The organism is Pseudomonas sp. P106(2024), from assembly GCF_057480815.1.
On record NZ_JBLIYU010000020.1, the window covers coordinates 1 to 57671 of the forward strand.

The window sequence follows — 57671 nt, forward strand, 5'->3', positions numbered from 1 at the left end:
AAGCGTCGACACAGCAGTGCTATGCAGCTGTCTCCAGTAGAGTATGAGAAACGCTATTTCCTGAGCTTGGAGAGTGTCTAGGAAACCAGGGGCGATTCAGTTTGGACAACTTCTGACATCACCACAACAATGCTTCAACCTGATCAAATCGGTCCGCAATTTTCAAATAGGTTTCTGCCCAACCGCTACTCATACTCGTTTCTTGCAGCGCCCCAGTGGGTGCAAAGATTACGGTGAGCTTCAGTCGTTCGGGTAAGGTGCCGGCCTTCAGCAAGTCAAGCAAGCTTTGAAGCTCTTGTATTGCTTCGCTTTCGTCTGCCCAATACGACCAGCAAAAGTCGTTACCTGAAATCGACACCAGCTCGATAGACGCCTCCAGAATCAACACCAGCAACTCCATCGGAGAAGGGTCGCCAGGGTTGGGGCCGAGCAAATACCTAACTCTCTCAAGTTTCATAACGCAGCACTCTGGCAAGGAAGTTGACAGCTCGGGATTGTAATCGTTTCTTGGTACTTGGGTTGAAGCGGCTGATTCTGGCCGGTTAGCGACGGTCTGGCTTAGACCGCCGCTATGCATGATCAAACCTCGATCTGTTCTGCCATCTCCAGAGCGGCCGCAGGTTACGATGATGTTCATGGCAAATCCTCCATGTGTGGGAGGACAAGGATGGTTAACCAGAGCAGCGGTCGCTAACCGGCCGGAAGCGGACTGAGGAGCGGTAAATAAATCTTTCCCCTTTTCGTTGGGTTTGCGAGCGAACCTAAAAGAAAGAATGACTGTGAGTCAGGCACTCTTCGACTGCTGGTTTTGGGGCTGCTTCGTAACCCAACGCGGGACAAGCCCGCTCGCCACAGGTTACTTGTTGCCTATTCTACCTAAATACCTTGAAAGGGCTGTATCTACTTCGCAGCCAAAAAGCTAGGACAAATCAGCGACAGTGCTGACGCTACTGTCTCGTTCTGCGATGCTCAACACCGCCGGTAGCTGCTGCTCGACAGGTACTTCGGCGGTCTTATCAAGAAGTTCATCCAAGTCGAAAACGGCCATTTCGACATAGCGTTTTATGCACATCCGCTCATAGGAAACGCTGCGAATACCGTCCAGTACCAGCCAGTTCAAGAACAGTGCGCCCATACCCAGCACCACGATCACCGAGCCCTTTCCCCATGTGAACAGAGGTGTGGCTTTAATAATTTCCGTGCACAAAGCGATCATCAGCGCGATCAGAGAGGCGAAACTCAGGTTCTGGGATAAAGCAGGCCTGGCGGGTTTTCCGGTCAGGCCAGCATAAGCTGACAACTCGCGTAGTTTCTCAACCGTGTAGCCCTCCTTGCGCAATTCCTCCAGAAAGAAGGCATAACAAAGGGCGTTTTCCCTTTCTAGGCTCGGCTGGTGGTCAATCGCGTGATCTGCAAACTGCTGCGGGTAAACCATGCGTAATGCTTTAAGGCGCGTGACATAGAGCAGAAGAGCCCAAGGAGCCAGTGCCATGTAGGTGTAAGGAATCAGCGTAGGGTTCCTGATGCCGAACATTGCGAACACAAAAAGCAATGCGGTTGACCCTACCGCTGACCACATTGGCCATAGCTTGCGAGCATTGTGGAGTTTAAATATGTGTTTATTGGGTTGTTTGCGACTGATTTTATAAAGGGCCTCGAGTTGAGCCCATTCCTTGAGTTTCATTATCCATCCTTATTTTCAAAGTCGTGCTAACCGAGCAATACAACGTTGCCCGCAATTGCCACTGCTGACAACCCACAGCCAAAAAAAACGATCGAAAGGCGACAGATTTATTTTTCTATCACTATCCGATTTTGGCCGATATCCGCCCTTCGCGAACGGCCGCAATGGGTCGAGAGTGGTCGTACACGAGAGGCACTAAACAGCTCTTGGTAAAACCCACTGATGCGCCGTAGGTAGTTGCAACGGTGCTCATAGCGTCACTCTGTCAGGATGGGAGGGCGAATCACATACCTTCGAACAGAGCGGAGATGCTCACGCCCAGAGCGTCAGCCAGCACCTTGATGGCGTTGATGGAGGGATTCGCTCCTCCCGTCTCGATGCGGGACATGTAGGTCCGGGCAAAGCCACACCGATCAGCGAATGCCTCCTGGCTCATGCCCATGGCCATGCGCAGCTCCCTGATGCGGATACCGAACTGGTGCGGCCTTGACTGACTCGACATGCTGAAGCCTGCCCAAGTCGAGCAGGGCAGGATGCAGATGAAGCACGCGAAGACTGCTGGTGTCCGAGTTCACGCTACTACCTGTGTGGGAGGCGCCGATCCGAAGTGTCACAAATGCTGTCACAAATCGTTGCCATGGCCCTGATGCGGTGAGTAGGATGAGGCACCCTTACTCCTTGTCGATCCCAGCTAAGCGAATTTCATCTCGCGGGTTTCGCCCATCAGCAACGGCGCATTGGCCTCGGTCACCTCGCGAATGTAATCCCATAGCAGGGTGATCCGCTTGAGCTTGCGCAGATCCTCCCGGCAGTACATCCAGAACTGCCGCGTCACCTCGATCTCCTCCGGCAGCAGCGTCACCAGTCGCGGATCCTGCGCCGCCAGGAAGCACGGCAGGATCGCCAGCCCGCGTCCCTGCAAGGCCGCCGTGTACTGGGCGATCACGCTGGTGCTGCGCAGGTGCGCGTTGGCGTTGGGGATCAGGTTGGCCAGGTACAGCAGCTCCGAGCTGAACGCCAGGTCGTCCACGTAGCTGATGAACGGATGGCGGCCCAGGTCGGCGATCTCGCGAATCGGCTCGTGGTTGTCCAGATAGTCCTGGGTCGCATACAGGCGCAGGCGGTAGTCGCACAGCTTGCAGCACACATAAGGCCCATGTTCCGGACGTTCCAGGGCGATGACGATATCGGCCTCGCGTTTGGACAGGCTGATGAAGTGCGGCAGCGGCAGGATATCCACCGAGATCGCCGGCCAGGCATCGACGAAGTGGCTCAGTTGCGCAGTGACGAAGAAGCTGCCGAAGCCTTCGGTGCAGCCCATGCGCACATGCCCCGACAATGCCACGCCCGACCCCGAGACCTGCTCGCAGGCCATGTGCAGGGTGCTCTCGATCGACTCGGCATAGCCCAGCAGGCGCTGGCCCTCGGCGGTGAGCACGAAACCGTTGGTCCGTGATTTTTCGAACAGCAAAGTGCCCAGCGCCCCTTCCAGTGAACCGATGCGCCGCGACACCGTGGTGTAGTCCACGGCCAGGCGCTTGGCCGCACTGCTGGCCTTGCGGGTGCGCGCCACCTCAAGAAAGAACTTGAGGTCGTCCCAGTTCAGCGCGCTCAGGGAGGTGAGGTCTTTTTGCATGATGATCCGGTTTTTTTGTGCATTCTTGTTGGATGTTTGCACATCTATACTCGAACTCAGCCCCTGAGCGCCACCCCGTTCGCTGCGGCGTAGGCGTCCTCGTTCCGACAATAATTCCAAGGAGAGCGCAGATGAACGCACCCCAGACGCCCGACCAGACCAAGGTCGAGCAGGTCAAGCTGCTGATCGACGGCCAATGGGTCGAGTCCAAGACCACCGAATGGCGCGACATCGTCAATCCGGCGACCCAGCAAGTGCTGGCGCGGGTGCCGTTCGCCACCGTCGAGGAAGTCAACGCCGCCGTGGCCGCCGCCGAGCGCGCCTTCAAGACCTGGCGCGACACCCCGATCGGCGCGCGCATGCGCATCATGCTCAAGCTGCAGGCGCTGATCCGCGAACACAGCAAGCGCATCGCCGTGACCCTCAGCGCCGAACAGGGCAAGACCCTCGCCGACGCCGAGGGCGATATCTTCCGTGGCCTGGAGGTGGTCGAGCACGCCGCCTCCATCGGCACCCTGCAGATGGGCGAGTTCGCCGAGAACGTCGCCGGCGGTGTCGACACCTACACCCTGCGCCAGCCGATCGGCGTGTGCGCCGGCATCACCCCGTTCAACTTCCCGGCGATGATCCCGCTGTGGATGTTCCCGATGGCCATCGTCTGCGGCAACACCTTCGTGCTCAAGCCGTCCGAGCAGGACCCGCTGTCGACCATGATGCTGGTCGAGCTGGCGCTGGAAGCCGGCATCCCGGCCGGCGTGCTCAACGTGGTGCACGGCGGCAAGCAGGTGGTCGACACGATCTGCACCCACCAGGACATCAAGGCGATCTCGTTCGTTGGCTCGACCGAAGTCGGCACCCACGTCTACAACCTGGGCAGCCAGCACGGCAAGCGCGTGCAGTCGATGATGGGCGCCAAGAACCATGCCGTGGTGCTGCCCGACGCCAACCGCACCCAGACCATCAACGCCCTGGTCGGCGCCGCCTTCGGCGCGGCCGGCCAGCGCTGCATGGCCACCTCCGTGGCGGTGCTGGTGGGCAAGGCCCGCGAATGGCTGCCGGATATCAAGGAAGCGGCGAGCAAGCTCAAGGTCAACGCCGGCAACGAGCCGGGCACCGATGTCGGCCCGGTGGTTTCCAAGCGCGCCAAGGAGCGTGTGCTGGGCCTGATCGAAAGCGGCATCAAGGAAGGCGCCAAGCTCGAACTGGACGGCCGCGATGTGAAGGTGCCGGGCTACGAGCAGGGCAACTTCGTCGGCCCGACCCTGTTCTCCGGGGTGAAGACCGACATGCAGGTCTACACCCAGGAAATCTTCGGCCCGGTGCTGGTCACCCTGGAGGTCGACACCCTCGACGAGGCCATCGCCCTGGTCAACGCCAACCCGTTCGGCAACGGCACCGGCCTGTTCACCCAGAGCGGCGCGGCGGCACGCAAGTTCCAGAGCGAGATCGATATCGGCCAGGTCGGCATCAACATCCCGATCCCGGTGCCGGTGCCGTTCTTCAGCTTCACCGGTTCCCGTGGCTCCAAGCTCGGCGACCTCGGCCCGTACGGCAAGCAGGTGGTGCAGTTCTACACTCAGACCAAGACCGTCACCGCCCGCTGGTTCGACGACGACAGCGTCAATGATGGTGTGAACACCACCATCAGCCTGCGCTAAGGAGAACGCCATGCGTATCGCTTTCATCGGCCTGGGCAACATGGGCGCGCCCATGGCCCGCAACCTGATCAAGGCCGGGCACCAACTGAACTTGTTCGACCTGAACAAGACCGTGCTGGCCGAACTCGCGGAGCTGGGTGGCCAGGTCAGCACGTCACCCAAGGACGCAGCCGCCAACAGCGAGCTGGTGATCACCATGCTGCCGGCCGCCGCCCATGTGCGCGGCGTGTACCTGGATGAAGAAACCGGCGTGCTGGCTGGCATCCGCCCCGGCACTCCGACCGTGGACTGCAGCACCATCGACCCGCAGACCGCCCGTGAGGTCTCCAAGGTTGCAGCGGCCAAGGGTATCGACATGGGCGATGCGCCGGTTTCCGGTGGTACCGGCGGCGCGGCGGCCGGCACCCTGACCTTCATGGTCGGCGCCAGCGCAGAGCTGTTCGCCACGCTCAAGCCGGTGCTGGAGCAGATGGGCCGCAATATCGTGCACTGCGGCGAGGTCGGTACCGGCCAGATCGCCAAAATCTGCAACAACCTGCTGCTGGGCATCTCGATGATCGGTGTGTCCGAGGCCATGGCCCTGGGCAATGCGCTGGGCATCGACACCAAGGTGTTGGCCGGCATCATCAACAGCTCCACCGGGCGTTGCTGGAGTTCGGATACCTACAACCCATGGCCGGGCATCATCGAGACCGCCCCGGCTTCGCGCGGCTACACCGGCGGCTTCGGTGCCGAGCTGATGCTCAAGGACCTGGGGCTGGCCACCGAGGCCGCGCGCCAGGCGCACCAGCCGGTGATCCTCGGCGCCGTGGCCCAGCAGCTGTACCAGGCCATGAGCCTGCGCGGCGAAGGCGGCAAGGATTTCTCGGCGATCGTCGAGGGGTACCGCAAGAAGGATTGACGAGCGAGTGGACTTGATCGCGGGCCGGGTGGCCCTTCCCCTTGTAACTGCGCACCTTGGGGAAGGGACATCGGGTTCGCGATTTTTTTTGCAAACTGTGTGAGCGTGGGAGCGGGTCAGGCGAAGACGAAGTACTTGCGCACCGTCTCGACCACTTCCCAGGTCCCCTTCATCCCCGGTTCGATCACGAACACATCACCTGCTTTGAGGTGTTTCGGCTCCTCGCCTTCCGGGGTGACGATGCAATAGCCATCGAGGAAATGGCAGTACTCCCACTTTTCATAGTTGACCTCGAACTTGCCCGGCGTGCAGATCCAGGTGCCCATGATCTTGCTGCCGTCGGCTGACAGGTAGGCATTGAGGTTGACGGTGTGCGGGTCGCCGCCGATGCGCTTCCACTTGGTTGCGTCGACCACCGGGGTCGGGCAGGTTTCGCGCAGGACGGTGATGAAATCGGACATGGCGTGGCTCCAGGCAACAAGTGAGATGACGCGTCACCATAGAGTCATCACCAGACGGGCAGTTGCCTGGGCTCGACGCCCAGCTGTCTGCCCGCGCAATGTCAGGGCTCGGGCCTTGCAGGTTGTGGACTGTCAGTGGCTCACGCCCACCAGTAACGCACGAAGTGGAAGAACACCGGCGCGGCGAAACACACCGAGTCCATGCGATCGAGCATGCCGCCGTGGCCTTCGATCATATGGCCCCAGTCCTTCACGCCGCGGTCGCGCTTGATCGCCGACATCACCAGCCCGCCGAAGAAGCCCATGGCATTGACAGTCAAGGCCATCAGCGCCGCCTGCCAGAAGGTGAACGGGGTGATCCAGCACAGCAGGGCGCCGACCAGGGTGGCCAGCGCCACACCGCCGGCCAGGCCTTCGACGGTCTTCGACGGCGACAGGTTCGGCGCCACCTTGCGCTTGCCGAACAGCTTGCCGCACACGTACTGCAGCACGTCGCTGATCTGCACCACCAGGATCAGCCAGGCGATCAGCAGCAGGTTGCGACCCTCGTAGCCGGGAATGTCCAGGGTCATCAACGCCGGCACCGACGACACGCAGTACACCGCGATCATCAGGCCCCACTGTACCTTGGAGGCGCGCTCGAGGAAGCGCGTGGTGTCGCCGCCGAAGCTGGCCAGGATCGGCAGCAACAGGAACAGGTACACCGGGATGAAGATACTGAACAGCCCGTACCAGTCCATGGCGATCAGCAGGTACTGCACCGGCAGCGCCACATAGAAAGCCGCCACCAGCGCCGGGTAGTCGCTGCGTCGGGTCGGGGTGAGGGTCATGAACTCGCGCAGGGCATAGAACGACACGCCGTAGAACAGCACGATCACGCCGTACTTGCCGAACAGGAAGGCGATGCCGATCACCAGCACCATCACCCACCAGGCGTTGATGCGCGCGTTGAGGTTGTCGATCACTGCGTGCGGCGCGGGGCCGGCGCGCCATTTGAGCAGGCGGCCAACCAGGCTGGCGAGCAGCAGCAGGGCGCCGATGCCGGCGAACAGCGACAGGGTGTTGTGATCCATCTCAGGCTTCCTTCGGGGCCAGGTTCAGCAGGGCTTGTCGGGCCCGCTCGAGAAAGGCGTGCTTGCCCTCGTCCGGCTGCAGGTGCAGCGGCTCGCCGAAGCTCAGGGTGCACAGCAGTGGCAGCGGCAGGGCGCGACCCTTGGGCATGACCCGGTTGAGGTTGGCGATCCACACCGGCACCAGCTCGACCTGCGGGTTGGCCGAGGCCAGGTGGAACAGGCCGCTCTTGAATGCCAGCAACGGGTCGTCGGTCAGGTTGCGTGTGCCCTCCGGGAAGAAAATCAGCGAATCGCCCTGGGCGAAAGCATCGAGTACCGGTTGCAGTGGGTTGCCCTCGCTTGCGCCGTGCTGGCGGTCGATCAGCACGCCGTTGAACACCTGGCGGATCAGGAAGTCGCGGATGCCCGGCTTGCACCAGTAGTCGGCGCCCGCCACGGGGCGGGTGCGGCGGCGCAGCGGCTCGGGCAGCGCGGCCCACAGCAGCACGAAGTCGCCATGGCTGCTGTGGTTGGCGAAGTACAGGCGCTGTACCGGCTGCGGCGTGCAGCCCAGCCACAAGGCGCGGGCGCCGGTGATCAGGCGGGCGGCGGAGGTGATGACGAAGGCAGTCAGGCTGGCGAGCATGGCATTGGTCTTATCCGGTGAAGGGGAGGATTAGCATTAATGCGACCTGCAGGGTCAGGCACAGGGCCTGGCGGCGCAGCAGGGCCAGGGCGGCCCGGCTGCGGGTCGGCCAGTCGCGCGGGTCGCTGGCTGCAGGCTTGAGGCGCAGGTCGAACAGGGCGTGGTCCAAGGCCTGGGTGTCGCCGGGCAGGTCGCTGCTGGCGCCGATGCGGGCGAACAGGTCGGCGTCCAGGGCGACGCGCAGGGCCCAATACTTGTGGGCCAGGCCGAGCAGCAGCGAGAGGCCGCAGAGCAGGTGCGGCAACGGCGCCAATGGTAGGCCGAGCAAAGGAGACAGGGTGCAGGCCAGGGCCAGCAGGGTCAGGCCATCCGACAGGCGCTCCAGCTGGCGGCCACGGGCGAGCAGGCTGGCGACGAGGAGCAGCCTCATGGCTGGGCCTCCAAGTTATGCAATACCAGGCGATGGGCCGGGTGCAGGACCACACCGGGGCGCGCCTGGCGAATCAGCGCTTCGGCCTGGGAGGCACTGGCACAATGGCCGTTGAGCAGCAGCCAGGCGGCGACGGCGCTGGCGCTGCGCGAGTAGCCCAAGGCGCAGCAGACCAGCACCGGGCCTTGTTGATGATGGTGTTCGATGGCCTTGGCGGCCTGTTGCAGGATTTCCCGGTCTGGGACAATCAGGTCCAGGGTCGGCAGGCTCTGGTAGTCCTGCGGCGTTTCCAGCGTCGTCATCGCGGGGCAGGGCAGTTCCCCGCTCAGGTCGACAATCGCCGCGAACGCAGATGCTTCAGTGCGCCCCGGCACTCTGCCGAGATACACGCCATCGGCCACCTCATCCGCCTGCGGATGGCGCCAGGTCCAAAGCCGCGAATTGACCCAGGCGCACAGCAGATAGGGCGCCAGCAGCCAGGTGGCGGCCACGGACAGCCGCCCATCGGCGCCTTTCTGGAAACCTGCGGCGCCGAACAGGGCATAGTTCAGCGCCACCAGCAGCAATGACAGCGCCGGCCACAGTAACCACAACCCGCCACCACCCAGTTTCATCGCCAACAGCGTCAGCACGGCCGTCCCCAGGCCATAGCGCAGCGCCAGGCGCCAACGTTTCGGGTCCTGCGCCAGACGTGCCTGTCGCCAGGGCAACGGGCCGCTATGCGGCCACAGCCACAGGCACACAAACCCCGCCAGCGCGCCGGTCGGCACATCGATGAAATGATGCTGCCAGGTGGTCAGCACCGACAGGCCGATCAGCCCCATCCAGCCATGCACCACCCAGCGCCAGGCAGGATGCTGCGTATGTCGGGCAAACATCGTCCAGATGATCACCAGCAACGCGATGTGCAACGACGGTGCCTGGTTGTAGGGCTTGTCGAAACCCATCAGCACATCGAACAGCCAGCCGAACAGCCCCGACAGCTCGGGGCGCTCGAAGGTGAAACGCAGCGGCCAGAACAGGAAACTGGCCACGCAGATCAGTTGCGCCGTCAGCAGCGCCAGGGCATGGCGGTCCATCTCCGAACGCGAGCGCGGCAGCAGGAACGACAAACCGTACAGCAGGTCGATCGACCAGTACGGGATGATCGTCCAGGGCCACAGCGGCATCTGCCGTTCCCAGGCGAACACCAGGCTGCCAATGTCCTCGCGGCCAGCGGTGTAGGTATTGGCCATGCCATAGCTGAGAAAGAAGAACGGTCCGAGCAGCAACAGCCACAGGATGCCACGGCGGATCAGCCCGGTTTCACGGGCCATCAGCGCACCCGCTGTGCCAGGCTGACGCTGAAAATGCCCCACTCGTCGATGCGCTGGGTAATCTTGCGAAACCCTGCCGCCTCCACCAACTGGTCCATCTCCGCCTGGCTGCGCCGCCGCATCACCCAGGCCTGGCCGCCACGGTGGCTGGTCAGGGCACGGGCGATCATCTCCAGCTGCGGGTGCCAGGGCTGACCGGTGTAGACCAGGTAGCCACCGTCCTCGACCGCATCGGCGAGTCCCGCCAGCGAGTTGCCGACCAGCTGGTTACTGGGGAACAGTTCGTAGAGGCCTGAGACCACCGCCAGTGTCGGCTGCGGGGTGAGAGCGGCCAGGCTCGGGCGGTCGAAGGCATCGCCCTGGACGAAGCGGGCGATCTCGCCCAGGCCCTTCTCGGTTATCAAGGCATTGCCCTGTTCCACGTTCAGTTCGCTGTAGTCGCGCAGCAGGATCGAGTCGGGCAGTTGTTGCAGGCCTTGCAGCGCCTCGAGGATGTAGCGGCCATGTCCGGCGGCGATATCTACGATATGCACCGGGCGCTGCTGTTCGCGCAGGCGGGCGATGGCCAGGCGCAGCAGTTCCTCGACATTCAGCTTGCGCTGGCGGATGCCACGCCAGCCGATGGCATCCAGGTAGTTGCGGTCGATCAGCTCGCCCAGCCTGCCCTTGCCGGTCGGGGTGTTGCGGTAGACATAGTCGAGGGTCGAGCCCGAGTCGAAACCGGTGTCGAAGCCCAGCTTCACCCCCTCGGAAAGGCCTTTGCCCAAGCGCAGGCCGGCGCGGGTGGCACGCCAGTAGAGGTCGCGTGGTGAATGGCGCGGCAACGGCGCGGCCAGGCTCTCGGCCTCGGCGCAGCTGGCGCCGCTCTTGTCGGCATCGAGCAGCGAGGGCTGCGCTTGCGGTGCGTCGAAACAGTGCGCGACGAAGCGCTCGATCCGCGCCAGGGCATGGGCGCGGTCGCGTTCGCCGAGGGTGTCGTGGAAGAAGCCGGGGAGGATGTGTTTTTCCTTGCGCGTACTGCCCAGGCGGTCGAAGAACTGCTCTTGCGGCTTGCGCTTGACCACCAGGTCGGCGCCGGAGATCAGCAGTTGCGTCGGCACCTGGATCGCCTGGGCATCGGCGACCACGCGGTCGGCGGCGTCGTACAGGCCCAGCAGCATGGTGACGGAGATGGGCCGGCTGATCAGCGGGTCGGCGACATAGGACATGACCCGTTCCGGGTCGTGGGTCAGCAGGCGCGGCTTGACGTAGCTGTTGACGAAGAAGTTGCCGCGCAGGGCCTTCATCAGCTTCAGCCCGGGGCGGGCGAAGGGTACGTAGAGCTTGACCTTGAAGGCCGGCGAGGCAAGCACCAGGCAACGTACCTTTGGCGCATAATCGTGGGCCCAGGTGGCGACCAGTACCGCGCCAACGCTCTGTGCCAGCACCACCATGTCGGCCTCGGCGATGCCGTGCTGTGCCTGGATGTGCTCGATGAAGGTCTGCACGTCGCGCACGCTGGTGGCAAAGCCCGGGCTGTCGCCGCGAGCCCCTGGCGACTGGCCATGGCCACGGGCGTCCCAGGCGAAGAAGTCGTAGCCGGGCATGTCCAGCTCATCGGCCAGGTGGGCCATGCGCCCGCCGTGTTCGTGGCCGCGATGGAACATCACCACGGCCCGGCGCGGTTGGTGTTCGTTGCGCGTGGCGGGCCAGTGGCGATAGTGCAGCTCGACGCCGTCATGAGTGCAGAAGTGCAGTGATTGCGCTTGGCGCATGGCGAATATCCTTGTCCGGCAGCGAGGGGCTCAGCGGGTTTCGGCCAGGCCGTGGCGAACCCGGTTGTAGAGGGTATAGAGCGAGAGCAGCAGGATGACCAGCAGCAGGCCGTTGATCCAGGCCGCGCCCAGCAGACCGAACGCCACGCCGGTACCCAGCACGCCGAAGGCGAAGGCCCGGTCGCTCTTGCCCATCGGCCCGTCGTAGCGGCGCGACGCGCCGGCCAGCGGGCCCATCACGCCGGCGTATTCGCTGATCACCGCGAACACCACCACCAGCACCACCAGTGTCGGCGAAACGCCTGGCAGCAGAGCGAAGGGCAGGTAGAGAGCAGTGTCGGCGATCACATCGCACAGTTCGTTGAGGTAGGCACCGAGTTTGGACTGCTGGCCAAACTCCCGGGCAAGCATGCCGTCGACTGCGTTCAGTGCCATGCGCAGCAGCATCCACACCGGGATCAGGAGGAACAGCCAGGTGACCTGGGGCAGCCAGGCCAGCAACAGGCCCAGCAGGACGGAAACGACGGCAGCGGTGACCGTCACCTGGTTGGCAGTGACGCCGCGGTCGAACAGGCGCTGGACGGCAGGGCGTAGGAACGCCTGGAAGCGGGGTTTGAGCTGATAGATCGATGGCACGTTGAATTCCCTGTCGTGGCGCGGCATGGACGCGATTGTGGGGAATCAGGCGGGGGGGCGGCAAGGGGCGCGTAGTGGAGTTGTGAGGAGGGCGAGGTAATTGCGGTGGCTTTGCCGGCATTGATCGCGGGGCAAGCCCGCTCCCACACTGTTTCCCGCGAAGGCAGGGTTGTGCAATAGGCAGGACAATCTCTCATGGTACTAGCCTTGACTCATTGATTTAGCTGGTCCCACAGGGGACGGTTCCCTGCGCAACAGCGCAGCCCGAAAGGCTGGGCGATCTCCTACAGATTTGGCGCAACCGTTGTAGGAGCGGGCTTGCCCTGCGAGGGGCCGCCCAGCGCGTTTCGGTACTCGGCTGTAGTTCATTTCCGAAACTTGTTTCACTGCCGCCTGGCACATTGCGAGGGGGCGGCTGAACGTTCTAGTTTCGCAGTCCACCGACCGGAAACGCTGCCCGGCAGATGCCCAACCAGGGCAGCTCGACAAAGCGAGAGAGCCGATGAACCTGCTTGTTGTCCTGCACAAGTCCCGTGAGACCTATTACGGCGTCACCATTCCCGATGTACCTGGCTGTTTTTCCGCAGGCGCCACGGTCCCCCAGGCCCTGGAGAACATTCAGGAGGCGCTGGCGCTGCATTATGAAGGGCTGGTGGCCGATGGCGCGCCCCTGCCGCAGGTGCAGGAAATGGATGTGCATGTGGACAACCCTGAGTATGCAGGCGGCCTCTGGGCGTTGGTGGACTTCGACGCAACGCCATACCTGGGGACGGCGGTACGTTTCAGCGCGACGTTGCCCAGGAACCTGTTGCAACGAATCGACGACAGGGTGAAGCAGGACAATCGCTACGCCTCACGCTCCGCATTCCTGGCTTCGGCGGCGCTGCGCGAACTGGCTGAGGTGTACTGAGCCTGCGCGCCCCGATCATATTCAGACACATCCTCATGGTCCAGACTGGCGTTGAAACCTGCCTCATCATGGGTGTCCAGCGGATGTACCAGGAGCATTACCAACACCAGCGGATCAGCGCAGCGCTGTTCAAACGCTGCTTCTTCATCGGCCTGGCGGTACTGGGCACGCACCTGTTGATCAGCGGTTAGCGGAAGAGGCGCTGAGCATATCGATCATCTGGATATCAAAGTCGCGCTCCAGGTAATCCATGCGCTTTTCGAAGAATGCGGCCATGTGCGGCAGTGCCGAGTGCACGTCCAGAGCCGCCTTGCTGGCCCAGACCTCGAAGAACACGAACAGGCTCGGGTCTGCCTTGTCGCGCAGCATATGGTATTCGATGCAGCCCGGCTCCTGGCGGCTGGGTTCGACGTAGGGACGGAACAGTTGCTCGAAGGCTTCGGCCTGTTCCGGGCGGGTCTTGGCTTTGAGGATGAAGGCGTACTGCTCGCTCATGGGAGATCTCGGTAAGTGAAGTGAGTGATCAGATCTTAAATCAACAATATGTTTGTCATTCGTGATTTTAAGACAAATGTATTTTGCCCTGGGACAGCTGTTTCCATGCCCGGTGAGTGCCTAACCTGCCGGCAACTTCACTTACAGGGCTGACCCTCCCATGAAAAAGATCCTCCTGCTCAACGGTGGCAAACGCTTCGCCCACTCCGAAGGCCGCCTCAACCAGACCCTGCACGACGCCGCGCTGGCCCACCTGGACCGTGCCGGCTTCGATGTGCGGGAAACCTTCATCGACGGCGGCTACGACGTCCAGGCCGAGGTGGAAAAATTCCTCTGGGCCGACGTGGTGATCTACCAGATGCCCGGTTGGTGGATGGGCGCGCCGTGGACGGTGAAAAAATACATCGACGAGGTGTTCACCGCCGGCCATGGCAGCCTGTACGCCAACGATGGTCGCACCCGCTCCGATGCCTCGCAGAAGTACGGCAGCGGTGGCCTGGTCCAGGGCAAGCAGTACATGCTGTCGTTGACCTGGAACGCGCCGCAGCAGGCGTTCGATGACCCGAGCGACTTCTTCGAAGGCAAGGGCGTGGATGCGGTGTACTTCCCGTTCCATAAGGCCAACCAGTTCCTCGGCATGAGCGGGCTGCCGACTTTCCTCGCCGTCGATGTGATGAAGCGGCCGGATGTGCCTGCGGCGCTGGCGGCGTACGAGCAGCACCTGGATGAAGTGTTCGGCAAGGGCCATTGAGTCCGCCCCATCGTGGGGCCGGCTTGCACAGGCTTCGCCCAGCGGTTATCAATCACGGCATACCCCTGCCAAGGTCATTCGTGTGAAAACTCGCTCCGAAGAACTCCAGGTCTTCGTCGCCGTCATCGACAGCGGCTCGATCTCCGCCGCCGCCGAGCAGATCGGCCAGACGCCGTCGGCCGTCAGCCGCACCCTGTCGCGGTTGGAGGGCAAGCTCGGCACGACGTTGGTCAACCGCACCACCCGGCGCATGGACCTGACCGAGGAAGGGCGCTTCTTCCTAGAGCGCGCGCGGCTGATCCTCGAGCAGATGGACGACATGGAAGAGCGCCTGTCGATGAACCGCCAGACCCCGTCCGGGCGCCTGCGCATCAATGCCGCCGCGCCGTTCATGCTGCACGCGATCCTGCCGTGGATCGGCGAGTTCCGCCGGCAATACCCTGGTATCGAGCTGGAGTTGAATACCGACGACCTGATTATCGACCTGCTGGAGCAGAGCACCGACGTGGCCATCCGCATCGGCGAGCTGTCCGATTCCAGCCTGCATGCCCGCTCGCTGGGCTGCAGCCCGGTGCAGGTCCTCGCCAGCCCCGATTACCTGGCGCAGCACGGCATGCCGCACAAGGTCGAGGATCTCGACCAACATTGCCTGCTCGGCTTCAGCACCCTGGAATCGCTCAACCGCTGGCCGTTGCGCCACGCCCAGGGCGACCATTGGGCAATCCGCCCGCAACTGCTTGCCTCCAGTGGCGAAACCCTGCGCCAGCTGGCCATCGCCGGTGAAGGCATTGTCAGCCTGTCGCATTTCATGACCCACGAGGACATCCGCGCCGGCCGCCTGCAGGTGCTGCTCGCAGAGCACAATAACGGCTATCGCCAGCCGATCCATGCGGTCTACTACCGCAACACCCAGTTGGCGTTGCGGATCCAGTGTTTCCTCGATTTCATCCAGAAGAAGCTGGCCGCCTACGCCTGCTGAGTTGCCTGAACGCGACAGTGTCTGCCCATTGGCGGCGCAATCCTGCCATGGTGTTTGCTTAGTCGGGTGGCTTCGGCCTTAATGACTGATCAACAAAAACAACACCAAGGAAGTGCGCATGCGTATCGTCATGTTCCAGCCACTGGCCCTCGGGGCCGCGATCCTGAGCTGCTCCTCCGCCTTTGCCGTGACGCTGGAAGGCGGCGCGGTGGCCGCCCCTGATCAATATGGCGCACAGGTGGCCGCCGATATCCTCAAGAAAGGCGGCAACGCGGTGGATGCTGCCGTCGCCACCGCCTTCACCCTGGCCGTGACCTACCCCGAGGCCGGCAATATCGGCGGCGGTGGTTTCATGACCTTGTTCGTCGACGGCAAGCCCTACTTCCTCGACTACCGCGAGGTGGCGCCCAAGGCCGCGACCAAGACCATGTACCTGGACGACAAGGGCGAGGTGATCGAGAACCTCAGCCTGGTCGGCGTACGCGCCGCCGGTGTGCCGGGCACGGTGATGGGGCTGTGGGAGGCGCACCAGAAGTTCGGCAAGCTCAAGTGGAGCGAGCTGCTGACGCCGGCCATCGGCTACGCGCAGAACGGCTTCAAGATCGCCCAGAAGCAGTACCAGTACCGCGACGACGCCCAGGGCCTGTTCAAGACCGCCACCAACTTCAACGACTACTTCGGCCACATGAAGGTCGGCGAGCTGTTCAAGCAGCCGGAGCTGGCGCAGACCCTGGAGCGCATCGCCGACCAGGGCGTGAGCGAGTTCTACCAGGGCAAGACCGCCGACCTGCTGGTGGCGCAGATGCAGGCCGACAAGGGCCTGATCACCAAGGACGACCTCAAGGACTACAAGGCCGTGTGGCGTGACCCGATCGCCATCAACTGGCGCGGCAATGTGGTCTACACCGCGCCGCCGCCAAGCTCCGGTGGTGTCGCCCTGGCCCAGCTGCTGGGCATCAAGGAAGACCGCGCGGCCGACTTCAAGGGCGTCGAGCACAACTCGGCCAAGTACATCCACCTGCTGGCCGAGATCGAGAAACGCGTGTTCGCCGACCGCGCCGACTATCTCGGTGATCCGGCCTTCACCAAGGTCCCGGTCGACCAGCTGGTGGCCAAGGACTACCTGGCCAAGCGCGCCGCCCAGGTCAACCCGAACGCGATCTCCGAGACCGACAAGGTCAAGCCGGGGCTGGAACCGCACCAGACCACGCACTTCTCCATCGTCGACAAGCAGGGCAACGCGGTGAGCAACACCTACACCCTCAACCTCGACTATGGCAGTGGCGTGGTGGTCAAGGGCGCGGGCTTCCTGCTCAACGACGAGATGGACGATTTCAGCGCCAAGCCGGGGGCGGCCAATGCCTTTGGCGTGGTCGGCGGCGACGCCAACGCCATCGCGCCGGGCAAGCGCATGCTCTCGTCGATGAGTCCTAGCCTGGTGACCCGCGATGGCAAGGTGGCCCTGGTACTGGGCACGCCGGGCGGTTCGCGGATCTTCACCTCGATCTTCCAGGTGATGAACAACCTGTATGACTACGGCATGCCGCTGGAGAAGGCGGTGGCGGCGCAGCGCGTGCATCACCAGTTGCTGCCCAAGGATACGATCTACTTCGACAGCTACGCGCCGCTCAAGGGGGCAGTGGCCGACGACTTGAAGAAGATGGGCTACGTGCTGGAGGACCAGGGCTGGGAGATGGGCGATATCCAGGCGATCCGGGTCACCGGGGAGAAGCTGGAGACCGCTTCCGATCCGCGTGGGCGTGGGGTGGGGATGATCGTCAAATAAGGCTGGGGTGAAATGATCGCGGGGCAAGCCCGCTCCCACCGGTCGTGGGAGCGGGCTTGCCCCGCGATGCGTTACAGGGTCAGACGCGGAACTGGCTGACCAGTGTCTGCAGGTGACCACCCAGGCGCGCCAGCTCGACGCTGGAGGCGGCGGTCTCGTCGCTGGCCGCGGCGGTCTGCTCCGACACGTCGCGCACGTTGAGGATGCTGCGGCTGATCTCTTCGGCCACGGCGCTCTGCTGCTCGGCGGCGGCGGCGATCTGCTGGTTCATCGACTGGATGTTCGACACCGTGCGGGTGATGCTCTCCAGCGAACCACCGGCCTTGCGCGCCAGCTCGACGCTGCTGTCGGTCAGGCTGCGGCTGCCGTTCATCACTTCGGCGACCTGTTGGGTGCCGTGCTGCAGGCTGGCGATCAGGCCTTCGATCTCTTCGGTGGACTGCTGGGTGCGCTGGGCCAGGCCACGGACCTCGTCGGCCACCACGGCAAAGCCACGACCGGCCTCGCCGGCACGGGCCGCCTCGATGGCGGCGTTGAGCGCCAGCAGGTTGGTCTGCTCGGCCACCGACTTGATCACGTCCATGACGCTGCCAATCTTCTGGCTTTCCTGCTGCAAAAGGGTCATCGCCTCGGTGGAGCGGTGCACTTCGTGGGCCAGGCGTTCGATCTGGCTGATGGCCTCACCGACCACCTTGTCGCCGACCCGGGCTTCGTCATCGGCGTTGGTCGCCGCGTGCGAGGCCTGCTCGGCGTTGCGCGCGACTTCCTGGACAGTGGCGGCCATCTCGTGCATGGCGGTGGCCACCTGGTCGGTCTCGACCTTCTGGCTGTTGGCGCCGGCGCTGGTCTGCTCGGTCACCGCCGACAGTTCCTCGGCGGCGCTGGCGATCTGGGTAACGCCGTCGCGGATGCCGGTGATCAGGTCGCGCAGGGTGGTGCCCATGCGAGCGATGCCCTGCTGCAGGGCGCCCAGCTCGTCACGACGGGTGACACGCAGTTCCTGGGTGAGGTCGCCGCTGGCGATGCGGTTGACCACGTCCATGGTCTCGCGCAGCGGGCGGGTGATCTGACGGGTGATGAGGAATGCGGCGAGTACGCCGACCAGCAGCGCCAGGAGGGTGGCAGTAGTCTGCAGGGTGCGGGCCTGGACGCTTTCGGCGTCACGGCGCTCGATCTGGATCTTGTACAGTTCGTCGCTGCGTTTGACGATGTCGGCGCCCTGCACGGTCATTTCGGCACGGGCCACACCGATGGCTGCGGTAGCGTCGCGGAACTGGCGCACGGCGTCGCGGTAGGCCAGCACGGCGTTTTCGAATTGCTGGATGCGTGAGGCTTCGCCCGGCAGCTGGCGCTTGAGGCTGTCGATTTCATTCAGCGCGTTTTCCAGCTGGCGCAGGGCGGCCTGCTCGGCTTCGCTGGTCAGGTCGGCGATGTAGCTGCGTACGTCAAGGCGCACCTGCACCAGCTGTTGCTTGGCCTTGCTGATCAGCAGGTATTGGGCCAGGCGGCTGGCATCGCTCTCGGCGCTGGACAGCACGGCGGCGCTGATCGCCTCGATGGCGTCATTGGCGCGGGACGCGGTCTGGTTCATCGATTCGCGGGCGGCGAGGGTGGTCTTGTAGCCCTGGCGCATCTTCTCCAGCGAGACCCGGTATTCGCTGATGCTCTGGCCCTGCTCGCGCAGCAGTTTGAGGTTCTCGGGGCTCTTGAAGGTGTTGACCAGGTGCTGCTGCTGGCTGCCGAAGGCATCGAGCTTGGCTTGGACGTTGGCCGCCGAGGCATCGTCGCCGTTGGTCAGCATCCACTGCAGGCGGGCCACGCGCAGGTTGGTCAGGTCACTGTTGAGCTGGGTGATGTCGCTCATCCAGTTGCTGCGGTCGATAAGGCTGCCCAGGCTGTTCCAGCCGGTCAGGGCCAGCAGGCCGGTCAGGACCAGGACCAGGCCGAAGCCCAGGCCGAGTTTGAGGTTGACGCTGATATTAGCGAACCAACTGTTCATGCACGCTCTCCCAGAAAATGATTTCGCTCACTTGATCTCAAAAGCTGGGCGTTGTTGTTGTCAGTTAGCCCGCAGATTTGTGTAGGACTTATCGGCAAAGCGTCGAGAAGCTGAAACGCTTTTTCAGCAAATTTATAACTTGTTGAATACGTTTGTTTTTTGATGTGGTCAATTGCGGGTGCAGACCCAGTGCACACCGACGGGCGTGCACTGTTCTGATGGGGCTATCAAAGGCTACGTGCGCTGAAGGTATCGCACTGATTTACGTCGCCACTGGAAAAACCGGCCTTGAACCATCGCACGCGCTGTTGCGAGGTACCATGGGTGAAGGAGTCGGGCACCACCCGTCCCTGCCCCTGCTGCTGCAGGCGATCGTCACCGATGGCATTGGCGGCGTTCAGTGCCTCTTCCACATCCCCCGGCTCCAGCCAGTTCAGGCGTTTCTGTGCCTGGTAGGCCCAGACCCCGGCCAGGCAGTCGGCTTGCAGTTCCTGGCGCACCAGCAGGCCGTTGTCGCCTTCCATGCGCTGGCCGTTGCGGCGTGCGGCGTCGACCTTGGCCGAGACCCCGAGCAGGGTCTGCACGTGATGGCCGATTTCGTGGGCGATCACGTAGGCCTGGGCGAAATCCCCGGCTGCCTTGAAGCGGGTTTCCATTTCGCGGAAGAAGGTCATGTCCAGGTACACGCGCTGGTCGGCCGGGCAGTAGAACGGCCCGACCGCCGATGAGGCGAAACCGCAGGCGGAATTGACCTGGCCACTGAACAGCACCAGCTTGGGATCGCGGTACTGCTTGCCGGCCTGGGCGAACAGCGCCTTCCAGGTGTCCTCGGTGTCGCCGAGGATCGAGGCGACGAACTCGGCCTGCTCGTCGTTGGCCGGCGGCGCCTTGCTGCCAACGTTGGCCGGGGCGGTCTGCTGCTGCTCCATCTGTCCGGCCAGCTGGCCGAGGATCTGCAACGGGTCCTGCCCGGTGAGCCAGCCGATGCCGACGATCAACAGGATGGCGCCGAGCCCCAGGCCCTTGCCGCCGCCGAAGCGCATGCCGCCGCCCCCTTCGCCGCGGGCATCGACCACGTTGTCGCTGCGTCGGCCTTTTCGCCATTCCATGTAGTGCTCTCCGGTTCGTGAAACAAGAAGTCAAAGATTAGTCCAGCGCTGCCCTCGGCGTCGCCTTGGTCGCTTGTGCATAACCAAATGGTTATGGCTAAGACTGCTGAATTCAATATTCATCCCGATTGGCCTGCTGGAAACTGCAACTCCGCCTGCCACGCCCAGGCGTTCGACAATTCCAAGAGAGGAAACCGGCATGCCCGCTCAGGACACCAGCCGCTTCGTGATCCGTGATCGCAACTGGCACCCCAAGGCCTTCACCCCCGACTACAAGACCTCGGTGGCGCGCTCGCCGCGCCAGGCGCTGGTCAGCATCCCACAGTCGATCAGCGAAAGTACCGGCCCGGACTTTTCCCATCTGCGTTTCGGCGAACACGACCATGACTTGCTGCTCAACTTCAACCACGGCGGCTTGCCGATCGGCGAGCGCATCATCGTCGCCGGCCGCGTTGTCGACCAGTACGGCAAGCCGGTGGCCAACACCTTGGTGGAGATGTGGCAGGCCAACGCCGGCGGTCGCTACCGGCACAAGAACGACCGCTACCTGGCGCCGCTGGACCCGAACTTCGGCGGTGTCGGCCGTTGCCTGACCAACCGCGACGGCTACTACAGCTTTCGTACCATCAAGCCCGGTCCATACCCATGGCGCAACGGCCCCAACGACTGGCGCCCGGCACATATCCACTTCTCCATCAGCGGACCGTCGATCGCGACCAAGCTGATCACCCAGTTGTACTTCGAGGGCGATCCGCTGATTCCGCTGTGCCCGATCGTCAAGTCGATCGCCAACTCCGACGCGGTCCAGCGGCTGATCGCCAGGCTCGACATGAGCCACGCCAACCCCATGGATTGCCTGGCCTACCGCTTCGACATTGTCCTGCGCGGCCAGCGCCAGACCCACTTCGAAAACCGCTGAGGAGGCCCGTGATGCCTATCGAACTGCTGCCGGAAACCCCTTCGCAGACCGCCGGCCCCTATGTGCACATCGGCCTGGCCCTGGAAGCCGCAGGCAACCCGACCCGCGACCAGGAAATCTGGAACCGCCTGGCCACCCCCGAGGCGCCGGGCGAACAAATCCTGTTGCTCGGCCAGGTATACGACGGCAACGGCCACCTGGTGCGCGACTCTTTCCTGGAGGTCTGGCAGGCTGATGCCGATGGCCGCTACCAGGATGAGTTCAACCACGAGAACGCCTTCAACAGCTTCGGCCGCACCGCGACCACCTTCGATGCCGGCGAATGGACCCTGCATACGGTCAAGCCGGGTGTGGTGAACAATGCCGCGGGCGTGCCGATGGCGCCGCACATCAACATCAGCCTGTTTGCCCGGGGGATCAACATCCACCTGCATACACGGTTGTACTTCGATGACGAGGGTGAGGCGAACGCCCGATGCCCGGTGCTCAACCTGATCGAGCAGCCGCAGCGGCGCGAGACGCTGATCGCCAGGCGTTGCGAGGTAGAGGGGAAGACGGCGTATCGTTTCGATATCCGTATCCAGGGGGAAGGGGAGACGGTGTTCTTCGATTTCTGACTGAAGCTTCAGGGGCCGCTTTGCGGCCCATCCGACCGGTCCGACGCCTCGGCAAGGCCGCTCAGGAGTACGCGATTCCCTGGAGCGGCCTTGCCGAGGCGTCGGACCGGTCGGATGGGCTGCAAACCAGCCCCGGCGATCTGAAGGTCAGCGCCTAACCAGCAGGACGCCGCTTTCCATGTGATGGGTATAAGGGAACTGGTCGAACAGCGCGCAGCGCTCGATACGGTGGGTATCGTGCAGCTGGGCGATGTTCTGCGCCAGGGTTTCCGGGTTGCACGAGATGTACAGGATGCGCTCGAAGCGACGGGTCAGCTCGCAGGTGTCCGGGTCCATGCCGGCGCGCGGCGGGTCGACGAACACGGTGCCGAAGTCGTAGCTTTTCAGGTCGATGCCTTCCAGGCGGCGGAACGGGCGGACCTCGTTCAGCGCCTGGGTCAGCTCCTCGGCCGACAGGCGCACCAGGCGCACGTTATCCACGCCGTTCTCGTCGAGGTTATGCAGGGCGGCGTTGACCGAGGTCTTGCTGATCTCGGTGGCCAGTACCTGGCGCGCGCGGGTCGCCAGCGGCAGGGTGAAGTTGCCGTTGCCGCAGTACAGCTCCAGCAGGTCGTCCTGGCGCTCGCCCATGGCCTCGAAGGCCCAGCCGAGCATCTTTTGGTTCACCGCGCCGTTGGGCTGGGTGAAGGCGCCTTCGGGCTGACGATAACTGAAGGTGCGCCCGGCGATGTCGAGTTTTTCCACGGCGTAGTCGCGGCCGATCACCACGCGCTTGCCCTTGGAGCGGCCGATCACGCTGACGTTCAGGTCACTGGCCAGTTGCTGCGCGGCAGCCTCCCAGGCTTCGTCCAGAGGGCGGTGATAGCACAGGGTGACCATCGCGTCACCGGCCAGGGTGGTGAGGAACTCGACCTGGAACAGGCGATTGTCGAGTGCCTCGTTGCCCTGCCAGGCGGCCTTCAGACGTGGCATCAGTTCATTGATGCGCTCGCTGGCGATGGGAAAATCGTTGATCAGGATTGCCTTGTGCTTCTCGCCCGGGGCGAACATCGCGTAGTGACGTTGACCGCCCTCGCGCCACAGGCGGAATTCGGCGCGCAGGCGATAGTGCTCGCGCGGTGAGTCGAACAGCGCCGGCTCCGGCGCGCCGAACGGGGCCAGCAGCTCGCGCAGGCGGGCGGCCTTGGCCGCCAGTTGCGCGTCGTATTGTGAAGGATCCAGGACAGCACTCATGCGGGGAACCAGCCCAGCTTGATGACGAACAGGATCGACAGGATTACCAACGCCGGGTTCAGGTCGCGGTGACGGCCGGAGATCAGCTTGATGGCGGTCCAGGCGATGAAGCCGAAGGCGATGCCGTTGGCGATCGAGTAGGTCAGTGGCATGGCCAGGGCGGTCACCACCACCGGCGCGGCTTCGGTGACGTCGTCCCAGTTGATCTCGGCCAGGCCCGAGGCCATCAGTACGGCGACGAACAGCAGGGCCGGCGCGGTGGCGAAGGCCGGCACGCTGCCGGCCAGCGGGGCGAAGAACAGCGCCAGCAGGAACAGCACGGCGACCACGATGGCGGTCAGGCCGGTGCGCCCGCCCGCGCTCACGCCCGCCGCCGACTCGATGTAGCTGGTGGTGGTCGAGGTACCCAGCAGGGACCCGGCCATGGCGGCGGTACTGTCGGCGATCAGGGCGCGGCCCATCTTCGGCATGTGGCCGTCCTTGCCCATCAGGCCGGCGCGCTTGGCCACACCGATCAGGGTGCCGGAGTTGTCGAACAGGTCGACGAACAGGAAGGCGAAGATCACGCTGATCAGGCCAACGTCGAGGGCGCCGGCGATGTCCAGCTGCAGGAAGGTCGGGGCCAGCGACGGCGGCATCGAGACCACGCCGCCGAACGGGGTGACCCCCATCACGATCGAGGCCACGGTCACGGCCAGGATGCCGATCAGCACCGCGCCGCGTACCTTCAGCGACTCGAGGGCGACAATCAGGAAGAAGCCCAGGGTGGCGAGGATCGGTGCCGGTTTGCTGAGATCGCCCAGGCCCACCAGGGTTGCTGGGTTATCGACGACGATACCTGCGTTATGCAGGGCGATCAGCGCCAGGAAAAGGCCGATGCCCGCGGCGATGGCCGAGCGCAGCGGCAGCGGGATGCTGTTCACGATCCACTCGCGGATGCGGAAGATCGACAGCAGGAAGAACAGCACTGCCGAGAGGAATACAGCCCCCAACGCCACCTGCCAGGTGTGGCCCATGTGCAGGACCACGGTGTAGGTGAAGAAGGCGTTCAGGCCCATGCCCGGCGCCAGGGCGATCGGGTAGTTGGCGATGATGCCCATGGTCACCGAGCCGATGGCCGCGGCAAGGCACGTGGCGACGAACACCGCGCCCTTGTCCATGCCGGTCTCGCCGAGGATGCTCGGGTTGACGAACAGGATGTAGGCCATGGCCAGGAAGGTGGTGACGCCCGCGAGAATCTCGGTGCGCACATTGGTGTCGTGTGCTTTTAGTTGAAACAGCCTTTCCAGCATGCCTGCTCCCCGGGCGCCCTCGCGCCGTGAATGTATCGACCCCAACAGCAAAGCACAGACCGTACCGGATACCGTGGTTTTGTGTGGGGCGGAAAAAAGCCGCGCATCATACCAGCAAGGATGGCGGGGGCCTATGGCCATTGGGGAGAGGGCTTTCTGTAGCTTGTGTCGGCCCTTTCGCGGGCAAGCCCGCGAATAGACCGGCACAGGCAACCGATCAGCCGTTATGCATCCGGTCGCGGTGAGTCAACGTCGGGAACAGCTTCATCCACACCCCGGTCACCACCAGTGTGCCCACGCCACCGAGCACCACCGCCGGCACTGTGCCGAACCAGTGCGCGGTAACGCCCGACTCGAACTCGCCGAGCTGGTTCGAGGCACCGATGAACAATCCGTTCACCGCGCTCACCCGGCCACGCATCTCGTCCGGCGTCTCCAACTGCACGAATGCGCTGCGGATGACCATGCTGATCATGTCTGCCGCGCCCAGCACCACTAGCACCGCCAATGAGAACCAGAACGAGGTCGAGAGGCCGAAGGCGATGGTCGCCACGCCAAATATGCCCACTGCGGTGAACATGGTCAGACCCACCTTGCGTTCCACCGGGAAGCGCGCCAGCCACAGCGACATCAGCAATGCCCCGACGGCGGGCGCTGAGCGCAACAGGCCCAGGCCCCAGGCGCCGGTGAGCAGGATGTCCTTGGCGAACACTGGCAGCAGCGCGGTGGCGCCGCCGAGCAGAACGGCGAACAGGTCCAGCGAGATCGCGCCGAGGATATCCGGACGACTGCGGATGAAGCGGATCCCGGCCAGCAGCGAGTCGAGGTTGGCCCTGCCTGGCTGCGGCTGCTGCCGACGGGCATCGAGGCTCAGCGTCAAAAGGCAGGCAATGAGATAGAGGGCTACGGTCGGACCGTACACCCAGGTACTGCCGAGGGCGTAGAGCAGGCCGCCCACCGCCGGGGCGACGATGGTCGCCGCCTGGGTCGCCGAGGCCGAGGCCGCCACCGCGCGGGGGAACAGTCCGGGCGGCACCACGTTGGGCAATAGCGCCTGGGTCGCCGGCATCTCGAACGAGCGGGCGGCACCCAGCAGGAAGGCCAGGACGAAGATCAGTTCACGGCTGACGTTGTCGGTAAAGCTGCCCACGGCCAGCGCCAGGGCGATCAGCGCCTGCAGGGTCTGGCACAGGGCGGCGACCTTGCGTCGGTCATAGCGATCGGCGACATGCCCGGTGTGCAGCATGAACAGTACCCGCGGGGCGAACTCGACCAGCCCGACCAGGCCCAGGTCGAGCACATTGCCGGTGAGCTGGTAGAGGTGCCAGCCGATGGCCACGGTGAGCATCTGGAAGCCGCTGGCGGTGAATACGCGGGCCAGCCAGAAGGCGAGGAAGGGGCGGTGATGGCGCAGCAGTTGCGGGGCGGAATCGGACATCGCTAGGCCTGCGACCTCGGAAATAGAGGGGGCTGCAGCGTAACATCTGTTTGTAACAAATGGTTGCTGAAAGCGGCGTGGATCAACGTTTCATCTACGAAGAAAGAGGGTGAGGCAACCGGTCACGCGGCAATCAACCACACATCCGGATGGGTCATTCGGGACTATGCTTCCATTCAGTCGTTGATCTGGATCAATCGTTCCAGATGCAACGATCTTGGCCCTTGGGCCGGAATCCCCGCGATCGAACAGAACAATTCCAACGCGCCGCACTCGATACCCGTGGGGGCAGTGGGCGACAGGCCATGAGCCCGGTCGCCGGATTACCTGAAGAGGAAGCACCATGTTCGGATTGGAAGCCTTAGAGCTCGCCCGAATCCAGTTTGCCTTTACCGTGTCCTTTCACATCCTGTTCCCGGCCATCACCATTGGCCTGGCGAGCTACCTGGCGGTCCTCGAAGGCCTTTGGCTTAAGACCGGCGACAACACCTACCGTGACCTCTACCACTTCTGGTCGAAGATCTTCGCCGTCAACTTCGGCATGGGCGTGGTCTCGGGATTGGTCATGGCCTATCAGTTCGGCACCAACTGGAGCCAGTTCTCCGACTTTGCCGGCTCCATCACCGGTCCCTTGCTCACCTACGAGGTCTTGACCGCCTTCTTCCTCGAGGCCGGTTTCCTGGGCGTCATGCTGTTCGGCTGGAACCGTGTCGGGCGTGGCCTGCACTTCTTCGCCACGTGCATGGTGGCGCTCGGCACGCTGGTGTCGACGTTCTGGATCCTCGCTTCCAACAGCTGGATGCAGACGCCCCAGGGCTACGAGATCGTCAACGGCCAGGTGATCCCGGTGGACTGGTTCGCGGTGATCTTCAATCCGTCGTTCCCCTACCGGCTGATGCACATGGCCACCGCGGCCTTCGTCGCCACCGCGTTCTTCGTCGGCGCCTCGGCGGCCTGGCACCTGCTGCGCGGGCGCGACAACCCGGCGGTGCGCAAGATGCTGTCGATGGCCATGTGGATGGCGCTGATCGTCGCGCCGGTGCAGGCGGTGATCGGTGACTTCCATGGCTTGAACACCCTCAAGCACCAGCCGGTGAAGATCGCCGCCATCGAAGGCCACTGGGAGAACAAGCCCGGCGAGCCGACCCCGCTGATCCTGTTCGGCATTCCCGACATGCAGGCCGAGACCACCCGCTTCAAGATCGAGATCCCGGCGCTTGGCAGCTTGATCCTCACCCACAGCCTGGACAAGCAGGTCCCGGCGATGAAGGATTTCGCGCCCGAGGACCGGCCCAACTCGACCATCGTGTTCTGGTCGTTCCGGGTCATGGTCGGTCTGGGCATGCTGATGATCTTCGTTGGCCTGTGGAGCCTCTGGCTGCGCAAGCGCGGCACGCTGTACAGCTCGCGTCCGTTCCTCTACCTGACCTTGTGGATGGGCCCGTCTGGCTTGATCGCCATCCTCGCCGGCTGGTTCACCACCGAGATCGGTCGTCAGCCCTGGGTTGTCTACGGCCTGATGCGTACCGCCGACGGCGTGTCCAACCACAGTTATGCGCAACTCGGCTTCACTCTGGTGATGTTCGTTGTGGTCTATTTCGCCCTGTTCGGCACCGGGCTCGGCTACATGATGCGTCTGGTGCGCAAAGGTCCGCACACAGGCGAGGGCGACACGCAGCCCCCCGGAGGCCCTGGCCAGAAACGCACGCCAGCGCGGCCGCTGTCCGCCGCCGATGACGGCCATGAGGCCGACTCCGCCAGCCTGAGCAAGGGGAACTGAGATGGGTATCGATCTTCCGCTGATCTGGGCCGTGATCATCATCTTCGGCGTCATGATGTACGTGGTGATGGATGGTTTCGACCTGGGCATCGGCATGCTCTTCCCCTTCGTCAAGGACGAGCATGACCGCGATGTGATGATGAACACCGTCGCCCCGGTATGGGACGGCAACGAGACTTGGCTGGTGCTGGGCGGCGCGGCACTGTTCGGCGCTTTCCCGCTGGCCTACTCAGTAGTGCTCGAAGCACTGTACCTGCCGTTGATCCTGATGCTGGTGGGGCTGATCTTCCGGGGCGTGGCCTTTGAGTTCCGCTTCAAGGCCCGGGCCAACAAACGCCACATCTGGGACAAGGCGTTCATCTGGGGTTCGCTGGTGGCGACCTTCTTCCAGGGCGTGGCCCTGGGCGCGTTCATCGAGGGCTTCAAGGTGGTCGACCGCAAGTTCGTCGGCGGCACCCTGGACTGGCTGACGCCGTTCACGCTGTTCAGTGGACTGGGCCTGATCGTCGCCTACTCTCTGCTGGGCTGCACCTGGCTGATCATGAAGACCGAAGGGCCATTGCAGAAGCAGATGCATGACATCGCTCGGCCACTGGCGCTGGTGCTGCTGGCGGTCATCGGTGTGGTCAGCCTGTGGACGCCGATCGCTTACCCGCAGATCGCCGAGCGCTGGTTCAGCATGCCCAACCTGGTCTGGTTCATGCCCGTGCCGATCCTGGTGCTGGTGACGTTCTACGGCCTGCTGCGGGCGGTGGCACGCGATGCCCACTACACGCCGTTCCTGTTGACCCTGGTGCTGATCTTCCTGGGCTACAGCGGACTGGGCATCAGCCTGTGGCCGAACATCATCCCGCCGTCCATCAGCATTTGGGACGCTGCGGCGCCACCGCAGAGCCAGGGCTTCATGCTGGTGGGCACGCTGTTCATCCTGCCGTTCATTCTTGGTTACACCTACTGGAGCTACTACGTGTTCCGCGGCAAGGTGACCCATGAAGATGGCTATCACTAGGAGCGCATCGTGATGAACGTCGAAGAAAAAAAGCCGCTCTGGCAACGCCTGGGTTGGCTGGTGCTGATCTGGGGGCTGAGCGTGGCGGCGCTTGGGGTGGTGGCTTATGGCATGCGCATGTTCATGAGTGCTGCCGGCCTTAGTACCCACTAGGTTGCGAGGGCTGCGTTGCAGCCCGGTCGCGGGGCAAGCCCGCTCCTACAGGACCAGTAGGAGCGGGCTTTTCTCGTTTTCTACTGGATGTTTATTTCCGGGCCTTGAGCACCACGAACTTCGGCGTCGCCGCCACCTGCTCGACCCCTCGGAACAACCGCGCCAGCTTGCTGTGATAGCCCAGGTGGCGGTTGCCGACGATGTACAGCGCCCCACCGACTTCCAGCGCCTCCCGGGCCTGCTGGAACATGCGCCAGGCGAGAAAGTCGCCCACCACCTGCTGCTGGTGGAACGGCGGGTTGCACAGCACCACGTCCAGCGATTGTTTCTCCTGGCCGGCCAGGCCATCCGCGGCCCTGATCGTGACCTCGCGCTCGCCTAGCGCCGCCTGCCAGTTCTCCCGCGCCGACTGCACCGCCATGTACGACTCGTCGACCAGGGTGAATTGCGCATCCGGGTTGGCCAGGGCGCAGGCGATCGCCAGCACGCCATTGCCGCAGCCCAGGTCGGCGATCCGGGCACGGCCCAGGTCGCGTGGCAGGTGCGGCAGGAAGGCGCGGGTGCCGATGTCCAGGCCTTCGCGGCAGAACACATTGGCGTGGTTGACCAACTCAAGGGCCGGGCTGTCCAGGCGGTAGCGGCTGGGGTAGGGCGAGCGTGCGGTCGGACGTTCGCCGACGCTGGCAATCAGCAGACGCGCCTTCTTCTGCGCTAGCGAGGCCTGGACCGGGCCGATGTACTTTTCCATCAGGTCGCCGGCGGCGCGGGGCAGGTGCTTGATCATGGCCCCGGCGATCACCTGGGCGCCGGGCGCCAGTTGGCCCTGCAGGCGGATCAGCTGTTCCTCGAGCAGTGCCAGGGTCTTGGGCACGCGCACCAGCACGCGGTCGAACGGGCCAGGGAAGGTCTCGCTGGCGGGGATGAAAGGCACGCTGTCGAACGGCCTGCCGTTACCCGCCAGATTTTTCTCCAGGGCCAGGTACGCCAGGTGCGAGTCGCCGCTGCTGGTCACCTGCACATGCCCCGCGAGGCTCGCGGCAAGGGCGCCGAAGCTGTCGTTGAGCACCAGCACCCTGCAGCTCGCCTGTGGCACTTGGGCGGCCAGGTGTTCCAGCAGGTACTGGTCGGCGGCGTCGAAGGCCAGCAGCGGGTCATTGGCCTGGGCCGGCTGGCGGATCAGGTCGAGGTCGGCGAAGGGGCTGTTGAACAGGGGCATGACGTGGGGCTCTGCTGCGAATCCTGCCCGGCGCGCTGCGCGGCGGGCTTGCGGCGGGTGATTCTACAGGGCTTTGCGCCTGGGTGGGGGACGGGCTGTCAGAGCAGGCCGCGCAGGGCGGCGATGGCGATGGCGCCGGCCTTGTTGGAGGCGTTGGTCTTGGTGATCACGCTGCGGATATGGAAATTCACGGTACTGGTCGACAGCGAGAGGATCATCGCCACGTCGGCGGCGGTCTTGCCCGCTGCGGACCACTTGAGCACTTCGAGTTCGCGTTCGCTCAGTTGCGGCACCGGGCTGAACTTCTGCAGATGATGTGTGCTGAGCACGGCGTGCAAGGTGTTGCACAGCCACATTACCTGGGCACTCTTCGCGAAGAGTTCCTCGCGGGTGACTACCCCCAGGGGCCTGGAGACACTCAACTGACTCTCGTTGTGCTGCTGGTCATGTACCGACTGACTCCAGCCATGGGTCATGCCAAGCGCGGTGGCGGCTTCGCGCAGTTGTGGCACCTCACAGTAGAGATCGTCGTTCCAGACCAGTGGCAGTGTTGTATGATGGCATTTTGATACTGTTGGGTCTATCTTGATTAAGTCTTCAGCTTGGTAACGCTCATTCCAGGCACCGGGATAGTTGTTGTAGAGGATCACCTGTGGGCCACGGGCTGCCACATGCAGGTGAAGTGCCAAACCAACGAACTCCATGTTGAGCGCCTGGGCCAGTTTCACCGCTTGACCGAACAGCTCCTTCGGTTCTTGTTCATCCAGCAGTTGCTGGAGCTGCTCGCTTTTCCAATGTGGCATCGATGAAGCTCCCGTCGCTTGGCGCTGGATCCAATGTCGGCATTTCATGGAACGAAGTGTAGGAAATCTCCTAAGTCTGCGCTGGTTTTTTTTGCTATAGCTGTTACGCTTTTTTAGCTGATTGCGATCACTCATAAGCGATACCTTACAAACCGACGGTGTTTATCTGGGGCACTTTGCGCGAAACTGTGCGCATCTGATCCATGGAGCCCGTCATGACCGCCAGCGCCGACAAATTCACCCGCCAGACTCTGCTCGACGTCCAGCCCCTGACGCCCAACCTGTTTTCCCTGCGTGTCACACGCGATGCCGGATTCCGTTTCCGCGCCGGCCAGTTCGCCCGCCTCGGGGTGAGCAAGGCCGATGGCAGCGTGGCCTGGCGTGCCTATTCCATGGTCAGTGCGCCCCATGACGAGTTCCTCGACTTCTTCTCCATCGTGGTGCCGGGCGGTGAATTCACCAGCGAACTGAGCCGCCTGGGTGAAGGCGATACCTTGCTGATCGACCGTCAGGCCTTCGGCTACCTGACCCTCGACCGTTTCGTGGGGGGGCGCGACCTGTGGTTGCTGGCCACCGGCACCGGCATTGCGCCGTTCATGTCGATCCTGCAGGACTTCGAGGCCTGGGAGCGCTTCGACAACATCAAGCTGGTGTACTCGGTGCGCGAGGCGAAGGAGCTGGCGTATGTGGACGAGATCGCCGCGCTGGAGCAGCGCGACTACCTGGCGGAGTTTGCGGGCAAGCTGCAGTTCATCCCGGTGGTGACCCGAGAGCAACACCCGGGCGCGTTGAATGCGCGGATCACCACGCTGATCGAGAACGGTGAGCTGGAAAAGGCGGCGGGGCTGGCGCTGTCGCCGGAGCATTCGCGGGTCATGCTGTGCGGCAACCCGGAAATGATCGACGAGACACGCAAGGTGCTCAAGGCGCGCGACCTGCAGCTGAGCCTGAGCAAGCGACCGGGGCAGGTGGCGGTGGAGAACTACTGGTAAGGATCAACGGCGCCTTAAGGATCGTCGTCACTGGGGCCGCCGCGAAGCGGCCCCAGTCGTTTTGTGCTTCAGGGCTGTCGGTTCTGCGCCTTGAGCAGGTCGCGAATCTCGGTCAGCAGGGTTTCCTCGGCGCTTGGCACCGGCGGTGCGGTCGGGGCCACGGCTTCTTCGCGCTTGAGGCGGTTGATCACCTTCACGCCCATGAAGATGGCGAAGGCGACGATGATGAAGTCGAGAATGGTCTGGATGAATTTGCCATAAGCCAGCACCACTGCGGGCACATCGCCTTCGGCGGCCTTGAGCGTGATGGCCAGGTCGCTGAAGTCCACCCCGCCGATCAGCAGGCCGATGGGGGGCATGATCACATCGCCGACAAAGGAAGAGACGATCTTGCCGAACGCCGCGCCGATGATGATACCTACCGCCATGTCGACGACATTTCCCTTGACCGCGAAGGCCTTGAATTCACTGAGCATGCCCATGCTGTATTCCTTTGTTACGAATGGAGAGGTAACCGCAGTGTAAGCCACTAAAACGCTTCATGCGTGACGTTCGCAGCTACAGACTGTGTTTAGAGCGAATAGTTTTGTCGCCTGCCGCTGCCTCCGGGACACGTCCGTGTTCGGCTATCATGGCGGTTTTTCCCAGGAGACCCGCCCATGGCCAAGGCCAAGCGCTTGTATGGCTGCACAGAGTGCGGCGCGACCTTCCCCAAATGGGCCGGCCAGTGCGGTGACTGCGGTGCCTGGAACACCCTGGTCGAGACCATGATCGAAAGCGGCGGCGCCGCGGCGCCGAGCGGGCGGGCCGGCTGGACCGGGCAGCAGGCACAGATCAAGACCCTGGCCGAAGTCAGTGTCGAGGAGATTCCGCGCTTCACCACCAGCAGCACCGAACTCGACCGCGTGCTCGGCGGTGGCCTGGTGGACGGCTCGGTGGTGTTGATCGGCGGTGATCCGGGGATCGGCAAGTCCACCATCCTCCTGCAGACCCTGTGCAACATCGCCACGCAGATGCCGGCGCTGTATGTCACCGGCGAGGAGTCGCAGCAGCAAGTGGCCATGCGCTCCCGGCGCCTGGGCCTGCCCCAGGACCAGCTCAAGGTCATGACCGAAACCTGCATCGAGACCATCATCGCCACCGCGCGCCAGGAAAAGCCGCGGGTGATGGTCATCGACTCGATCCAGACCATCTTCACCGAGCAGTTGCAGTCGGCCCCGGGCGGCGTCGCCCAGGTGCGCGAGAGTACGGCGTTGCTGGTGCGTTACGCCAAGCAGAGCGGCACGGCGATCTTCCTGGTCGGCCACGTCACCAAGGAAGGCTCGCTGGCCGGGCCCCGGGTGCTTGAGCACATGGTTGATACCGTGCTGTATTTCGAGGGGGAGTCCGATGGTCGCCTGCGCCTGCTGCGGGCAGTGAAGAACCGCTTCGGCGCGGTCAACGAACTGGGCGTGTTCGGCATGACCGACCGCGGCCTCAAGGAAGTCTCCAACCCCTCGGCGATCTTCCTCAACCGCACCCAGGAAGAAGTACCCGGCAGCGTGGTCATGGCCACCTGGGAGGGGACCCGGCCGATGCTGGTGGAGGTCCAGGCGCTGGTCGACGACAGTCACCTGGCCAACCCGCGCCGGGTGACCCTGGGCCTGGACCAGAACCGCCTGGCCATGCTGCTGGCGGTGCTGCACCGGCACGGCGGCATCCCCACCCATGACCAGGATGTATTCCTCAACGTCGTCGGTGGTGTGAAAGTGCTGGAAACCGCCTCCGACCTGGCGTTGCTGGCCGCGGTGATGTCGAGCTTGCGCAACCGTCCGCTGGCCCATGGCTTGCTGGTATTCGGCGAGATCGGCCTGTCGGGCGAGGTGCGGCCGGTGCCCAGTGGCCAGGAGCGCCTGAAGGAGGCGGCCAAGCATGGCTTCAAGCGCGCCATCGTGCCCAAGGGCAACGCGCCAAAGGAGGCACCCGCCGGTTTGCAGGTGATTGCCGTGACCCGTCTGGAACAGGCGCTGGATGCACTCTTCGAGTGATGCCGTTTCTTGCAAGTGATTCTCAATAACCAGTAGCATACCGCCACCTTGCGACCACCCCATGGAGAGCGTGTGGCGGAGTTCGACCTCAAGCGGCTGTTCACAAAGCACGCGAAAAACCTTCAGGGCCTGCTCTCGCGCAAGGTGCGCGACCCGCAGTTGGCGGCCGACCTGGTGCAGGACAGCTTCCTGCGCCTGGCCGAGCAGCAGCGTCACGAGCCCATCGAAAACGCCCAGGCCTACCTGTACCGCACGGCGCACAACCTGATGATCGATCACGTGCGCCAGCAGCAGCGACGCAAGACTGACACGGTGCCCCACGAGGCCTTCGAGGCGATCGTCGAGGACACCCCTGGGCTTGAGGAGCAGGCCGTGCGCGAACAGCACCTGCGCCGCCTGCAGGCGATCCTCGGTGAGCTGCCCGAGCGCACCCGGGAAATCTTTCGCCTGAACCGCCTGGAGGGCATGACCCACGCCGAGGTCGCCCGGCACCTGGGGATCTCCGACAGCTCGGTGCAAAAGCATCTGGCCAAGGCCCTGGCCTATGTGATGCAGTGCCTGCAGGAAACCGAATGACCAACGGTTTACTGACAAATGCCGCTTCAGACGTCAGCCCAGACATAACCAGATCGCGAGAGAACCGTGTGAGCAGCCAGAACGAGCAAGCCATCCGCGAGCAGGCCGCCGAGTGGGTGGTGCTGCAGCAGGCCGGTCCCCTGAGCCCGGCGCAGCAGCACGCCTTGGACCAGTGGTGCGCCAGCGATCCCCGGCACGCCCGTGCCTATGGGTTTGCCCAGGCCACCTGGGCTGACCTTGGGCAATTGGCACGCTTGCCCGCCGTCTCGAGCGCTCGCCCCACGACTCCCCTCCAGGGCAGCCCGATGCGGCGACGGCGACCTCGGTTGCGCCGGGCTGTTGCCAGCGCGGCGGCGTTGTTGCTGGCAGTACTGGCCGTGCAACAGGGGCCGCAGGCATGGCTGGGCTGGCGCGCGGACTACCTCACGGGGATCGGCGAAGTGCGCCGGGTGACCCTGCCCGATGGCAGTCAGGTGGAACTGGACAGCCGCAGCGCCCTCCAACTTGCCTTCGATGAGCGGGAACGGCGCGTGCGTCTGCTGGCCGGTGAAGCCATCTTCACTGCCGCACCGGTCACGGCCCAGGACGCACGCCCGTTCGTGGTCGAATACGCCGGGGCTACCAGCCGCGCCCTCGGCACTCGCTTCGTGGTTGGCGCTGCGGTCGAAGGGGGCTGGGTCGGCATGCTGGAGCACAGTGTTGCGGTCGAGCTGCAGGCGCCGCCGTTGCAAGGGCAGGCCGGCCAGGTGCTGGAGCAGGGCGACAGTCTGCGCTATGACCAGCGCAAGGGGGTGCGGCCCTGGCCGGGTCACGACCTGCGGCGGGCTACGGACTGGCAGCGCGGGGTGCTGGTGTTCGAACGCCAGCCGCTCGCCGAGGTGGTCGCCCGGCTCAATCGCTACCGCGCAGGTCAGCTAGTGGTCGCCAGTGACGCATTGGCTCGGCGTGAGGTCAGCGGCGTCTTCCGCCTCGACCAGCTAGGCACCGCCCCGGTGGTGCTCGGTGAAGAGCTCAAGGCCCGGCTGATCGAGCTTCCAGGCGTGGCCGTGCTCTACTGAACCCGGCTTCGGCAAAAAAACTTTCAATTTTATTTACTGACTTCTTCTGCATCGCGCGTCTGACTGTTGAGATTGATTTTCATTACTAGAAAACATCAACAACGGACGAGCAATCGCAGTGAGCACGCCACGACTACAACCCCTGCGCCCTCTGGGCCGCCTCGCCCTGGCCGGCAGCCTGGTCCTGGGCAGCTGTGCATTGCCGATGGGGATCGGCCAGGCACACGCCGCCGATTCGCCAAGCACCGCCAGCCGCAACCTGGTTCGTTTCGATATTCCGGCCCAGTCGCTCGACAGCGCCGTACTGGCCTATGCCGAGCAGTCCGGTGTGCAGGTGTTCTTCGACAGCCGCAAGCTGGCCGGTCTGCGCAGCGAAGGGCTGCACGGCAGCTACCCGGCCGAAGAGGGCCTGCGCCAGCTGCTGCGCGGCACGCCGGTGCGTTACCACTTCAGCGCCGCCGGCCAGGTCGGCCTGGAGCGTCTCGTTCAGGACGGCGAGGCCCTTGAGCTGGGCGCGACCCATATCGATTCGCAGCGTGATGGCGATTGGGTGTACCAGGCCCCGCGATCGGTGAGTGTCATTACCCGCGAGCAGATTGAGCAGCGCGCCCCTCGTCATGCCGCCGACCTGCTCGAACAGACCGCGGGCGTGTACACCGCCGTCAACCAGCGTGACCCCGGACTGTCGGTGAACATCCGCGGCGTGCAGGACTATGGTCGGGTCAACATGAACATCGACGGCATGCGCCAGAACTTCAACGTCAACGGCCACCAGCAGCGCAACGGCGTGATGTTCATCGACCCGGAGTTCATCCAGGGTGTCGAGATCGACAAGGGCACCTCGGCCGGCATGGGCGGTGCCGGGGTGATCGGCGGCATCGCCAGCTTCAACACCGTCGATGCCCGCGACCTGCTCGGTCCGGGCAAGGAAATGGGGGGGCGCCTGCGCGCCGGCCACGGTATCGGCGAGCTGGGCAACGGCACCTACTTCAATGGCAGTGCGCTGTTCGCCGTCGGCAATGAAGCCGGCGATATCCTGCTTGGCCACAGCGAGCGGCATTTCGGCAACTACCGCAGCGGTACGCAGAACGCCGACAACCTGGGCACGCAGATCCGCGGCAAGCTGGAGAACCGCGAGGCTTGGAAGAGCTGGCTGCACGGCGAAGTGGGGGCGATGGACAGCGTGACCCGTTCGCAGCTGTTCAAGCTCGGCCTCAACCTCGCCGACGATCAGCGCCTGCAATTCAGCTACATCGAGACCGACACCGACAGCAAGGACGCCTGGACCTACAACGACAGCAATGCCAACCGCTATTACTACCGGGTCACCGGCACCAACGACATCAATGCGAAGAATGCCGCACTGGACTACAGCTTCACCCCGGACAACGACCTGATCGACTTCAAGGTCAAGCTGTACTACGTGACCACCCGCCAGGACCGCTGGAACGCCGACAACCTGTCCAGCGCCGCCACCGGCAACCGCGTCGAGGCCTACACCGACCGCTTCCAGACCGACACCTGGGGCCTGCAGCTGCAGAACACCTCGCGCTGGCACCTGGGACAGGCTGACACCCTGAGTTTCAACTACGGCACCGAGCTGTTCCAGGACAGCTTCCGCCCCAGCACCGAGCGCATCGCCGCGGTAAACGAGGTGGAGTCGCTACCCTACGTGCAGGGTGCCAATCCCAAGGGCAAGCGGGTGATGGCCAGCCTGTTCGGCAAGCTCACCTATGAGCATGACGACTGGCTCACCCTGGATGCCGGGCTGCGCTACGACCGTTATCGTCTGAGCGGCAAGACCGGGGTCACCACCTGGATGTACCCCGAAGGCGTCACCGAGGTCGGCCTTACCCGCCAGCAGACCCACATGATCTTTGACGAGGACACCGAGGAGGGGCGCTTTTCGCCGACCTTCGGCATCGCGCTCAAGCCCGGACCGGACTGGCTGCAGGTCTACACCCGCTGGGGCCGTGGCTGGCGGCCGCCAGCGGTGACCGAAGTGTTCATGAGCGGCCGCCCGCATGCCGGCGGCAGTGCCGAGATGGTCTACCCCAACCCGTTCCTCAAGGCCGAGGAGTCGCACAACTGGGAGCTGGGGCTGAACGTCTTCAAGGAGTCGCTGCTGCGCGACGGGGATCGCTTCGGCGCCAAGGTCGCCTACTTCGACACACGCATCGACAACTTCTCGTTCCTCGACACCAACGTCTCGCTGCCCGGCAGCAGCGTGGCGGGTATCGCCCTGGGCCGTTCGGCCTACCAGAACAACCTGGAAACCACGCGCTTTCGTGGGGTGGAGTACAGCCTGGACTACGACGCCGGCGCCTACTACGGCCAGCTCAGCTACACCCACATGATCGGCAGCAACGAGTTCTGTTCCAACCAGTTCTACATGGGGGGCGCACAGCGCCTGGTCAGCGCTGGCACCGTCATGCGCCCGGTGCGGGTGGGCAGCCGCATCATCATGTTGCCGGTGCGGGTCTCACGCGCCGAGGGCGCCGGCGACACCAACAACATCGTCAGCTGCGGCGACATCATGGGCAACGCCTCGTACATGCCCGCCGACCGTGGCGCCCTGACCCTGGGCATGCGCCTGCTCGAGCGCACCCTGGATGTGGGCATGCGGGTGCGCTACAGCGAAGGCAACGGCGAGAACCTCAAAAGCCATACCTACAACCAGATCGACCAGGCCCAGTGGCCGCAGTACACGGTCTACGACCTCTACGCCAGCTACTGGATGACCCCCAGCCTGAACCTGGCCCTGTCGTTGGAGAACGCCACCGACGAGGCCTACTTCGTGGCCATGGGCGACGGCAACAACCTGTCGCTGGCCCGCGGCCGTACCTTGAGCGGCATGCTCGAGTACCGCTTCTGAACCAACCGGGTTTGCCCATTCCGGGCGACGCGAAGGCACGGAACGCGCCTTCGTCATCACTGTGCAACAACGAGGAACCGTCATGACCCTTTCCGTTAACTACGACGCCGCCTTCGCCAGCTCGACCGTCGACGACTACCTGGCCTTCTGGAGTGCCGGCTTCGTCACCGCCGGCCATGGCTACAGCAACACCGGTGGCTTCAGCAACGGCACCTTCGATGGCGACCAGTACGCCACCCACGGTCGCAACAACTCGGACTACGCCTTCATCGCCGACAGCGACAGCGCCAACGGTCTGCACTATGTGTTCGACCCGTCCAAGGCCCCGGGCGACAACCTCAACCACTACCTGTGGGGCTCGCTGGACAACGTCTCCCTGGGCGAAGTGCTCGGTGGCGGCAGCGGCAGCGACTTCAGCCTGGCCAACTACGTGGTCAGCTTCAACGGCCTGGACCTGGATGCCGCGCAGGGCGCCGGGCGTGCCGGCAACGAAGTACAGGGTGTGATCTACGGCCTGATGCAGGGCAACACCTCGGCCCTGGAAGGCGTGCTGGACAACCTGCTGGCCGGTTATGGCGTCTCCACCAACAACACGTTCGCCGAGATTGGTGCGGCCCTGGCCGCCGGCCCGGCTCACGCCGCTGCCGCCGAAGCGGTCGGCGTGCAGGCGCTGCCCGAGGACCTGGCCCTGGCGGCCTGAGCACAGGCATGAAAAAGCGAATGGAAGGTTACCCCGCCATTCGCTGATCTGATGCACTTACCCCGCAGCCCGTGTCTTTGCCGGGCCCAGGCTGCGGCGGTGCGAATTCTGTGGCGACGACAGGGCGAATGCAATCGCCGGTCGGCGCCTTCTACGAGGTTTCCAACCAATGCGAACCGCTCCCACCGCGGCCAACGAAGTGCTGCGGGCGCTCAGGGCCTGCCGTGCCGGGCTTGGCAACGTTGCGCTGTTCACCGCGGTGATCAACGTGCTGATGCTGGCCCCGGCGCTGTACATGCTGCAGGTCTACGACCGGGTCCTGTCGTCGCGCAACGAGATGACCTTGCTGATGCTCAGCCTCATGGTGCTTGGGGTGTTCGCCTTCATGGGTCTGCTGGAGTGGCTGCGCAGCCAGGTGGTGATCCGCCTGGGCACGCGCATGGACATGAACCTCAACCCACGCGTGTTCGAGGCCGCCTACGAGGCCAGCCTGGCCGGGCACCGGGGCGCGGCGGGGCAGATGCTTGCCGACCTGACCGCGCTGCGCCAGTTCGCCACCGGCCAGGCCCTGTTCGCGTTTTTCGACGCGCCGTGGTTCCCGGTGTACCTGCTGGTGATGTTCCTGTTCAGCCCATGGCTCGGCCTGATGGCGCTGCTGGGGGCGGTGCTGCTGACGCTGCTGGCCTGGGTCAACGAACGTTTGACCCAGGCGCCGTTCGCCGAGGCCGGCCAGCTGTCGCAGCAGGCCGGCCTGGAGGCCAGCGCCAACCTGCGCAATGCCGAGGTGATCGAGGCCATGGGCATGCTGGCGGCGGTGCGCCAGCGCTGGGCGCGACTGCACCACGGCTTCCTGGCCCGGCAGAACCTGGGCAGCGAGCGAACCGCGGCAGTCACCGCGCTGACCAAGACCGTGCGCCTGGCTCTGCAGTCGCTGGTACTCGGCCTGGGCGCCTGGCTGGCCATCGAGCAATTGATCACGCCAGGAATGATGATCGCCGGTTCCATTCTCATGGCCCGGGTGCTGGCACCGATCGACCAGTTGATCGGCGCCTGGCGCCAATGGAGTGGTGCGCGCCTGGCCTACCACCGCCTGAATGCGCTGCTGCAGGCCCAGCCGCAGCGCCCGGCGGGCATGCCGTTGCCGACGCCGCTAGGCAAGCTTGCGGTCGAGCAGGTGGGCGCGACGCTGCCGGGCAGCAGCCGTCTGTGCCTGAACAACCTGGGCTTCGAACTGCCGGCGGGCGAGTCACTGGGAATCATCGGCCCGTCCGGCTCGGGCAAGTCGACCCTGGCGCGGCTGCTGGTCGGCGCCGTTGTTCCGGCGAGCGGCAAGGTCCGCCTGGATGGCGCGGACCTGAGGGTCTGGGACCGTGGCGCGCTGGGGCAGCATATCGGCTACCTGCCCCAGGATGTGCAGCTGTTCGCCGGCAGCATCGCCGATAACATCGCCCGGCTCGGCGCGGTGGATGCCCAGCAAGTGGTGGCCGCGGCGCAGCTGGCGGGTGTGCACGACATGATCCTCAAGCTGCCGGGCGGCTATGACACGCTGTTGGGGGAGGGCGGGCTGGGCCTGTCCGGCGGCCAGCGCCAGCGCATCGGCCTGGCGCGGGCGCTGTATGGGCTGCCGGCGCTGATCGTGCTCGACGAGCCCAATTCCAATCTCGATGAGGCCGGGGAGCAGGCGTTGGTCGAGGCCATTGCCAGGCTGCGCGAGCACAAGCGCACGTTGATCCTGATCACCCACAAGTCCTCGCTGTTGGCCGGCCTGGACAACCTGCTGATGCTCAAGGGCGGCCAGTTGCAGGCCTTCGGCCCCACCGCCCGGGTGCTGCAGGACGCACAGCGGGCCGCTCGGCCGGCGCCCGCCCCCGTCGCGCCATCCTCCACACGCAACCCCATCGGCCTGAGCGTCACCTTCGGCCAGCCAAGAGCCTGACACCATGAGCGTACACGCCCTCTCCACGCAAAAGACCGAGGCGAGCCTGCTCAGCCTCGACGAACACCGCCCGGGCCGGGTGGGCCGCTGGCTGGTGCTGGCAGGTTTCGGCGGTTTCCTCCTGTGGGCCGCGCTGGCGCCGCTGGACAAAGGCGTGCCGGTCAGCGGCAGCGTGATGGTCGCCGGTAGCCGACAGGCCGTGCAGCCCCCCACGGGCGGGGTGATCGAGCAGTTGCTGGTGCGTGACGGCGACACGGTGAGCGCCGGCCAGGTCGTGCTGCGCATGGATCCGACCCAGGCCCAGGCCCAGGTCGGTTCGCTACGGGTACAGTACGTCAACGCCCGCGCCGCCGAGGCGCGCCTGCTGGCCGAGCGCGATGGCAGGGCTTCGATCGACTTCCCCCAAGGCCTGCGTGACCAGGCCGCCAGTGCCTGGGTGGCCACGGTGCTGGAGAGCCAGCGGCAACTGCGCAGCAGCCGCGCCCAGGCGCTGGAGATGGAGCTTGGCGGCCTGCGCGAGAGCATCGCTGGCGCCGAAGCCTCGCTGCAGGGCCTGCAAGGCTCGCTGGCCAGCAAACAGGCCCAGCGTGACGCGCTGGACGAACAGTTGCGCGGCCTGCGCGAACTGGCTCGGGATGGCTACATCGCCCGCAATCGCCTGCTCGACAGTGAGCGCCTGCTGGCCCAGGTCAACGGCTCGATTGCCGAGGACTTCGGCAGCATCGGCCGCGCCCGGCGTCAGGTCCTGGAACTCAAGCTGCGCATCGGCCAGCGCCAGCAGGAGTACCAGAACGAAGTGCGCCAGCAGCTCACCGAGCTGCAGGCCAGCGCAGAGGACCTGGACAACCGCCTGCGCAGCGCCGAGTTCGAGCTGGCCCATACCCAGGTGCGGGCCCCCGTGGCCGGCACCGTGGTGGGCCTGAGCGTGTTCACCGACGGTGGCGTCATCGCCCGGGGCCAGCAACTGATGGAGATCGTGCCGCGCGATGCGCCGCTGCTGGTTGAAGCCCGTGCCTCGGTGGACATGATCGACCGCCTGCGCCCCGGGTTGCCGGTGGAGTTGATGTTCGTCGCCTTCAACCAGAGCACCACGCCACGAGTGGATGGCGAGGTGACATTGGTCTCGGCCGATCGCCTGATCGACGAAAAGACCCAGCAGCCCTACTACCAGGTGCGCATCAAGGTCAGCGACCAGGGCCTCGGCCAACTGGCCGGCCTGGATATCCGCCCGGGCATGCCGGTGGAGGCCTTCGTGCGGACTGGCGAGCGCTCGCTGCTCAACTACCTGTTCAAGCCACTGGCCGACCGGGTGCATGTCGCCCTGACCGAGGAATAAGGGGATGTCCGTGCTACTGCGTGCCGCCTGCCCGCTGCTGTTGTTCACGAGCCTGTCGGCGCAGGCCCTGGACCTGGGTGACGCCTATGCCCTGGCGCTGCGCAACGATCCCACCTGGCAGGGCTCCATCGCCGAGCGCGAGGCCGGGCTCGAAAACCTGGCGATCGGTCGCGCTGGCCTGCTGCCCAGGTTGTCGTATCGCTACAACCGCGCCCGCAACGATTCCGAGGTGACCCAGCGTAGCCAGTTCGGCGACGTGACCACCCAGCGCGATTACCGCAGCTACAGCTCGACCCTGACCCTCGAGCAGCCGTTGTTCGACTACGCCGCCTGGAGCGACTACCGCCGTGGTGTGGCCCAGGCCGCCCTGGCCGACGAGCGCTATCGCGGTCGTGGCCAGGAGCTGATGGTGCGTCTGTTCGGCGCCTACAGCGAAGCGTTGTTCGCCAACGAACAGATCGCCTTGGCCCAGGCCCAGCGGCGTACCTATGCCGAGCAGATGACCCTCAACGAGCGCCTGCTCAAGGGCGGCGAGGGCACCCGCACCGATGTGCTCGAAACCCGCGCCCGCTACGAGTTGGCGCAGGCCCAGGAAATCGAGGCTGGCGACAATCTCGATGCGGCGCTGCACGCCTTGCAGGCGATCATCGGCGAGCCGGTGGTGGTCGAGGACCTGGCGCCGATGACCGCCGATTTTCGCGTCCAACCCCTGACCCCCACACGTTTCGAGCGCTGGCGCGACCTGGCCGTGGCCCACAACGCCGAGCTGGCCAGCCAGCGCCATGGGTTGGAGGTCGCCGAGCAGAACATCGAGCGGCAACGGGCCGGGCACCTGCCTTCGTTGAGTGCCTATGCCAGCAAGGGCATTTCCAGTTCGAGCTCCGAGAGCAGCTACAACCAACGCTACGATACCGACAGCATCGGCGTGCAGTTGAGCGTGCCGCTGTATGCCGGGGGCGGGGTGCAGGCGTCAGTGCGTCAGGCTCGTGCCCAGCGCGATGCCGCGGGGTTCGAACTGGATGCTCAGCTGAACGACACGCTCACCCAACTGCGTCGGCAGTTCAACCTGTGTGCTAGCGGCACGGCGAAGATCCGCGCCTACGACCTGGCGGTGAAGGCGGCCTCGGCCCTGGTGCAGGCCACACGCAAGAGCGTGCGGGGAGGGGAAAGGGTCAACCTCGATGTGCTGGATGCCGAGCAACAGCTGTTCAGTGCCAGGCGTGACCTGGCGCAGGCACGCCATGAGTACCTGCGGGCGTGGTTGCAGCTGCGCTATCTGGCGGGCGTACTGGAGGCGGGGGATCTGAATGCGTTGAGCAGGTATTTCCTGTCGCACGGATAGTGCGTCGGCGCTCCGACACCTGCACCAGATAAAAAAGGGAGCCGACGATGCGCGTCGGCTCCCCCTCGATGACCGTCCTGGTCAGCGATCAGTGTTCGGCAACCGCCTTGCGCCTGGGCGCCTCGTTGCCGTGCTCGTCAAGCTCCAGCACCGGAACCTCATTGCCGTCGGCGTCGAACAGCTTGCCGTCCTTGAAGTAGTCGCCATCGCGCAGGGCCGAGATGTCCGAGTACTGGATGGTGCGCTCGTAGGCCGCGGCGAACACCGACTGGTTTTCCGAGTTGCCGGTGGTGAAGTGGTTGAAGATCAGGTTCAGCAGGATGGCCATGATCGCCGCCGAGCTGATGCCGGAGTGGAAGATGGTTTCGAACCAGCTCGGGAAGTTGTGGTAGAAGGTCGGCGCCGCGATCGGGATCATGCCGAAGCCCAGCGAGGCAGCGACGATGATCAGGTTGACGTTGTTCTTGTAGTTGACCTTGGACAGGGTGCGGATGCCGCTGGCCGCCACGGTGCCGAACAGCACGATACCCGCGCCGCCGAGGACCGGGGTCGGTACCGCGGCGATGACCCGGCCCATGATCGGCAGCAGGCCCAGCACCACCAGGATTACCCCCCCGGTGGCCACCACGTAGCGGCTCTTCACCCCGGTCACGGCCACCAGGCCGACGTTCTGGGCAAAGGCGCTCTGGGTGAACGAGCCGAAGATCGGCGCCAGGATGCTCGACGCCATGTCGGCGCGCAGGCCATTGCCCAGGCGCTTGGAGTCGACCTTGGTGTCGATGATCTCACCCACGGCGAGGATGTCCGCCGAGGTTTCCACCAGGGTCACCATGATCACGATGCACATCGACAGGATCGCGGCGATATGGAAGGTCGGCATGCCGAAGTGGAACGGCGTGGGGAAGGCGAAAATCGGGCCTTCGGTAACTTTGCTGAAGTCGGTCATGCCCAGCGCCCAGGCAATCAGGGTGCCGGCGACCATGGCCAGGAGGATCGACAGGCGCGAGATGCTCGCGCTGCCCAGCTTGCTCAGCAGCAGGACGATGGCGAAGGTCAGGGCCGCCAGGCCGATGTTGGCCACGCTGCCGAACTCCGGCGAGGCGCTGTTGCCGCCCATCACCCAGCGTGCGGCCACGGGCATCAGGGTCAGGCCGATGGTGGTGATGACGATGCCGGTGACCAGCGGCGGGAAGAACTTGGTGATGCGCGAGAACACCGGGGTGATCAGGAAACCGATGAGCGAGGCCGCCATCACCGCGCCCAGCACCGAAGGCAAGCCGCCACCGCTCTGGCTGCCGAGGATCGCGCCCATGGTCGCCACGCCGGCGAACGACACGCCCTGCACCAGCGGCAGCTGGCAGCCGAAGAACGGCAGGCCAAGGGTCTGCAGCAACGTCGCCAGGCCTCCGGCGAACAGCGAGGCGGCGATCAACAGGCCGATTTCCGCCGGGGCCAGGCCGGCGGCCTGGCCGAGGATCAGGGGTACGGCGACAATCCCTCCATACATGGTCAGGACATGCTGCAGCCCGTAGGCCAGGTTGGCGCCAAGGCCGAGGTTCTCGTCCTCGGGGCGCGGGGCGGGAGACGTGCTGGGGGACGTGGTCATTGGAGCAGGCTCTCTGTTTATTGTTGTGCCGCTACTGTAGACAACTAACACAAAAAATTGCCACAAAAATTGTATACAAAGTTTTGATCGTAGCGACGGAACTGGTGCGTCCAGGGTGCGTGAAACCTGGATGCAGGTTGCGTTCCAACTTGCAGGATGCTGTTCCAGAGGGGTGTGTACAAAGAGCTTGGCAGGCGTATGAAAGCTGTCTGGCTGGACAGGAAAGCCGTCACAGCCAGATAGATAGCAAGCTAAGAGATATCAATCTTCGATGAGTTCGCGCAGCTCGCGCATCATTTCGGTGCTGTCACCCACGTTCAGTTCCACCAGACGGTGCAGATGGGTCATCGAATCGATGTCGATGTGCAGGCAGATGAAACCCAGACGGCTCGGCTCCTCGTGGCGCAGTTCGACCTGCATCAGCACCTGGGTCTTCTTGTCGTTGAGGTGGATGATCGCTTCGAAATCCTGGGTGAGGTCGGCATTCCAGGGATCGGGGCGCTCGATCAGCAAGCCCTTGAGCGACAGGTCGAGCAGTTTCACCGGCCAGCGCCGCTCGCCCTGGCGCAGTTCAGTGGGAGCATCGAAGGCGATGCGTTGAAAGCGGCGGCGTTCGTCGTGGTCGCTCATGGGAAAAGCCCTCGGGGGTTCAACCTGACTATAGTGGGTTATGGTGCAGTATCAGGTACCGCAATCTGGCCGCAGAGGCTCTAGACCAAAGCAAGTGTGGCAATGCGCGATGAGTCGCCCTAGACTCGATGGGCGGTCTTTCCAATCCACCAGCTGGAAGTAAACCATGAACAACAATAATAGCCTGCTACGCCACATTCCGTGGCTGGCGCTGGCAGTCATAGGGGCCTGCGCGCTGGGTGTGGTCGCCCTGCGTCGCGGTGAGGCCATCAACGCCTTGTGGATCGTGGTCGCGGCAGTGGCCCTTTACCTGGTCGCCTACCGTTACTACAGCCTGTTCATCGCCACCAAGGTGATGCAGCTCGACCCCCGCCGGGCCACGCCCGCGGTGCTCAACAACGATGGCCTGGACTACGTCCCGACCAACAAGCACATTCTCTTCGGCCACCACTTCGCCGCCATCGCCGGCGCCGGCCCGCTCGTCGGCCCGGTGCTCGCCGCGCAGATGGGCTACCTGCCCGGCACGCTGTGGCTGATCGCCGGCGTGGTGCTGGCCGGCGCGGTGCAGGACTTCATGGTCCTGTTCCTCTCCACCCGCCGCAACGGCCGCTCGCTGGGCGACATGGTTCGCGAGGAAATGGGCCGCATCCCGGGCACCATCGCCCTGTTCGGCTGCTTCCTGATCATGATCATCATCCTCGCGGTGCTGGCGCTGATCGTGGTCAAGGCCCTGGCCGAGAGCCCGTGGGGCATGTTCACGGTGATGGCGACCATCCCGATCGCGATGTTCATGGGCATCTACATGCGCTACATCCGCCCGGGCCGCATCGGCGAGATCTCGGTCATCGGCGTGGTCCTGCTGCTGCTGTCGATCTGGCTGGGGGGCCAGATCGCCGCAGATCCGGTGTGGGGCCCGGCGTTCACCTTCACCGGCGTGCAGATCACCTGGATGCTGGTCGGCTACGGTTTCGTCGCTGCCGTGCTGCCGGTGTGGCTGGTGCTGGCGCCGCGTGACTACCTGTCGACCTTTCTCAAGATCGGCACCATCGTCGGCCTTGCCATCGGCATCCTGATCATCGCGCCCGAACTGAAGATGCCGGCGCTGACCCAGTTCACCGACGGCACGGGCCCGGTTTGGAAGGGCACCCTGTTCCCGTTCCTGTTCATCACCATCGCCTGCGGCGCGGTGTCCGGCTTCCACGCGCTGATCTCCTCGGGGACCACGCCCAAGCTGCTGGACAACGAAACCAACGCCCGCTACATCGGCTACGGCGGCATGCTGATGGAGTCGTTCGTCGCCATCATGGCCATGGTCGCCGCCTCGGTGATCGAGCCGGGGGTGTACTTCGCCATGAACAGCCCGGCCGCGGTGGTCGGTGCCGACGTCGTCTCGGTGGCGCAGACTGTGAGCAGCTGGGGCTTCATGATCACACCCGAGCAGCTCGAGGCCACAGCCCGTGATATCGGCGAGCACACCATCCTGGCCCGTGCCGGTGGTGCACCGACCCTGGCGGTGGGCATTGCGCAGATCCTGCACCAGGTACTGCCGGGTGAGAACACCATGGCGTTCTGGTACCACTTCGCGATTCTGTTCGAGGCGCTGTTCATCCTCACTGCAGTAGACGCCGGTACCCGTGCCGGTCGCTTCATGCTGCAGGATTTGCTGGGCAGCTTCGTGCCGGCCCTGAAACGCACCGAGTCGTGGACCGCCAACCTGATCGGCACCGCCGGTTGCGTGGCGCTGTGGGGCTATCTGCTGTATCAGGGCGTGATCGACCCTCTGGGTGGCATCAACACCCTGTGGCCGCTGTTCGGCATCTCCAACCAGATGCTCGCCGGCATCGCCTTGATGCTGGGTACCGTGGTGCTGATCAAGATGAAGCGCCAGCGCTACGTCTGGGTCACCCTGCTGCCGGCCGTGTGGCTGCTGATCTGCACCACCACCGCGGGCCTGATCAAGTTGTTCGACCCGAACCCTGCGGTCGGCTTCCTGGCCCTGGCCAAGAAGTACAGCACCGCGCTGGATGCCGGCCAAGTGCTGGCCCCGGCCAAGGACATCGGCCAGATGCAGCATGTGATCTTCAACGCCTACACCAACGCCGGCCTGACCGTGCTGTTCCTGGTGGTGGTGTTCAGCGTGCTGTTCTTCGCCGTCAAGGTTGGCCTCGCCGCCCTGGGTCGCAAGGAGCGCACCGACAAGGAAACCCCGTTCCAGGCCCTGCCTGACGCTTGAGAGGATCGCCGCGATGTTCAACGACCTGGGTCGACTGGGCAAGTACCTGGGGCAGGCCGCCCGCCTGATGGTCGGCATGCCCGACTACGACAACTATGTCGAGCACATGCGCAAGAAGCACCCGGACAAGCCGGTGATGAGCTACGAAGAGTTCTTCCGCGAGCGCCAGGAAGCGCGCTATGGTGGCAAGTCCGGGCCCAAGTGCTGTTGAACCCGCGACACGCGTGAACCAGTGGGAGCCCGGGCAACCGGGCTCCCACTTTCATTTTCAGCTGCAGGAGACAACCGCGTGCAAACGCCGATTCCCGTTACCGTGCTGACCGGCTTCCTTGGCGCCGGCAAGACCACATTGCTCAAGCATATGCTCAGGGCCGAGCATGGCCTGAAGCTCGCCGTGATCGAAAACGAATTCAGCGAGGCCGGCATCGACAGCCAGCTGCTGGGCGATGAACCGGTGCAGGTCATGACCCTGGCCAACGGCTGCGTGTGCTGCAGCATCCATGGCGACCTGACCCGGGCCCTGTACCTGCTGCTCGAACGGCTGGATGCCGGTGAAATCGCCTTCGATCGCCTGGTCATCGAGTGCACCGGCCTTGCCGATCCGGCGCCGGTGGCGCAGACCTTCTTCATCGATGAAGAGCTGCGCGAGCGCTATATCCTCGACGGCATTATCACCCTGGTCGACACCGCCCATGCCGAGCTGCACCTGACCCAGGCCATCGCCCAGGCCCAGGTTGGCTTCGCCGACCGCCTGCTGCTGAGCAAGACCGACCTGGTCGAGCCACAGGTGGTCGACGCCCTGCGCGAGCGTCTGGCGCGTATCAATGGCCGGGCGGCAATCCGCGTGGTCGAGCACGGCCGCATCGACCTGGCCGAGCTACTCGATGTGCGCGGCTTCAACCTCAACCCGGACCTGGGCATCAGCCCAAAGCCCACCTTGCGCCCGCTGCTCAAGCCGGCCACCCCTGACCGTATCTCGACGCTGGTGCTGCGTACCGAAACGCCGTTGGACATCGATCGGCTCAGCGACTTCATGAACGAGCTGCTGGAAGAGCACGGCAAGCAATTGCTGCGCTACAAGGGGGTATTGAACATTGCCGGTGAGGACCGCCGTCTGGTGTTCCAAGGGGTGCTCAAGCTCTATGGCTTTGATTGGGACGCCGAGTGGAAGGACGGCGAGACACGGGAAAGCGTGATGGTGTTCATTGCCGATGAGCTGCCGGAAGAGAATATTCGGGCAGGGTTTGAGGCGTTATATCACGCATGAGTGGGACGTAGCTGACTGGTTGATGCCGCCAAATGGCGGCATTTTTTTGCCTCGTTCAATACATTGGGCCACACGCTATGGCCCCCTTGAAAGAGGTACCTTTTTTGGTGCGCTTGGTCGAGTCACAAGCGGGTGATTGCCTGGCAGCTGACTGAGGCGATGAAGCAGCAGAGGGTCAGCAAGAAGGCGCTTGCCGAGCGCATGCACACCAGCCGTACGGCGGTCGATCGAGCGCTTGATCATACGGATGCCGGCATGACGCTGGCAACGCTGGCCAGTGCGGCGAGAGCCTTGGATCAGCGCGTGGAAATACGTCTCGTGCCGGATGTCGCAACAACTCGCTGAGAACAACCACAAAAAAGCCCGGCACATGGCCGGGCTTTTTCACATCAGGCGTCCGCCAATCAGTTGCCGTACACCGGCAGCTTCTTGCAGATGGCCTTGACCTTCTCGCGCACGGCGTCGATCACCGCTTCGTTGTTCAGGTCGGCCAGGATGTCGCAGATCCAGCCAGCCAGTTCGCGGCACTCGGCTTCCTTGAAGCCACGGGTGGTGACGGCAGGGGTGCCGAAACGCAGGCCCGAGGTGACGAACGGCGAACGTGGGTCGTTCGGGACCGAGTTCTTGTTGACGGTGATGAACGCCTTGCCCAGGGCGGCGTCGGCGTCCTTACCGGAGATTTCCTGCTTGATCAGCGACAGCAGGAACAGGTGGTTCTGGGTGCCGCCGGATACGACGTCGAAACCACGCTCGATGAACACTTCGGCCATGGCCTGGGCGTTCTTTACCACTTGCTGCTGGTAGGCCTTGAACTCAGGCTGCAGCGCTTCCTTGAAGCAGATCGCCTTGGCGGCGATGACGTGCTCCAGCGGGCCGCCCTGGGCGCCCGGGAAGACCGCGGAGTTCAGCTTCTTCTCGATGTCGGCGTTGGCGCGGGCCAGGATCAGGCCGCCACGCGGACCGCGCAGGGTCTTGTGGGTGGTGGTGGTGACCACGTCGGCGAACGGAACAGGGTTCGGGTACACGCCGGCGGCGACCAGGCCAGCCACGTGGGCCATGTCGACGAACAGGTAGGCACCGACCTTGTCGGCGATTTCGCGGAAGCGTGGGAAGTCCAGGACCTGCGAGTAGGCGGAGAAGCCGGCGACGATCATCTTCGGCTTGTGCTCCAGGGCCAGTGCTTCGACTTCGTCGTAGTTGATCAGGCCGTTGGCGTCGATGCCGTACTGGATGGCGTTGTACAGCTTGCCCGAGGAGGAGACGCTGGCGCCGTGGGTCAGGTGACCGCCGTGGGCCAGGCTCATGCCCAGGATGGTGTCACCGGCCGACAGCAGGGCCAGGTAGACGGCGGCGTTGGCCTGGGAGCCGGCGTGCGGCTGGACGTTGGCGTAGTCGGCGCCGAACAGCTCCTTGGCGCGGTCGATGGCCAGCTGCTCGACGACGTCGACGTACTCGCAACCACCGTAGTAGCGCTTGCCTGGGTAGCCTTCGGCGTACTTGTTGGTCAGAACCGAACCCTGGGCCTCCATGACCGCCGGGCTGGTGTAGTTTTCCGAAGCGATCAGCTCGATATGCTCTTCCTGGCGCAGGGCTTCTTGCTGCATGGCTTCGAAGAGCTCGGCGTCGTACTTGGCAATGGTCAAATCACGGCTGAACATGGCAGTCCTCAAGGATCGGGCAGAATTGGGGGGGCATTCTAACCGATTGATTCGCCGCTGGCATATGAAGTGGCATCAAGTCGCGGACCAATGGCCCTCATGTTGCAGCCCGCGCCGTTTCTGGGCTGGAGTTGACTTTTGGGTCCGTTTTTCAAGGCTTGGCGCCGTGCACTGTGGGAGCGGCCTTGCGTCGCGAAAGGGCCGCAAAGCGGCCCCGGCGATCTTTGCGTTAACACTTAGGTCCTGGGGCTGCTGCGCAGCCCTTTCGCGACGCAAGGCCGCTCCCACGGAAACCGTCTCGTGTCACCGTCGTCACTGGAACATGAACAACGTCTCGTTGCTGAACTGCGCCTCGAACTGGTTGGCCGGCATCGGCCTGCCGAACAGGTAGCCCTGCACCTCGTCGCAGCCGTGCTCGCGCAGGAACTCCAGCTGCTCGTGGGTCTCCACGCCCTCGGCGATCACCGCCAGGTTGAGGCTGTGAGCCATGGCGATGATCGCCCGGGCGATCTGTGCGTCCTGCTCGCCCTCGGGCAGGCCGTCGACGAAGGTGCGGTCGATCTTGAGCACGTCGATGGGGAACTGCTTGAGGTAGTTGAGCGACGAGTAGCCGGTGCCGAAGTCGTCGACCGCGATGCTCAGGCCGAGATTCTTCAGGCTGTCGAGGATCTGCATGGCCTCGTTGACCTCGCGCATCAGGATGCTTTCGGTCAGCTCCAGCTCCAGGCAGGCCGGGGGCAGCCCGGTTTCCTCGAGGATGGTGGCGATGCGCGTACCCAGTTGGCCGTCGGAGAACTGCCGGGCGGAAATGTTCACCGACACCTTCGGTACCCGCACCTTCTCCTTGTGCCAGGCCTTGAGTTGGCGGCACGCCTCGCGCAGCACCCAGTCGCCGACGTCGACCACCAGGCCCAGCTCTTCGATCACCGGGATGAAGTCGCCCGGCGGCACCAGGCCGCGGGTCGGATGGCGCCAGCGCAGCAGCGCCTCGGCGCCGGTCAGGCGCTTGCCGTCGCCGCTGAACTGCGGCTGGTAGTAGAGGGTGAACTCGTTTTGCTCCAGGGCATGGCGCAGGTCGCTCTCCAGCTCCAGGCGCTCCAGGGCGCTGGCGTTCATGTCTGCCTGGTAGAACTGGAAGTTGTTCTTGCCGCGCTCCTTGGCGTGGTACATCGCCGTGTCGGCGTTCTTCATCAGTTGGCTGAGCTCGCTGCCGTCCTGCGGGCTCAGGGCGATGCCGATACTGGCGGTGACAAAGAACTCGCGGTTTTCCAGGACGAACGGCGTGACCAGCCCGTCGAGGATGTGCTCGGCGACATGGATCGCCCGGTTGAGCGCCTGCTCGCGGGTGGCCTTGGGCTGCAGCAACAGGGTGAACTCGTCGCCGCCCATGCGCGCCACGGTGTCGTCGTCGTCGACGCAGGCCAGCAGGCGCTCGGCCATGTCCTTGAGCATGCGATCACCCGCGGCGTGCCCGAGGGAGTCGTTGATCGGCTTGAAGCGGTCGAGGTCGAGGAACATCAACACCACCCAGGCCTTCTGCCGTTCGGCCTGCTGCAGGGCGGTGTACAGGCGGTCCTGGAACAACGTGCGGTTGGGCAGGTGGGTCAGGGCGTCGTAGTAGGCCAGGCGGTGGATGCGCTGTTCGCTGGCCTTGCGCTCGCTGATGTCGGTGAAGAAGCACACGTAGCTGGCCAGGTCGCCCTCGTCGTCGAGCACTGCGGTGATGCCCACCCACGCCGGGTAGTGCTCGCCGTTGCGGCGCTTGAGCCAGACCTCGCCTTCCCAGGTACCGCGCTGGCTCAGTTGCTTGAGCACGTAGCCCAGCTGGGCGCTCTGCTGCTGTTCGACGGTGAGCATGCCGGGCAACTGGTCGAGCACTTCGGCCACGGCATAGCCGCTGACCCGGCTGAAAGCCTCGTTGGCCTGAACGATATAGCCGGCCGGGTCGGTGATGAGGATCGCCGAGGTGGAGTGTTCGAACACCGTCGCGGCCATGCGCAGGTCTTTCTCGGCACGGCGCTGCTGGCTGATGTCGCGTCCCACGCCGAGCACGCCTTCGAAGCGCTCGTGTTCGTCCCACACCAGCACCAGGCGCAGCTCGATGGGGATCTTGCGGCCATCGGCGCGCAGGCAGTCGAACAGGAACAGCTGGGTGGGCAGGGTGCTGCGCAACTGGGCCAACTGCTCACTGTCGCCCAGCACCTTGCTGACCCGCTCCAACAGGTTGTAGACGCCGCTGAGCTGGGCGGGGTTGGCGACGATCGACTGCCAGCCGTTGGCGAAGATCCAGTCGGCCTGGTAGCCCAGCACCGCCTGCACCGAGGGGCTGACGTAGTTGAGCTGCAACTGGCTATCGGTGGAGAAGATCACGTCGCTGATGCTCTCGGCGAGCATGCGGTAGCGCTGCTCGCTGTCGCGCAGGGACTCGCTGGCCTCGATCTGCACGGTGACGTCCTTGCCCACGCCGATGATGCGGGTGACCTGGCCCTCGCTGTCGCGGGTCAGCACCTGCTCGCGGATGTCGTAGCAGCGCCAGCCGCCGTCACGGTGGCGGAAACGCAGCTGGCAGTGCAGCGACTCGCCGTGGCCGGTGTCGCGCTGCTGCTGGCGCAGGGCACGATAGTGCTCGGCGTCGCCGGGGTGCAGGAGCATTTCCCAGAAGCGGTCGCCCATCTGCGCCAGTTCCACACGGTCGTAGCCCAGGGTCTGGCCGAGGTGGCGGTTGCTGAAGATCATGCGCTGGCTGTTGACGTCCTGCACGTAGAGCTGGTCGGGCACGGTGCGCACCACGTCCGACCAGAAGCCTTCGCGTTCGAGCAGCGACAGCTCCACCTGCTTGCGGCTGGTGATGTCGCTGATGCTCAGGATCACCGCCTGGTAGTCGCGGCGCTGCTGGGGCAGGCGGGCCATCAGCCACAGGTGCAGTTCGCCACCCTGCGGGGCGGGCAGGCGCACCTCCAGTTCAAGCTGCTGGCGCTCTTCGATCAGCGCGTCGATCAGTTGCATGCCGATACTGTCGCGGCTGTCGCCGCTGCCCTCGATCAGGCGCTGCCAGGCGCCTTCGTGGCTGTCGACATTGAGCAGCTGACGCGCCACCTGGTTGATCTCGGTGATCTTCAGTTCCGCCAGCAGCGTGCGGCGCAGCTTGGTGTCCAGCGCCAGGCTGTGCTTGAGCGCGGCGCGGTTGCGCAGGTGGTAACGGTCGAGCTGGCCGGGCAGGCTGGACAGGTCGAGCACGCACAAGGCCACGCCAGTGCCCTCGAAAATTTCCTGGTAGCGTCGGCGATCCTCCTGCAGGGCGCGCTGGCGGCGACGCATGTTGATCAGCGCCAGCACCGGCAGCAGGGCGCAGAACAGCACCAGCACACACTTGCCGATCAGCGCCGGCAGCAGTTTGTCGCGGGCCATGCCTGCGTCGAACAGGCCGCGCAGTTGCCAGGTGCTGTTGTCGATGAACGCGAGCATCACGCTTTGCAGCGGTTCGTCGCTGGCCTGGCGGTGGCCATGGTGCTGGATGATCTCGCCGCTGCGGCTGTTTTCCAGCAGCCACAGGGGGTGGGTAGGGCCGTCCAGGTGGCGGGTCAGCTCCTGGTAGTAGTCCGGGCTCAGGCGCAGCAGCCAGTAGCCGCGGTCCTGCTCGGCCGGCTGGCGCAGCAGCAGGTACACTCGCTGGTTGTCGGCGCCGTTGCCATAGAAGAAGGCGCGGCCTTGGTTCAGTTGCAGAAGGTCGTCAATCAACTGACGGTCCGGCGTGCCGTCGAGGCTGTCGCTGCGTACCTGCCCGGCGGCGTCCAGCCAGGCCAGGTCGCGCAGGGCCGGCAGGCGCGCCTGCAAGGTGGTGAGCAGGCTCGGCAGGGCGGCGGGCGCCGGTGGATTGACGTAAGGCTGGACCAGGTTCAGCGATTGCTGGGCCTTCAGCGCCATGTTCAGGCCCAGGTGGTCGGCCAATTCGGCGCTGGTCGTCAGGCTGTGCTGACGCAGGTCGGCCTGGGTATGGCGGAACTGGGCGAACAGTTGCCACAACAGCAAACCCAGCAAAACCAGGGCGAGCAGGGCCAGCGCCCCCTTGAGCGAGCCACGCAGGTGTGTGCCGGCCGAGGTGTCGGCAGGCCGCAGGGATGACGGTTGCGTGAGATTGGTCAAGCGTTGGGTCCTGCGATTTGGCTGGCGATGGCAGGGGTTGCGTCCTCGCAGCATGCACGGCGCGTGCCGTGGTCGCTGGGCGCACTATAAGGCGCACGCGAGAAGCCGACTAGCATGCCCGCAAACATGGCAAAGTGCCAGTCCGTATGTCCGCGCACCGCCCGGCAGCCGGTCATGTCGGTTCGGCAAGCCCCTGCAACCTGTGCGAGAATGCCGCCCGCTTCATAGTCAACGCAACGGAGATGTACGGTTTTGGTTACCCACTATTCCACCAATGGCCTCGATTCCGCCTGTGGGCGCAGCAGTCAGACCCTGGTCAGCACTGCCGTGACCGAGGACGTATCCTGCAAGACCTGCCAGCGTTCGCTGGCCAAGCCGGACACGGCTGCCGCCAGTGCCAACAAGACGCCGTCGCTGGCCGAACTGCGCAAGCAGGCCATGCCTGCGGTCGAGGCCGTCACCCCGGCGGCTGGCAAGCCTGTTGCCGCGCCCGCCAAGGCCGCGAGCAAGCCCGCCGCCAAGGCTGCGGAAAAACCTGCCCGCAATGGCGGCTTCAGCGTCAAGGCCGCCTGGGCCGCGCGCCTGGCCGAGCAGTCGGACCGTTGCCGCCTGCCGCGCGGCAAGGTCAAGCAAGCGCACGTCTGAGCCTGCGTCACCTTGATCGCGGGCCAACCCCGCTCCCATGCAACAACGCCGTGGCGTGGGAGCGGGCTTGACCCGCGGTAGCCGCCGAACGGCGCCGCCATCTACCCATCTGTGCAACGCCGCGAGTTGGCGTAGAATGGCCCACTTTGTTCAACGACACCCCGTAATCACATCCCCCTGGCCCATGCCGGGGCGCGTGTCTTTACCTATCTGATAGAGGGCTTGGTTTTGGCTCAATACGTCTACACCATGCATCGGCTGAGCAAGGTCGTGCCGCCGAAGCGGGAAATTCTCAAGAACATTTCCCTGTCGTTCTTCCCTGGCGCCAAGATCGGCGTGCTGGGCCTGAACGGCGCGGGTAAATCGACCCTGCTGCGGATCATGGCGGGCGTCGACAAGGAATTCGACGGCGAAGCCCGTCCGATGCCCGACATCAACGTCGGCTACCTGCCCCAGGAGCCGCAGCTGGATCCGACCAAGACCGTGCGTGAAGTGGTCGAGGAAGCGGTCAGCGTGATCAAGGACGCCCAGGCCCGCCTGGACGAGGTCTACGCCGCCTACGCCGACCCCGACGCCGACTTCGACAAGCTGGCCGCCGAGCAGGCCAAGCTCGAGGCTATCCTGCAGGCCGCCGACGGTCACAACCTGGAGCGTCAGCTGGACGTTGCCGCCGACGCCTTGCGCCTGCCGGCCTGGGACGCCAAGATCGAGCACCTGTCCGGTGGCGAGAAGCGCCGCGTGGCCCTGTGCCGCCTGCTGCTGTCGGCTCCCGACATGCTGCTGCTGGACGAACCGACCAACCACCTGGACGCCGACTCGGTGGCCTGGCTTGAGCGTTTCCTCCACGACTTCCCCGGCACCGTGGTGGCGATCACCCACGACCGTTACTTCCTCGACAACGTCGCCGGCTGGATCCTCGAACTGGACCGCGGCGCCGGCATCCCGTACGAAGGCAACTACTCGGGCTGGCTGGAGGCCAAGTCGGAGCGTCTGGCCCAGGAATCCAAGCAGCAGAGCGCCCACGAGAAGGCCATGAAAGAGGAACTGGAGTGGGTGCGCAAAGGCGCCAAGGCCCGCCAGTCCAAGTCCAAGGCCCGTCTGCAGCGTTTCGAAGAGATGCAGTCGCAGGAATTCCAGAAGCGCAGCGAGACCAACGAGATCTACATCCCGGCCGGTCCGCGCCTGGGCGACAAGGTCATCGAGTTCAAGAACGTCACCAAGGGCTACGGTGATCGCGTGCTGATCGACAACCTGTCGTTCGCCATGCCCAAGGGCGCCATCGTCGGCGTGATCGGCGGCAACGGTGCCGGTAAGTCGACCCTGTTCCGCATGCTGATGGGCAAGGAGCAGCCGGACTCGGGCAGCATCGAGATCGGTGAAACCGTGCAACTGGCCTGCGTCGACCAGAGCCGCGAGGACCTGGACGGCAGCAAGACCGTGTTCCAGCAGATCTCCGACGGTTCCGACCAGATCCGCATCGGCAGCTACGAGATTCCGTCGCGCACCTACGTCGGCCGCTTCAACTTCAAGGGTGGCGACCAGCAGAAGTTCGTCAAGGACCTCTCCGGTGGTGAGCGTGGCCGCCTGCACCTGGCCCTGACCCTGAAGGAGGGCGGCAACGTCCTGCTGCTCGACGAACCGTCCAACGACCTCGACGTCGAAACCCTGCGTTCCCTGGAAGAAGCCCTGCTGGACTTCCCGGGCGCCGCCATCGTGATTTCCCACGATCGTTGGTTCCTGGACCGTGTGGCCACGCACATCCTGGCGTACGAAGACGACTCGAGCGTGGTGTTCTTCGAGGGCAACTACACCGAGTACGAAGCCGACCGCAAGAAGCGCCTGGGCGACGCCGCTGCCCAGCCGCACCGTGTACGACACAAGAAACTGGCCCAGTAAGCCGGATTTCGCTGCACAGCAATGGGGCCCTTCGGGGCCCCATTTTTGTGCCTGGCATTCGAGCGTCGGCGGGGCAAGGTGGAAGCGG

The 57671-nt window shown here is 64.4% G+C and carries 48 protein-coding genes and 3 pseudogenes; 27 read left to right on the plus strand and 24 right to left on the minus strand.

Going from position 1 to position 57671, the window contains the following annotated elements; genetic code table 11:
• Positions 1–118: 118 nt before the first annotated feature.
• From AC25M7_RS23010 to AC25M7_RS23025, 4 genes are all read right to left on the minus strand, one after another.
• Positions 119–637 (minus strand): hypothetical protein, encoded by a 519-nt coding sequence (locus AC25M7_RS23010; RefSeq protein WP_486971506.1) that lies wholly within the window; start codon positions 635–637, stop codon positions 119–121.
• Positions 638–919: 282 nt separating this feature from the next.
• Complete coding sequence (locus AC25M7_RS23015) at positions 920–1684, minus strand: hypothetical protein (RefSeq protein ID WP_486971507.1); 765 nt, start codon at positions 1682–1684, stop codon at positions 920–922.
• Positions 1685–1967: 283 nt separating this feature from the next.
• A complete protein-coding gene (locus AC25M7_RS23020; RefSeq protein WP_486971508.1) occupies positions 1968–2186 on the minus strand; it encodes a helix-turn-helix domain-containing protein in 219 nt (72 codons plus the stop codon).
• Between the two features lie 189 nt (positions 2187–2375).
• Entirely contained in the window at positions 2376–3320 is a 945-nt protein-coding gene (locus AC25M7_RS23025; protein WP_486971509.1) for a LysR family transcriptional regulator, read from the minus strand.
• Between the two features lie 131 nt (positions 3321–3451).
• Here AC25M7_RS23025 and AC25M7_RS23030 point away from each other — a divergent pair, with 131 nt between their 5' ends.
• Both AC25M7_RS23030 and mmsB read left to right on the plus strand, forming a co-directional pair.
• Positions 3452–4978: a CoA-acylating methylmalonate-semialdehyde dehydrogenase gene (locus AC25M7_RS23030; RefSeq protein ID WP_028691312.1), complete on the plus strand. Its 1527-nt coding sequence runs from the start codon at positions 3452–3454 to the stop codon at positions 4976–4978.
• A gap of 10 nt (positions 4979–4988) precedes the next feature.
• A complete protein-coding gene (gene mmsB, locus AC25M7_RS23035) occupies positions 4989–5879 on the plus strand; it encodes a 3-hydroxyisobutyrate dehydrogenase (protein ID WP_182324552.1) in 891 nt (296 codons plus the stop codon).
• Positions 5880–5995: 116 nt separating this feature from the next.
• Here the strand turns inward: mmsB and AC25M7_RS23040 are convergent, their stop codons facing one another.
• From AC25M7_RS23040 to AC25M7_RS23070, 7 genes are all read right to left on the minus strand, one after another.
• Entirely contained in the window at positions 5996–6340 is a 345-nt protein-coding gene (locus tag AC25M7_RS23040; RefSeq protein ID WP_023631693.1) for a cupin domain-containing protein, read from the minus strand.
• Between the two features lie 140 nt (positions 6341–6480).
• On the minus strand, positions 6481–7413 hold the full coding sequence (locus AC25M7_RS23045) for a phosphatidate cytidylyltransferase (protein ID WP_023631694.1): 933 nt from the start codon (positions 7411–7413) through the stop codon (positions 6481–6483).
• Position 7414: 1 nt separating this feature from the next.
• Positions 7415–8038: a lysophospholipid acyltransferase family protein gene (locus AC25M7_RS23050; protein WP_028691315.1), complete on the minus strand. Its 624-nt coding sequence runs from the start codon at positions 8036–8038 to the stop codon at positions 7415–7417.
• 10 nt (positions 8039–8048) lie between these two features.
• Entirely contained in the window at positions 8049–8468 is a 420-nt protein-coding gene (locus tag AC25M7_RS23055; RefSeq protein WP_307944145.1) for a hypothetical protein, read from the minus strand.
• Positions 8465–9784, minus strand: a complete 1320-nt coding sequence (locus AC25M7_RS23060; RefSeq protein WP_307944147.1) for a phosphatase PAP2/dual specificity phosphatase family protein — start codon at positions 9782–9784, stop codon at positions 8465–8467. Before AC25M7_RS23060 ends, AC25M7_RS23055 begins: the two co-directional genes overlap by 4 nt.
• Positions 9784–11538: a bifunctional alpha/beta hydrolase/class I SAM-dependent methyltransferase gene (locus AC25M7_RS23065; protein ID WP_486971510.1), complete on the minus strand. Its 1755-nt coding sequence runs from the start codon at positions 11536–11538 to the stop codon at positions 9784–9786. Before AC25M7_RS23065 ends, AC25M7_RS23060 begins: the two co-directional genes overlap by 1 nt.
• Before the next feature lie 30 nt (positions 11539–11568).
• Positions 11569–12174 carry a CDP-alcohol phosphatidyltransferase family protein gene (locus AC25M7_RS23070; protein ID WP_028691319.1) on the minus strand — a complete coding sequence of 202 codons (606 nt, stop codon included), beginning with the start codon at positions 12172–12174 and terminating at the stop codon, positions 11569–11571.
• Positions 12175–12676: 502 nt separating this feature from the next.
• On the opposite strand from AC25M7_RS23070, the gene AC25M7_RS23075 reads away from it, so the two are divergent.
• A complete protein-coding gene (locus AC25M7_RS23075; protein ID WP_028691320.1) occupies positions 12677–13084 on the plus strand; it encodes a type II toxin-antitoxin system HicB family antitoxin in 408 nt (135 codons plus the stop codon).
• Positions 13085–13191: 107 nt separating this feature from the next.
• A pseudogene (locus tag AC25M7_RS23080) lies at positions 13192–13275 on the plus strand (sulfite exporter TauE/SafE family protein); the annotation flags it as partial.
• Here AC25M7_RS23080 and AC25M7_RS23085 read toward each other — a convergent pair.
• On the minus strand, positions 13265–13579 hold the full coding sequence (locus tag AC25M7_RS23085) for a putative quinol monooxygenase (protein WP_028691321.1): 315 nt from the start codon (positions 13577–13579) through the stop codon (positions 13265–13267). The pseudogene AC25M7_RS23080 and the gene AC25M7_RS23085 sit on opposite strands and share 11 nt — an antisense overlap.
• Before the next feature lie 160 nt (positions 13580–13739).
• Here AC25M7_RS23085 and mdaB point away from each other — a divergent pair, with 160 nt between their 5' ends.
• The 3 genes from mdaB (at position 13740) to ggt (ending at position 17095) form a co-directional block, all read left to right on the plus strand.
• Positions 13740–14330 (plus strand): NADPH:quinone oxidoreductase MdaB, encoded by a 591-nt coding sequence (gene mdaB / locus AC25M7_RS23090; protein ID WP_028691322.1) that lies wholly within the window; start codon positions 13740–13742, stop codon positions 14328–14330.
• Between the two features lie 82 nt (positions 14331–14412).
• Positions 14413–15309 (plus strand): LysR family transcriptional regulator, encoded by an 897-nt coding sequence (locus AC25M7_RS23095; protein ID WP_028691323.1) that lies wholly within the window; start codon positions 14413–14415, stop codon positions 15307–15309.
• A 118-nt stretch (positions 15310–15427) separates the two neighbouring features.
• Positions 15428–17095 (plus strand): gamma-glutamyltransferase, encoded by a 1668-nt coding sequence (gene ggt, locus AC25M7_RS23100; protein ID WP_062362129.1) that lies wholly within the window; start codon positions 15428–15430, stop codon positions 17093–17095.
• A gap of 79 nt (positions 17096–17174) precedes the next feature.
• On the opposite strand, the gene AC25M7_RS23105 is transcribed toward ggt, so the two are convergent.
• Together AC25M7_RS23105 and ypfJ are read right to left on the minus strand one after the other, a co-directional pair.
• Positions 17175–19094, minus strand: coding sequence for a methyl-accepting chemotaxis protein (locus tag AC25M7_RS23105; protein ID WP_028691325.1), 1920 nt, complete (start codon positions 19092–19094; stop codon positions 17175–17177).
• Positions 19095–19321: 227 nt separating this feature from the next.
• A complete protein-coding gene (gene ypfJ / locus AC25M7_RS23110) occupies positions 19322–20203 on the minus strand; it encodes a KPN_02809 family neutral zinc metallopeptidase (protein ID WP_028691326.1) in 882 nt (293 codons plus the stop codon).
• A 199-nt stretch (positions 20204–20402) separates the two neighbouring features.
• Between ypfJ and pcaH the strand changes: the two genes are divergently transcribed.
• The gene (gene pcaH / locus AC25M7_RS23115) at positions 20403–21122 is read left to right on the plus strand and encodes a protocatechuate 3,4-dioxygenase subunit beta (RefSeq protein WP_463402383.1); all 720 of its coding nucleotides are present in this window, start codon (positions 20403–20405) and stop codon (positions 21120–21122) included.
• An 11-nt stretch (positions 21123–21133) separates the two neighbouring features.
• Entirely contained in the window at positions 21134–21739 is a 606-nt protein-coding gene (gene pcaG, locus AC25M7_RS23120; RefSeq protein ID WP_028691328.1) for a protocatechuate 3,4-dioxygenase subunit alpha, read from the plus strand.
• 147 nt (positions 21740–21886) lie between these two features.
• Here the strand turns inward: pcaG and trmA are convergent, their stop codons facing one another.
• The 3 genes from trmA to AC25M7_RS23135 all read right to left on the minus strand — a co-directional run bounded on the left by trmA (position 21887) and on the right by AC25M7_RS23135 (position 25702).
• Complete coding sequence (trmA, locus tag AC25M7_RS23125; RefSeq protein ID WP_028691329.1) at positions 21887–22972, minus strand: tRNA (uridine(54)-C5)-methyltransferase TrmA; 1086 nt, start codon at positions 22970–22972, stop codon at positions 21887–21889.
• Positions 22969–24264, minus strand: coding sequence for an NCS2 family permease (locus AC25M7_RS23130; protein WP_028691330.1), 1296 nt, complete (start codon positions 24262–24264; stop codon positions 22969–22971). Before AC25M7_RS23130 ends, trmA begins: the two co-directional genes overlap by 4 nt.
• A 217-nt stretch (positions 24265–24481) precedes the next feature.
• Positions 24482–25702, minus strand: coding sequence for an MFS transporter (locus AC25M7_RS23135; protein WP_028691331.1), 1221 nt, complete (start codon positions 25700–25702; stop codon positions 24482–24484).
• A gap of 343 nt (positions 25703–26045) precedes the next feature.
• On the opposite strand from AC25M7_RS23135, the gene AC25M7_RS23140 reads away from it, so the two are divergent.
• From AC25M7_RS23140 to AC25M7_RS23150, 3 genes are read left to right on the plus strand one after another with little or no spacing between them, the layout of a single operon-like run.
• Complete coding sequence (locus AC25M7_RS23140) at positions 26046–27482, plus strand: cytochrome ubiquinol oxidase subunit I (RefSeq protein ID WP_280092667.1); 1437 nt, start codon at positions 26046–26048, stop codon at positions 27480–27482.
• Position 27483: 1 nt separating this feature from the next.
• Positions 27484–28491, plus strand: coding sequence for a cytochrome d ubiquinol oxidase subunit II (gene cydB / locus AC25M7_RS23145; RefSeq protein WP_028691333.1), 1008 nt, complete (start codon positions 27484–27486; stop codon positions 28489–28491).
• A 12-nt stretch (positions 28492–28503) separates the two neighbouring features.
• Positions 28504–28644: a DUF2474 domain-containing protein gene (locus AC25M7_RS23150; protein WP_036986195.1), complete on the plus strand. Its 141-nt coding sequence runs from the start codon at positions 28504–28506 to the stop codon at positions 28642–28644.
• Positions 28645–28735: 91 nt separating this feature from the next.
• On the opposite strand, the gene AC25M7_RS23155 is transcribed toward AC25M7_RS23150, so the two are convergent.
• Together AC25M7_RS23155 and AC25M7_RS23160 are read right to left on the minus strand one after the other, a co-directional pair.
• Entirely contained in the window at positions 28736–29860 is a 1125-nt protein-coding gene (locus tag AC25M7_RS23155) for a methyltransferase (protein ID WP_028691334.1), read from the minus strand.
• A 98-nt stretch (positions 29861–29958) separates the two neighbouring features.
• Positions 29959–30663 (minus strand): autoinducer binding domain-containing protein, encoded by a 705-nt coding sequence (locus AC25M7_RS23160; protein WP_028691335.1) that lies wholly within the window; start codon positions 30661–30663, stop codon positions 29959–29961.
• A gap of 215 nt (positions 30664–30878) precedes the next feature.
• Between AC25M7_RS23160 and AC25M7_RS23165 the strand changes: the two genes are divergently transcribed.
• The gene (locus tag AC25M7_RS23165; RefSeq protein WP_069017054.1) at positions 30879–31655 is read left to right on the plus strand and encodes a ferredoxin--NADP reductase; all 777 of its coding nucleotides are present in this window, start codon (positions 30879–30881) and stop codon (positions 31653–31655) included.
• A 68-nt stretch (positions 31656–31723) separates the two neighbouring features.
• On the opposite strand, the gene mscL is transcribed toward AC25M7_RS23165, so the two are convergent.
• Positions 31724–32137: a large-conductance mechanosensitive channel protein MscL gene (gene mscL / locus AC25M7_RS23170; RefSeq protein WP_011535791.1), complete on the minus strand. Its 414-nt coding sequence runs from the start codon at positions 32135–32137 to the stop codon at positions 31724–31726.
• 177 nt (positions 32138–32314) lie between these two features.
• Between mscL and radA the strand changes: the two genes are divergently transcribed.
• The 8 genes from radA (at position 32315) to AC25M7_RS23210 (ending at position 43505) form a co-directional block, all read left to right on the plus strand.
• Positions 32315–33682 (plus strand): DNA repair protein RadA, encoded by a 1368-nt coding sequence (gene radA / locus AC25M7_RS23175; protein WP_028691337.1) that lies wholly within the window; start codon positions 32315–32317, stop codon positions 33680–33682.
• Between the two features lie 72 nt (positions 33683–33754).
• Positions 33755–34258, plus strand: coding sequence for an RNA polymerase sigma factor (locus AC25M7_RS23180; RefSeq protein ID WP_028691338.1), 504 nt, complete (start codon positions 33755–33757; stop codon positions 34256–34258).
• Positions 34259–34326: 68 nt separating this feature from the next.
• Positions 34327–35316, plus strand: coding sequence for a FecR family protein (locus AC25M7_RS23185; protein ID WP_486971511.1), 990 nt, complete (start codon positions 34327–34329; stop codon positions 35314–35316).
• 205 nt (positions 35317–35521) lie between these two features.
• Positions 35522–38191 carry a TonB-dependent receptor gene (locus AC25M7_RS23190; protein WP_486971517.1) on the plus strand — a complete coding sequence of 890 codons (2670 nt, stop codon included), beginning with the start codon at positions 35522–35524 and terminating at the stop codon, positions 38189–38191.
• Positions 38192–38273: 82 nt separating this feature from the next.
• Positions 38274–38891, plus strand: a complete 618-nt coding sequence (locus tag AC25M7_RS23195) for a heme acquisition protein HasA (protein WP_028691341.1) — start codon at positions 38274–38276, stop codon at positions 38889–38891.
• 169 nt (positions 38892–39060) lie between these two features.
• Positions 39061–40827 (plus strand): type I secretion system permease/ATPase, encoded by a 1767-nt coding sequence (locus AC25M7_RS23200; RefSeq protein ID WP_232853735.1) that lies wholly within the window; start codon positions 39061–39063, stop codon positions 40825–40827.
• Positions 40828–40831: 4 nt separating this feature from the next.
• Complete coding sequence (locus AC25M7_RS23205) at positions 40832–42163, plus strand: HlyD family type I secretion periplasmic adaptor subunit (protein WP_236248672.1); 1332 nt, start codon at positions 40832–40834, stop codon at positions 42161–42163.
• Positions 42164–42167: 4 nt separating this feature from the next.
• Positions 42168–43505 (plus strand): TolC family outer membrane protein, encoded by a 1338-nt coding sequence (locus AC25M7_RS23210; protein WP_232853737.1) that lies wholly within the window; start codon positions 42168–42170, stop codon positions 43503–43505.
• 88 nt (positions 43506–43593) lie between these two features.
• Here AC25M7_RS23210 and AC25M7_RS23215 read toward each other — a convergent pair whose 3' ends face one another.
• Both AC25M7_RS23215 and AC25M7_RS23220 read right to left on the minus strand, forming a co-directional pair.
• Positions 43594–45111 carry a nucleobase:cation symporter-2 family protein gene (locus AC25M7_RS23215; RefSeq protein WP_028691345.1) on the minus strand — a complete coding sequence of 506 codons (1518 nt, stop codon included), beginning with the start codon at positions 45109–45111 and terminating at the stop codon, positions 43594–43596.
• Between the two features lie 261 nt (positions 45112–45372).
• A complete protein-coding gene (locus AC25M7_RS23220; protein WP_028691346.1) occupies positions 45373–45741 on the minus strand; it encodes a PilZ domain-containing protein in 369 nt (122 codons plus the stop codon).
• Between the two features lie 166 nt (positions 45742–45907).
• Between AC25M7_RS23220 and AC25M7_RS23225 the strand changes: the two genes are divergently transcribed.
• The 4 genes and pseudogenes from AC25M7_RS23225 to AC25M7_RS23240 form a co-directional block, all read left to right on the plus strand.
• Entirely contained in the window at positions 45908–47974 is a 2067-nt protein-coding gene (locus AC25M7_RS23225; protein WP_062362098.1) for a carbon starvation CstA family protein, read from the plus strand.
• Positions 47975–47987: 13 nt separating this feature from the next.
• Positions 47988–48185, plus strand: a complete 198-nt coding sequence (locus AC25M7_RS23230; RefSeq protein ID WP_028691348.1) for a YbdD/YjiX family protein — start codon at positions 47988–47990, stop codon at positions 48183–48185.
• Between the two features lie 78 nt (positions 48186–48263).
• Complete coding sequence (gene yjiA, locus AC25M7_RS23235) at positions 48264–49241, plus strand: GTPase (RefSeq protein WP_028691349.1); 978 nt, start codon at positions 48264–48266, stop codon at positions 49239–49241.
• 126 nt (positions 49242–49367) lie between these two features.
• A pseudogene (locus tag AC25M7_RS23240) lies at positions 49368–49586 on the plus strand (Fis family transcriptional regulator); the annotation flags it as partial.
• Positions 49587–49645: 59 nt separating this feature from the next.
• Here AC25M7_RS23240 and glyA read toward each other — a convergent pair.
• On the minus strand, positions 49646–50899 hold the full coding sequence (glyA, locus tag AC25M7_RS23245; protein ID WP_028691350.1) for a serine hydroxymethyltransferase: 1254 nt from the start codon (positions 50897–50899) through the stop codon (positions 49646–49648).
• Positions 50900–51211: 312 nt separating this feature from the next.
• A pseudogene (locus tag AC25M7_RS23250) lies at positions 51212–54196 on the minus strand (sensor domain-containing protein); the annotation flags it as partial.
• A 1098-nt stretch (positions 54197–55294) separates the two neighbouring features.
• Here AC25M7_RS23250 and AC25M7_RS23255 point away from each other — a divergent pair.
• Positions 55295–55687 (plus strand): hypothetical protein, encoded by a 393-nt coding sequence (locus AC25M7_RS23255; protein WP_062362092.1) that lies wholly within the window; start codon positions 55295–55297, stop codon positions 55685–55687.
• A gap of 228 nt (positions 55688–55915) precedes the next feature.
• On the plus strand, positions 55916–57583 hold the full coding sequence (ettA, locus tag AC25M7_RS23260) for an energy-dependent translational throttle protein EttA (protein WP_028691353.1): 1668 nt from the start codon (positions 55916–55918) through the stop codon (positions 57581–57583).
• Positions 57584–57671 lie beyond the last annotated feature (88 nt).

Excerpts from the sequence above, each read along its gene's own strand:
- ggt (WP_062362129.1), top strand. The coding sequence starts at position 15,428 with ATGCGTATCGTCATGTTCCAGCCACTGGCCCTCGGGGCCGCGATCCTG.
- glyA (WP_028691350.1), bottom strand. The coding sequence starts at position 50,899 with ATGTTCAGCCGTGATTTGACCATTGCCAAGTACGACGCCGAGCTCTTC.
- AC25M7_RS23215 (WP_028691345.1), bottom strand. The coding sequence starts at position 45,111 with ATGACCACGTCCCCCAGCACGTCTCCCGCCCCGCGCCCCGAGGACGAG.
- AC25M7_RS23050 (WP_028691315.1), bottom strand. The coding sequence starts at position 8,038 with ATGCTCGCCAGCCTGACTGCCTTCGTCATCACCTCCGCCGCCCGCCTG.
- AC25M7_RS23105 (WP_028691325.1), bottom strand. The coding sequence starts at position 19,094 with ATGAACAGTTGGTTCGCTAATATCAGCGTCAACCTCAAACTCGGCCTG.
- AC25M7_RS23020 (WP_486971508.1), bottom strand. The coding sequence starts at position 2,186 with ATGTCGAGTCAGTCAAGGCCGCACCAGTTCGGTATCCGCATCAGGGAG.
- AC25M7_RS23205 (WP_236248672.1), top strand. The coding sequence starts at position 40,832 with ATGAGCGTACACGCCCTCTCCACGCAAAAGACCGAGGCGAGCCTGCTC.
- AC25M7_RS23210 (WP_232853737.1), top strand. The coding sequence starts at position 42,168 with ATGTCCGTGCTACTGCGTGCCGCCTGCCCGCTGCTGTTGTTCACGAGC.
- AC25M7_RS23055 (WP_307944145.1), bottom strand. The coding sequence starts at position 8,468 with ATGAGGCTGCTCCTCGTCGCCAGCCTGCTCGCCCGTGGCCGCCAGCTG.
- mscL (WP_011535791.1), bottom strand. The coding sequence starts at position 32,137 with ATGGGCATGCTCAGTGAATTCAAGGCCTTCGCGGTCAAGGGAAATGTC.
- AC25M7_RS23220 (WP_028691346.1), bottom strand. The coding sequence starts at position 45,741 with ATGAGCGACCACGACGAACGCCGCCGCTTTCAACGCATCGCCTTCGAT.
- trmA (WP_028691329.1), bottom strand. The coding sequence starts at position 22,972 with ATGAGTGCTGTCCTGGATCCTTCACAATACGACGCGCAACTGGCGGCC.
- AC25M7_RS23150 (WP_036986195.1), top strand. The coding sequence starts at position 28,504 with ATGAACGTCGAAGAAAAAAAGCCGCTCTGGCAACGCCTGGGTTGGCTG.
- pcaG (WP_028691328.1), top strand. The coding sequence starts at position 21,134 with ATGCCTATCGAACTGCTGCCGGAAACCCCTTCGCAGACCGCCGGCCCC.
- AC25M7_RS23190 (WP_486971517.1), top strand. The coding sequence starts at position 35,522 with ATGGGGATCGGCCAGGCACACGCCGCCGATTCGCCAAGCACCGCCAGC.
- AC25M7_RS23200 (WP_232853735.1), top strand. The coding sequence starts at position 39,061 with ATGCGAACCGCTCCCACCGCGGCCAACGAAGTGCTGCGGGCGCTCAGG.
- AC25M7_RS23130 (WP_028691330.1), bottom strand. The coding sequence starts at position 24,264 with ATGCTGGAAAGGCTGTTTCAACTAAAAGCACACGACACCAATGTGCGC.
- AC25M7_RS23030 (WP_028691312.1), top strand. The coding sequence starts at position 3,452 with ATGAACGCACCCCAGACGCCCGACCAGACCAAGGTCGAGCAGGTCAAG.
- AC25M7_RS23225 (WP_062362098.1), top strand. The coding sequence starts at position 45,908 with ATGAACAACAATAATAGCCTGCTACGCCACATTCCGTGGCTGGCGCTG.
- AC25M7_RS23025 (WP_486971509.1), bottom strand. The coding sequence starts at position 3,320 with ATGCAAAAAGACCTCACCTCCCTGAGCGCGCTGAACTGGGACGACCTC.
- AC25M7_RS23075 (WP_028691320.1), top strand. The coding sequence starts at position 12,677 with ATGAACCTGCTTGTTGTCCTGCACAAGTCCCGTGAGACCTATTACGGC.
- AC25M7_RS23165 (WP_069017054.1), top strand. The coding sequence starts at position 30,879 with ATGACCGCCAGCGCCGACAAATTCACCCGCCAGACTCTGCTCGACGTC.
- mdaB (WP_028691322.1), top strand. The coding sequence starts at position 13,740 with ATGAAAAAGATCCTCCTGCTCAACGGTGGCAAACGCTTCGCCCACTCC.
- AC25M7_RS23060 (WP_307944147.1), bottom strand. The coding sequence starts at position 9,784 with ATGGCCCGTGAAACCGGGCTGATCCGCCGTGGCATCCTGTGGCTGTTG.
- AC25M7_RS23195 (WP_028691341.1), top strand. The coding sequence starts at position 38,274 with ATGACCCTTTCCGTTAACTACGACGCCGCCTTCGCCAGCTCGACCGTC.
- cydB (WP_028691333.1), top strand. The coding sequence starts at position 27,484 with ATGGGTATCGATCTTCCGCTGATCTGGGCCGTGATCATCATCTTCGGC.
- mmsB (WP_182324552.1), top strand. The coding sequence starts at position 4,989 with ATGCGTATCGCTTTCATCGGCCTGGGCAACATGGGCGCGCCCATGGCC.
- AC25M7_RS23065 (WP_486971510.1), bottom strand. The coding sequence starts at position 11,538 with ATGCGCCAAGCGCAATCACTGCACTTCTGCACTCATGACGGCGTCGAG.
- AC25M7_RS23085 (WP_028691321.1), bottom strand. The coding sequence starts at position 13,579 with ATGAGCGAGCAGTACGCCTTCATCCTCAAAGCCAAGACCCGCCCGGAA.
- pcaH (WP_463402383.1), top strand. The coding sequence starts at position 20,403 with ATGCCCGCTCAGGACACCAGCCGCTTCGTGATCCGTGATCGCAACTGG.
- AC25M7_RS23140 (WP_280092667.1), top strand. The coding sequence starts at position 26,046 with ATGTTCGGATTGGAAGCCTTAGAGCTCGCCCGAATCCAGTTTGCCTTT.
- AC25M7_RS23135 (WP_028691331.1), bottom strand. The coding sequence starts at position 25,702 with ATGTCCGATTCCGCCCCGCAACTGCTGCGCCATCACCGCCCCTTCCTC.
- AC25M7_RS23040 (WP_023631693.1), bottom strand. The coding sequence starts at position 6,340 with ATGTCCGATTTCATCACCGTCCTGCGCGAAACCTGCCCGACCCCGGTG.
- AC25M7_RS23010 (WP_486971506.1), bottom strand. The coding sequence starts at position 637 with ATGAACATCATCGTAACCTGCGGCCGCTCTGGAGATGGCAGAACAGAT.
- AC25M7_RS23045 (WP_023631694.1), bottom strand. The coding sequence starts at position 7,413 with ATGGATCACAACACCCTGTCGCTGTTCGCCGGCATCGGCGCCCTGCTG.
- ypfJ (WP_028691326.1), bottom strand. The coding sequence starts at position 20,203 with ATGGAATGGCGAAAAGGCCGACGCAGCGACAACGTGGTCGATGCCCGC.
- AC25M7_RS23160 (WP_028691335.1), bottom strand. The coding sequence starts at position 30,663 with ATGCCACATTGGAAAAGCGAGCAGCTCCAGCAACTGCTGGATGAACAA.
- radA (WP_028691337.1), top strand. The coding sequence starts at position 32,315 with ATGGCCAAGGCCAAGCGCTTGTATGGCTGCACAGAGTGCGGCGCGACC.
- AC25M7_RS23155 (WP_028691334.1), bottom strand. The coding sequence starts at position 29,860 with ATGCCCCTGTTCAACAGCCCCTTCGCCGACCTCGACCTGATCCGCCAG.
- AC25M7_RS23230 (WP_028691348.1), top strand. The coding sequence starts at position 47,988 with ATGTTCAACGACCTGGGTCGACTGGGCAAGTACCTGGGGCAGGCCGCC.
- AC25M7_RS23015 (WP_486971507.1), bottom strand. The coding sequence starts at position 1,684 with ATGAAACTCAAGGAATGGGCTCAACTCGAGGCCCTTTATAAAATCAGT.